The organism is Streptomyces sp. NPDC005566 (assembly GCF_040605575.1).
Taxonomy (GTDB): Bacteria; Actinomycetota; Actinomycetes; order Streptomycetales; family Streptomycetaceae; genus Streptomyces.
On the sequence record NZ_JBEXDB010000012.1, the window covers coordinates 1 to 57,671 of the forward strand.

Genomic DNA, 57,671 nt, shown 5'->3' on the forward strand with positions numbered 1-57,671 from the left:
CCCCACCTCGCTGACCTGGGCCGATGTCGGCCCCGAGCATGCGCACCTTCGCCGTCCGTCTCGGCGCGGCTGCGATCCCGGCGGAGCGGTCCAGCACCGCGACCTTCGACACGGACGGTTCGCTGCTGCTCACGAGCGTCATGGGGGAACTCTCCTACGGCCTTCGCAGGGTGCGCCCGGAACCTCTCGCCTACCAGCGAAACCCCGCCATGGCCGAGTACCCGACCCTCGTGGAGTACAAGTCGGCGGGCCACTTCATCAACGACGCGGCCTCCTCCCCTGCGTTCGTGGCCACCGCCGGACAGTTCGACGGGGCCGCCAAGATCGCCGTGTGGCGTCGGAACGGGACTTGGCTGCGGGACCTCGAGCCGCCCGGCGCCGACCGGGGCACCACCTCCAGCGCCCATCGCATCGCCGTCGGCGTGGGCTTCGTCCCGGGCGAGGACCTTCTCGTGGCCCGGCACGTCGACGGGCCCCTGCACCTGTGGTCCACCCGTACGTGGAAACCGGTGGGCACCGTCCCGCTCGGCCCGAGCGAGGGGCTCGGCTTGACCCTGCACGAGAGCCGGCCGCTTGCCCTCGCCCTGGAGCGGGCCGGTGCCGACGACGCCCGTCTCGTCCTCGTGGACCTCGTGACCCGCACCACCAAGGCGGTCGATACCCCGGGGGTCCACCGGTTCGCCTGGAGCCGGGACGGCTCGCGGGTGGCCCTGCTCGGCCGGGGCAACACCGTACGGCTCCTCGACGCCGACCTCCGCGAGACGCACCCGCCGCTGCGGCTCACCGGCGCCGTGACCGCGCCGTCCTCGATCGCGCTGTCGCCCGACGGCGGCCGGGTCGCGGTCGGGTACGGCGACCGGGTCTCCGTCCGGGACGCGGCCACCGGCGACCTCGCCCTGCCCGAGCTGCGGGTCTCCGGCACGGACGAGATCCTCCACCTGCGCTGGTCGCCGAACGGCGAGGTGCTGGCTGGAATCACCCGGTCACCGCGCGGCCGGGAGGGCGACCGGCCCGCCGGACCGGTCGAACTGTGGCGGGTGGGCGCCATCGACTGGGGCGAGGTGCTGTGCCGCTGGGCCGGCTCGGGGCTCACGCAGGAGGAATGGCTCGACCACGTCGGCCCGACCGAGCCCTACATCGATCTGTGCTCAAACAAGAAGTGAGGCCGCCGCCATGCCACGTGTCCGTTTTTCCCGTCTCCTCCTTCTCTCGCGGCTGCTCGGGATACGGCTGCCCGGCCGGGTGCCACCGGTTCGGCCGGACGGACCGGCGCCGGGACCCGCGTTCCTGACCGTGGCTGCGCCCCCGTCCGCGTCCGCGTGGTCTTCGGCCGGGCCGTTGGGGGTATGGCGACCGCCCGGGGACGGGACGGCGTGCCCACGGCGTGCAGGACCGCTTCCGGGCCGGCGCACGCGTCGGACCGGGCATCCGCCCGGCCGTCGGCTCGCGGCCCTCGTGATCGCCGGGGTGTTCGCCGCCGTGGGCTGCACGGCGACCGACGGCGGCGGCGCCCCGGCTGGAACCCGCCCGCCCGCCGGCTCCACCGGGGCCGGGCCGGACCGCACCCGGCCGGTCCTCGCCTTCGTGCAGCCGGAGAAGCGGGCGGTGATGCTGGCCGACGCGGCCGGCCGTACCTGGCTCGCCGCCCGGACCGGCGCGAACACGCCCGCCGAGGTTGTCTGGTCCCCCGACGCGGACCGCCTGGCCTGGCTCGACGGCGAGGGGTCGGACGGCACCGGCGAACTCCACATCTACGACGTGGCCAAAGGCAGGCTGCACTCGCAGCCCTGCCCCTGCCGCGGTGTCGGCTTCCTCGGCCGGGACCTGGCGACCCTGGCCGTCGACGGCACCTCGCTCGCCCTCTTCCCATCGGGCTACCCGACCGAACGCGCTCGCCGCGTCCCGCTCTCCAAGGGCCAGGGGGCATACGCCCAGCTCGCCGACGGCGGACCCGACGACGTCGTCGTCTTCGGCGTACTGCCCGAGGGCCCGGGCATCACCCGGGGCCAGGGTGTCGTGTCGGCCGTCGACCGGCGCGGCACCGTACGCGGGCTCCTGCCGGCGAAGAAGCCCTCCACGTTCACCGACGCCCTGCGGGCCCCCGACGGCAAGGCTCTCGCGTGGGGCACCTCCGACAGCGGCGGCGCCTGCTGGACGAGGTCGACCCTGCTCACCCACTCCGGCGGCACCGCCGAGGAGCCCGTACGACACCTGCCGGAGGACGCCGCCTTCCGGCGGGCTCTCATCGGCGATCGGCAACGCTCACTCACCTCCTTCGCCTGGGCAGGCGACGGACTCACCGTCACCTACGGCCCGTTGGAGGGCTGCCAGGTCCTCGGCCCGGAAAGGTTCGTCTCTTACTACGTGCGGGACGGGGTCCGGACCTTCCTCGGCACCGGCATGATCGGGATCGCGCTCGGTGCGGACGGACGCGTGGCCAGGCTCGCCGCGGATTCCTCGTCCGCCGGCCTGACGCGGGCTCCGTCCGGCATCGCCGGCTACACCGGGACACTGACCCTGACCTTGAGGGGCCGGGAGCAGCCGCTGGGGAAGGGGGTGTCCGCCTTCGCCTTCACCCCCGCCGAGACCGCTGCGGTCCGGCCGCCCGCCGCCGCCCCTCAGCCGTCGGACGCAGCCGTGACGGTCGTGGATGACCACGGCAAGAAACTGCCCGAGGCCGTGGTCCGACTGGCCCGGCAGATCGAGGCGGCGGCCGTAAGGGGGGACACCGCGCGCCTCGTCGCCCTGTGCGGCACCTGCCGGCCGCAGGTGCATGAGTGGATCCGCGGCGAGGGCGGTGTGGCGGCCGTCCTGCGCGCCGTCCGCGCGCACCCCGGGCGCAACGGTGGCGAGGGGCTGATGTACCCAGGGCTGAGCAGCTGCGTGGACGAACCCGAACAGGACATCACCTGCACACCGCAGCAGCTCAGGGACGTCGCTCTGCTCGGTCTGCGGCCCGATGAGGACGACGTCGACTACGGCGGCATCGTCTACAGCATGTGGAGCGGCGGCCCCACCATGGTCCCGCTCCTCGTACGGACCGACGCGAAGGGGGAGGCGCTGTGGACCGGCGTGGCGGCGGGATGAACGACCGGACGGTGACGGGCTCCGCAGCACCAACGCCCAGGCACGGCGGGGAGGTCATGGGCGGGAAGGAACCGGCCGGGGACCGGGGACGGGAGGTCGGGAGCGACTTTAGGCGGCCGGGTACCGGGCCGATCCTGACCGGCGACCTCGTGGGCGGCCGTCGCGTGCTCGGTTTCGGCCATGTCGACGGCGCCGCGTCCGACGCGAATGACGCGGCAGCGGGTAACGCCGGGGCCGGCGCTGCTCACCTGGGAGACCGGTTGCTCCTCGACGGCGACGAGCACGCGGGCGGGCCGCCCGCGCGGAGCGCCGACTCCGCCCACCATCCCACCCTGGAACGGACGGGCCCTCCCCCGTACCAGCAGATCGACGACCGGCACGTGCACCACGCGGACACCCTCGGCCCCGGGCTCGTCACCGCCTTCGAGGGACTGCTGTACGGGCCGGATGCCCACGGCTACCTCGGCGCCCTCGTCGACCGGATCGCCGCCGACGGCCACGGCTTCTGGCTGGTTGGCGGGGTTCCGCGCGACCTGGTGACGGGAGCCGTCCCGGGCGCGACGCGCCACCCGGCCGCCGACGCTACGACGCAGGACCTGGACGTCACGGGCACCGCGCCCGCCGGCGCCTTCCGCACCCTCGTCGATGAGGTGCTCACCCTCGACGGCGACAGCGCGGAACTCTCCGTGCGGTTCAGCCGGCATTCCCTCGTCTGCTCCGTCCTCGCAGTCCGCCGCGACCGGCGGACCCTGGAATACCGGGGCCTGGGCCTCACCGGCATGCCGTACCCGGCGACCGGGACCGACCTGCTCCAGGACGCCCGGCAGCGCGACCTCACCATCAACACATTGCTGTACGACCCCGTACGGCGGCTCGTCCTCGACCCGCTCGGGCGGGCCCTCGCCGACCTCGGACACGGCGGCGAAGCCACACCGCCCCTCCTCCGGCTCGCCCTGCCGGAAAGCCCGGCGCACCCCGACGTATGCGCCGAACTCCTGCTGCGGGCGGCTAAATTCCTGATCCGCTGGGAGACACGGCCCGGCCTGGACACCACCGCACTACGGGCCTGGGCCGCCCACCTGCCTTCGGACCTCGCCGCGCGGCTCGACGGCGGCACTGCCGGGTTGCCGCGGCTCGCGGCCCTGTGGGGAGAGTGGAAACCGGGCGGACCGACGGCCGCGCAGATGGAGATGCTCCGGGGATACGGACCGGCCATGTCCGGCCTCCTCGACCGGCTGGCCGCGCCGACTCGGAAGGACGTACCCGCCCACCCCACCGAACGCGAGCGGCCGGACGAGCGTGACCGGCTCGACATACGGGAAGAGCCTGATGTACGGGCACGGCCTGACAGGTCTCTCGGGTTCGACCGGGACGACGGGAGGGGCTTGTGATGTCCGGAGCCGACCTCGGTGCCGTCCCCACGCACCGGCCCTTAAGCGGATGGGTCGCCCGGTTCGAGCCGGGTGACACCCTCGGTGCGCCCGGGCTGCTCGGCCCCATCAACGACGGTGACGAGCGCGCCGACGCCCGGACTGCGACGCGCTTCCATACCCATGGCTGGACCCGCGCCGACGCGGTCGTGCGGGGGCCGACCGGTGTTCCCGTGCGGGCGCTCGCCCTGCGCGCGTCGGACGGCTCCCTCCTGGTCGAGCTGGACGACCGGGGCGCCCCGATGGGAGTCTCGGCGGGCGGCGCGGAACTGGTCGCACGGCTCGAGGAACAGTGGGCCGACGCCCCCGCCGACCCCGCGACCGTGAACCGGCTCGCCGACGAGAGCGTGGAGCTGCGGTACTTCCTGCTGCACCGGCTCGATGTGGAGACCACCGCGCCGGCGGCCCTCTTCCACTGCCTGCCGTGGCACCGGGTCGAGGCCGCCGCCCACGCGGCCTCCGCCCTGCTCGACGAGCCCGGTCCCGAGGCCGGAGCCGGAGCTGGGATCAGGTCCGGACGGGAGCCGCGCCCCGCCTCCCACGGGGAGCTGCGCCATTGGTTCACCCCGGCCGCCACCTCGCTCGCCGGACCGCTGTCCGTCCTCGAAGCCGGGCTCCGCACCGTACGCCCCGGCCCTTGGTTCGGAAGGGAGGCGTCCGCCCTGCTCACCGGGCTACTGACGGTGGATCCGGCGCGGCTTCCCCCGTCGACGCGCGCCGCGCTGGCCGGGCTCGCCCTGCGGATCGGCGCGGCGCCCGCCCTCCACCACAGTGCGTGGCTCGCCGCCGCCCGGCTGACCGCCCCGGAGCCTCGGGCCGCGGCCGAAGACCTCGCGCTCACGGCCCGGCTGGACTCCACCTTCGTACTCCGCGCCGCCGACGAGGAGGACGAAGGGCCGGCGGGCACACCGCTGGGGCAGGGGCCGGTCGAGGCGGAGGTGACCGTCACGCGCGGCGGACGGGTGACCGTCGAGATGGAGATCGACGTCCTCGCGGCGGAGGCGGCCGGGACCGGCGGCGGCCGGGCCGTGGATGCCGCCGAAGGACCGCCGTGTCAGCCCGTGCTGCTCGGGCAGGTGGGCGAGGCCACCGGAGCGCCGGAGCGCAGACGGTACTGGATGTTGCTCGACGACGCCGGCCCGGTGTTTCACGGACGGATCGCCGTGCCCGCTCCGGCGGGGCAGTTCGACGTGGACCTGGACGGACCGCCGGTTCCGTTGCTCTTCCTCGACCGGGTGTTCCCCGCAGAGCTGCTCGCCTCGCTGCGGGCCAACGAACGGATCGGTCCTGCCCGCTGGCACGAGCTGATCGACGAATTGCCGCCGCGCCATCCCGCGCACGCCGCGCTGGCTGCGTACGAGCAGGAACTCCCCACGTAGAAGCGGACGTTCCACCCCGTCGGTGTGTCCGGTCGGGCTACCGTGGGCGGGTGGACACCTCAGCAGCCGGTACGGATTCGGCATCGAACCCGGCCACCACCCCGGGGCCCTCTGGGGGCGGGGCGTCGGAGCCTGTCACCGACGGCGGTGCGAGCCGCAGCAGGGCCTTTGACGCCGAATTCCGCCGGCTGGAGGAGAGCGCGATGTGGAGCGCGCAGTGCCAGTTCGAGGAGGGTAAGCGCTGGCGGGCGACGCACTGGGCGCTCGGCCTGCCCGCGACTCTGCTGGCCGCCGTCGCGGGGACGACCGCACTCGTAGAGTCCACCGGCGGAACCACCGCCGGCATCCTGGCGCTGCTGTCGGCGGGCCTCGGCGCGGTCCTCACCACAGTGAACGCATCCCAGCGGGCTAGTCAGGCCGTCGCCGCGGCCAACGTCTATCTGTCGATCCAGACGGCGGCACGGCAGCACCGCGAGATCGACCTGCCCGACTGGACCTCCACCGGAGCTCGCGAGGCCCTGGCCGCGCTGACCGCCCGTCGCGACGAGCAGAACGCCGGCACCGACCCGCCCAGCCGCCGCGCCTACCGCAAGGCACGGGCCAACTTGAACGCCGGTGGCCAGACCTACACCGTCGACGGTCCCGCACCTCTCTGACCGGATCCCACAAGTGCCTGAGCCCGGGCGTCCGGACCGTAGTCGGGAGCGCCCACGTCCTTCTCGGGCACCGCCTCGATCACCTCCGCGCGTCCTGGTGTCGAAGGCCAAGGGGAGGGCGCGGGCAGAGAGTGGTGGCGCCTGGCCGGGCCGGTCACCGTTGTCGGTGATCGATTACCCCGCATCCGACATGGGCTCCTGACCAGGATCTCCACAGCCGCCCTCCTTCTCCGAAGAGCTGCCGTGGACTCCTACGACCCACACGCGCATCAGGTTGGATTAGGCCCCGTGTTCCCCCAGCAGGTTGGCCTCAGCTCAGGCTCGAACAGGTCGAGATGACCACGCTTGCAGGCTGTCCACTTTTCCGATTCCGGTTCTGCGCACCGATCGGGCGTTTCAAGGACTCCTGAGCGAAACAGTATTCGGTGTGACGGCTCCGACCCACTACATCCCTATCGCGGCCCTGATCGCCTCGTCGCCGGATTGATCGCAGTGCTCCTCTCCCGAGCCGGTCACGACTCCGTCATCAGCATGATCCGCACTGCTGCGAACACATTCGCCGTCATCGTGGCACACGCCCTCCGGGTCGCTGTCACCCACGACGGGGACGAGCCTTGGAACGAGGACGCGCCGGTGCCGGGCGCGGGCAGGCTGTTCCCGCCCCGCCACCGCCTTCCTCCGAGTGGGAGACCGTGATCCGAGTAAAAAACTGGGCCAATCCCCTGGATAGCGGCGGGTAGATGGACATGCGCGGGGCGCGGTTGAGTTCGTAGCCCGCCACGGTCCAGCTCACTGTGCGGTCACCATGGCCGGGAATCCTGCCGGCGAGCACCGCCCGGCCATCCCCGGCGAGTTCGGTCACCGACGGCGCCGGTACGCGTCCGTCGTGGCCGAGCCAGTCAACGAGATGGCCACGAAGGCTCTCGTAGACGTGGCCCGCCTGCACGGCGACTCCCCTCACCACTGATGCCCTGTTCGACGGCCGCTTTCCCCTTGAAAACGGTCAGGGCACCGCTCGGAGAGCAACCGTGCTACCGCCACAGCCAAGTCCGTGATGCCGTGGTCGGCTTCGGCGCCAATCGTCCGGTCAGCCGAACGCCGTACCTGCTGGTCCGACGGGCCGGATGCAACGGGGAGCCGTCATGGCGTCTTTTCCAACCTCACGCTGTTGCGTGGTGAAGGACGAGGACGGCCTCAACAGGTCGATGCGGTTGGTGCTGCAGCGGAGCTTCCGCAGGAGCTGCCAGCTCCCTCGCCTGCAGCCTCATCTGCCACCGACGCCACAAAGAAGACGCGCTCATAGTCGGGTTACGAGAGGACGCGGGCGGCAGCGGGTGTCGCAACCTGAGGACTCATGTCCGATCAGCCCGATGTGTGCCGCAGGAGTGGGGGTAGCCTTCGACGCGCCGCTTCCGGATAGGGCCCCGCCTCTTCGATACTGGACGACGTCTTTGGTCTCGTCAGCGACACTCGGGCCTATCCGACGGTAAGTCAGCAAACTCAGCATCAGCCCCGCCGGAAACCGCCTGAGGGAGCTATCGACCGCCACACACCAAGAATCGCTACAAGCCCACTGACCAGGGAATTCCCTGCTCCAGGCCCTAGCTGGCAATCGACCCAGGAGGAATCGTTGAGAATGCTCATCAACGTGCCGGAGACCGTCGTCGCGGACGCCCTTCGCGGCATCGCCGCCGCCCACCCCGAACTCACCGTGGACGTCGAGAACCGTCTGGTCGTGCGGCGCGACGCGCCCGTGGCCGGGAAGGTGGGGATCGTCTCCGGCGGCGGGTCCGGTCATGAACCTTTGCACGCGGGGTTCGTCGGGCCGGGAATGCTGTCCGCCGCGTGTTCCGGCGAGGTCTTCACCTCCCCCGTGCCCGACCAGATGGTGCGGGCCGCCGCCGCGGTCGACAGTGGCGCGGGGGTGCTGTTCGTCGTCAAGAACTACACCGGTGACGTGCTGAACTTCGACATGGCGGCCGAGCTCGCCGAGGAGGAGGGCATTCGGGTCGCCCGGGTCCTGGTCGATGACGACGTGGCGGTGACCGACAGCACGTTCACGGCGGGCCGCCGCGGCACGGGCGCGACGGTGTTCGTCGAGAAGATCGCCGGTGCCCTCGCCGACGAGGGTGCGCCGCTGGAACAGGTGGAGGCGGCGGCGCGGCGGGTGAACGAGTCCTCCCGGAGTTTCGGGGTGGCACTCAGCGCGGTGACCACGCCGGCGAAGGGCAGCCCGATGTTCGATCTCCCCCCTGGGGAACTGGAGTTGGGCATCGGCATCCACGGCGAGCCGGGGCGTGAGCGGCGCCCGATGATGACGTCCGGAGAGATCGCCGATTTCGCCGTTCACGCGGTGCTGGAGGATCTGCGGCCGAACGGTCCCGTACTGGCCCTTGTCAACGGGATGGGCGCGACACCGCTGCTGGAGCTGTACGGGTTCAATGCCGAGGTACACCGGGTGCTGTCCGAGCGGGGCGTGGCCGTGGCTCGTACGCTGGTGGGGAACTACGTGACGTCGCTCGACATGGCGGGCTGCTCGGTGACGCTCTGTCAGGTGGACGAGGAGATGCTACGGCTCTGGGACGCGCCGGTGCAGACGTCCGCGCTCCGCTGGGGCCGGTGACAATGCTGCCCGGCGCGCGTGAGGGAACAGGAGATCTTGTGCTCGACACCGACTTCTTCCTTCGCTGGATGGCCGCCACCGCGGCGGCCGTCCAGCGTGAGGCGAGCCGTTTGACCGACCTCGACGCCGCGATCGGGGATGCCGATCACGGAAGCAACATGCAGCGCGGCTTCACCGCGGTGACCGCTGTCCTGGAGAAGGATCCTCCCGCGACACCCGGGGCCGTGCTGACGCTCGTGGGGCGGCAGTTGATCTCGACGGTCGGCGGGGCGTCCGGACCGCTGTACGGGACGCTCCTGCGGCGCACCGGGAAGGCGCTCGGCGAGAGACCCGAGGTGACACCGGGTCAACTGGCCGAGGCCTTCGGTGCGGGCGTCGCCGCTGTGGCTCAGCTGGGCGGCGCACAGGGCGGGGACAAGACGATGCTCGATGCGCTGCTGCCTGCCGTCGAAGCACTGGAGGTGTCGTTCGCGGCGGCCCGGGACGCGGCGCAGGCTGGTGCGCTGGCGACCGTGCCGTTGCAGGCGCGCAAGGGCAGGGCCAGCTATCTGGGCGCGCGCAGCATCGGACATCAGGATCCGGGTGCGACGTCGTCGGCGCTCCTGGTCGCGGCGCTCGCCGAGGCCGCGGAGACGAGCGGCGGAGGAGACGCGTGAGCGAGGAGAAGCAGGTCGGGATCGTCCTGGTGTCGCACAGCGGCCCGGTGGCCGAAGCCGTCGTGGAGCTGGCCAAGGAGCTGGCGGCCGGTGGGGCGACCGCCCCCGTGGCTGCCGCCGGGGGCACCTCCGCCGGAGGCCTCGGGACCAGCGCGGAGCTGATCGCCGGGGCCGCGAGGTCGGTCGACAGGGGCGCGGGAGTCGCGCTGCTCGTCGATCTCGGGAGCGCGGTATTGACGGTGAAGGCCATGCTGGCCGAGGGTGGCGAACTGCCCGACGGTGCAAGGCTGGTGGACGCGCCGTTCGTCGAGGGCGCGGTCGCCGCACTGGTGACGGCGTCGGCGGGGGGCGATCTGGCCGCGGTGGAGGCGGCGGCCGCTGACGCGTACGACTACCGCAAGGTGTGACCGGAGGCATGCCGTCCCGTGTGCGGCGGGGCGGCCTGCCAGAATTCACCCGGGCGTTCAGGTCACCGTGCAGACCGCGCCGTTGAGCGTGAACTTCTGGGGCTCGGTGAAAGCACCCGAGTACGTCCCCTGGAAGCCGAACGACTGGGTGCCGCCTGCGGCGATCCGGCCGTTGAAGCCCACGCCGGTCGCGGTCACCGCGCCCGAGGACGGCGAGAGGGCCGCGTTCCAAGCTTGGGTGACCTTCTGTCCCGACGGCAGGGTGAAGCCGAGCTTCCAGCCGTCGAGGGGTGCGGTTCCGGTGTTGGTGACCGCGACGTCGGCGGTGAACCCGCCCGACCACGAGTTCGTTCCGTAGGCCACGCGGCAGGTGCCGGGCACCTGCGGCTCACCCGGGTTCTCCGTACCGCCGCCTGTGTTGACGGCCGAGGAGAAGGAGGTCACTCCGAGGCCGGCGCCGTTCTGCCAGGGCTCGAACCCTGCCTGGACGCTGGTGAGGTACCAGGAGGGCTGGGCCATGCCCCGGGCCACGGTCTGGTCGACGAAGTCCATGACGTCGAAGGTCCAGCTGCTGATCGCGGACGGTGCCACGAACGAGATCACGTCATTCCCGCCGTTGCTCCCGGTCCAGACCTCCCAGGTGCGGCCGCCGACGGAGGCGGTGCCGGCCTGCGAGCCGATCGGCTGGATGGGCCCCACCCGGTTGAACCAGATCATGATCTCGGTCCGGTTGACTCCGTCGGTCTTCGGCTCCGGGTCGAGCCAGATGTCGTAGGACGCGTTGTAGACCGCGTTGTCGACGTACGCGTACGTGATGCTGCTCGGCGCGCTGCTGATCGAACTCAGCCGCTCCGGAAGAGCGGTCCCGGGCGAGCAGTTCGTGTAGTGGCAGCCGTTGAAGACGGACGGGTACGACTTGGGTGCCCCGTTCGTCGGCACCGACCCGGCGGCCCGGTCGACGGTGAAGCCGTTCGCGGTGACGTTGATGCACTGTTCGTTCGAGGTGCCCCAGCGGTTGTTCTGTGCCACGTACCGCCCCTGGATGACGGCCGTGCCGTACTGGTCGCAGATCAGGGTGTCGGCGTGAGCGGGCGTCGCGACCGTGCCGAGCGCCGCGAGCGAGGCCAGTGCCACGAGTAACGCCGTCACGGCGCTCCGTGCGGACCTGAGAGAGACGATGAGGCTCTTCATGATGTCCTTTCGGTAGGACCCGATGATGGGAGCGCTCCCAGTTCATGCTCCGGCGTGGAACCTATGGGGCTGCTGGGACTCTCCACAAGGGTCCTTCCGTAACACTTCCCGCGCCGGACGCCGCACGGACGGGTCACCCGGGGCCGCGGGTACGACACGTCCCGGCAACGAACACGCGCTCGACACGTCTGAACCGACCGGCCACGGTGGAGCCCCCGGCGCGCGGCCGGGGGCTCCACCGTGCCCGGTCCCGGTGCGGCGCCCTGGAGGGTGCCGCACCGGGACTGCCTCAGGCTGCCGGGGCGAGCACCGCCGCGGCAGCGACCTCGATCCGCACCTGCCGGGTCGTGCCGTTCACACTCACCGCGAGTGTCACGGTGCCCGGCCGTAGAGCGGTGAGCGTGCCGGTGACCGGGTCCAGCGCCGCGATGTGACGCCCCCGGGCGTCGCCCTGATCGCCGATGTGGAGATTCGGGGAACCGGTCCAGTCGGCGCTGAGCGGGAAGGCGACCGGCACCGTCCTCGCCCCCTGGGTGACGCTCGCGCCGACCTTCGTACGCTCTCCCGTGCCGATCACGGACGGCGCGTCGAGCGTCAGGGCGTCGACGTGGGCACGTGTCTGGGCCGAGACCCAGTCGGGTCCGCCCTGCCACGGCCGGTGGCGCGCCTTCGTCCGTTCCGCGGGCGATACGCGGTCGGCACCGATCAGGCTCCAGCCGGTGAAGCCTCCCTCGTCCGCCGGCCCTGCCGGTGCCTTGCCGGAGTTCCCGTTGATCAGATACGGGACGCCGTCGACGTGCGAGGCATGGAAGACGCCCACATGGCTGCCGATCAGGGCCGCCCCCTTGCCCGTCGTCCGGCGGAAGCCGGCGAGCCACTGTTCGACGAGAGCCGCTTCCTTCCTGTCCCCGAGCTGGCTGCCCTTCTGGACGGTGGGGTCGCGCGGCGGCACGTGCTCGATCAGCATGACGGAGCCCACCGACGAGTCCTTCGCTGCCGCGTCCAGCTGCGCGCGCAGTTCCTTGATCTGGGCGAAGCCGCCGCCGCGCAGGCTGAGGCTCGATGTGTCGAGCGTGATGACCCGGGTGCCCTTGTGGTCGAACGTGCGCTGGGCGGGACCGAATTCGGTGATGAAGTTGTCGATCTTCCCGCCCATCACCTCGTGGTTGCCCGGCACGTAGTACCAGGGCAGCGTGTCACCGAGTTCCTCCTCGAGGACGCGGCGGGCGAAGGCGAGGTCCGCGGGTGATCCCTCGTCGACGAGGTCTCCGTTGACGACCAGGAAGTCCGGCCGCGCGGCCTTGATCTCCTGCAGGGTGCGACGGGCCTGCCGGACGATCGCGCTGTCCGGGTCGCGGGCGACGAACTGGGCGTCGGACATCACCGCGAACTGCCAGTCCCTGCGTGCCGTGACGGCGGCCGGGTCGATCAACGGGTCGGCAGAGGCTGTCTGTTCGGGCAGCTCGACGGTCGGCGGCACCTGGGCGGACAGGTCGTCGATGACGATCTCGCCGGTGTACTGCCGGGCGGCCGCCGTCTCGGCGAGATAGAAGCGGTGTACGGACAGCGGCATCGCCACGCCCTGCGGTACGGCGAAGGTGACCTGGCGCCAGTCCGTCCAGGTGACGTAGGGGCCGCGCAGCAGCTGGTCCGAGCCTGCGGCGTCCTTGAGGTGCAGGGTCGGCCAGGCGCCCTCGCCGTCGCCCTTGATCCACAGGGTGAACGACTGGGGCTGGCCGGGAACGGGAACGGGTTGCGGCGGCGCGGCGTAGGCGGCGCGCGTCGCGGTCGACATGGTGAAGTCGTAGGTGAGCCGCAGTCCGGTGCCGGTGTGCCCGTCAGGTGTCGCGGCGAGGGAGCCGGCGGCCCTGGCCTGGCTGAACTTCCAGGACCCGGCGTCGTCGAAGGCCGACACCGCCTGCTCGGCGAGCCCGACACTCACCGCGAGGGTGGTGTCGGCGCCCTGGACGGTGGCCTTGATCTGTCCCGCGCCGCTGCCCGTGCGGGACCTGACGGTGAAAGAGCCCCGGCCGTCGTCATCGATGTCGAACAGGGTCCGGTCGTAGTCGAGGGTGACGTCATCCGGCTCCACGGGGGCGGAGGCGCCGTGGGCGTCGAGGCCCACGATGCCGAAGGTACCGGTGGCCTGCGTGTCCGCGAGGCCGACGCGTGCCGTCGTCGGCTGGATCCGGGTCAGCCGGTCCAGGACCGTGAGCTGCGTGGCACCGTGGGCACCGGCCCGTTCTGCCCGCACGTCGGTCGTGCCGCCGCGGCGGGCGGTGAAGGTGCCGTGGGAGTCGACGCGGCCGATGGCCGGGGCGGTGGTGCGCCAGCGCGGAGTGCCTCGGGCGGGCCCGTACGTCTCGTCGAACCCGGCGGCCGTGAGCTGTCGCGTCAGACCCGGGAAGACGCGCTCGGGGTGGCCGCCCCGGACGGGGTCGGCGCCGGGTGCGGCGCCGGCCGGTGTACGGGTCTCCACCCAGAATCCTCGGAGGCTGCCGCTGCCGTCGGGCGCGGTGAGGGCAAGGCCGTTGGGTACGGTGCGCTCGCTGCCGTCGGACGGGCTGTTCTCCACCTGGAGCGTATCGCTTCCGGGCTCGCGGGCGACAAGCGTCGACGAGCCGCCTCCGTCCAGATTGAGCGCGCTGTACGAGCCTGCCTGACGCATCATCAGGCCGAGCTCGGTGAGCGTGACACCACCGCTGTCCGTCTGACGGCCGTCGACGGTGACGACCTGCATGGTGCGGCCGTCCTTGGAGAAGCCGACCGCTGTGCGGGGCGCGGCCGTGTTGTTGCCCTCGCCGTCGTGGTTCTGGGCGGCACCGTCGACGACCAGAAGCTCCCTGCCGCCGACGGCGGTCCGCGGCACGGCTCCGCTGTCGGTTCGTGCCCGGTACTCCAGGGCGACGGGGTCACCCGGTTTCAGAGCGGTCAGCAGGGCCGCTCCGGCCTCGCGTCCGACGAGGACGGTGGTGCCGTCGGGCACGGGCCCCGACCCCGGAGTGGCCGACACGGAGAGGACCCTGCCGTCCTGTACGGCTGCCTCGGCGACGGGTGACGCGTCGTCGACGGTCAGGGCGCGGTCCGCGCTCCCCCAGGCGGAGGTGTAGGCGCCCACTCCCCCGGCGGGCACGTTCGCGGCGTTGTACGCGGCGAGGGAGTGCTGTCCGGAGGGAAGCGTCAGGCTTCCCTCGAAGTACAGCTGCAGGACACGCCCCGCGTTCTCCGGCCCGATGCCCACAGCGCGGTTGACGCCAGGGGCGGGTGAGTGGACCGGGCTGCCGTCCTTGATCCCGGGGCCCTGCGGCGCCCCGGTCTGGTTGATGTCGAAGAAGTCCGCGTTGATCGCGGCCACGGTGCGACGGCCCTGACCCGGGTCGTGACCGGCGGCGAGTTCGGAGACCGTACGCCGTTCCGCGACCTTGCCGGCCGAGAGGTAGTCGGCGCGCGCTCCGCCGTCCAGGTCGACCGAGAGGGTGTCGACCCGAAGCCACTTGTCGGATTCGAGGCGGTCGTAGGAGCTGAGCCGGATGCCGGGGGCGAGCGGCCGGGAGCTCCGGGCGGTCTCGATGCCGTCGCCGTCCACGACGGCTCTCGCTCCGCCGGACGGACTGCTCGCGGGCGGCGGGGCCACCGGTCTGAGGACCTCGGCGGAGTTGCGGGGGCGCGGATCGGGACTCGAATCGGCGGCTGCGGGCGCTGCGGCCCCGACCGTCATCGCGGACACCGTCGCGAGCAGCACGAGCGGCCGCACTGCGGTGCCGAGTATGCCAAGGCCCACAAGTCCTCCTGGTGCAGAGCTGGTTGCGCCGGAAGTAAGCGCTGTCGGCGCACAGCATGGCCGGGCGTGCGGTGCCGCACCAGAGGACAACGGGGACATCAGGAGAAACAGCGGGCGGCGAAGGCATGACCGCCGGTGCGGGATGGCTCGGGTCCTCGGCCGAACGGGTGGCAGTCGGTAGCCTTCCGCAACACCGCCCGGCAGACTTGGCGACATGCCGACATCAAGGCGCAGTGCGGGCGTTCTGCTCTACCGGGTCACCGGGGGCGGGCGGGACGTCGACGTGCTGATCGGGCACATGGGCGGCCCGTTCTGGGCGGGCCGCGAGGCGGCTTCCTGGTCGATCCCCAAGGGTGAGTACGAGCCCGGGGAGGAGCCGGCGGCAGCCGCCCGGCGGGAGTTCGAGGAAGAGCTGGGCCTGCCGGTACCGGACGGCACGTGGGTGTCGCTGGGCGAGGCACGTCAGTCGAGCGGCAAGACCGTGACCGTCTGGGCCGTGGAGGCCGAACTGGACCCGGCGCAGGCAGTTCCGGGAACGTTCACCATGGAGTGGCCGAGAGGGTCCGGTGTGCAGCGGGAGTTCCCGGAGATGGACCGGTTCGCCTGGTGCACACCGGACGAGGCCGCGGATCGCCTGGTGGCGGGCCAGCGCGTCTTCGTCGACCGGCTGTGCGGTTACGTCCGGGACGGGCGGGCGCCCACGGAGCCGTAAGCCTCGAAGGCTCGGCTCCCGGCGCCCGTCACCGGGCGGCCGGCCCGGAGTTCGAGGCGGTCGCCCGTGAAGCGGCTGCGGAAGGAGCGGTCGTGCGAGACGACGACGACGGCGCCCAGGTACTGGGCGAGTGCCGCCTCGAGCTCCTCGACCAGGCTCAGCGCGATGTGGTTCGTCGGCTCGTCCAGAACCAGCAGATCGGCGGGCCTGGTCACCAGGCGCGCCAGGGCCAGCCTGCGCTGCTGCCCGATGGAGAGCGCGGCGACGGGGACGGTCAGGTCTTCGGGACGGAAGAGGCCCAGCGCCAGCAGGTCCTCGGCGTACTCATCGGCGAACCCAGGCCGGCCCGCGGCGAACGTGGCGAGCAGCGAGCGGCGCGTCGGCCTGACGGGGAGTTCCTGCGGGAGGTAGCCGATCCGTGCGCTGCGCCGGACCGTGCCGGCGTCAGGCGCGAGGTCTCCGGCCAGAACGCGCAGCAGGGTGGACTTGCCGGCACCGTTGGGTCCGGTGATCAGGAGCCTCTGCCCGGGGCCGATGCGCAGAGCCGGCAGGTCCAAACGGTCGCCGACGACAACGGAATCGAGCTCGGCCAGCGGCTCGGGGCCCTCGTTGCCCCCTGCCTCCCGATCACCTGATGTCGCGAGTTCGGCCGTGAAGCTCAGCGGGCGGGGAGGCGCGGGCACGGGCGTGCGGCGCAGTCCCTCCAGACGGGTCCTGGCCGCCCTGACCTGCCCGGACAGCTTGGTTTCGTGCGATCTGCGGTGCTTGCCGAAGCCCTGACCGGGGTCCTTGCCGGTGGCCGCGAGGCGCTGACCGGCCGCGCTCACCAGCTCCTCGGTACGGGCCAGCTCGGCCAGCCACTCCTGGTGCTCCTGCGCCCATCGCCGACGGGCGGCTGCCTTGGCTGTGCGGTAGCCGTCCCAGCCGTCTCCGTACCGGGAGACGCCGCGCAGGTCCCGGTCGACCTCCAGGATCACGCTGGTGGTCCGCTCCAGGAACGCCCGGTCGTGGGTGACGGCCACCACGGTGCCGCGGTGGGCGCGGAGGTGGTCCTCCAGCCAGGCGATGGCGGCGATGTCGAGATGGTTGGTGGGTTCGTCGAGCAGGAGGAGTTCCGGAGCCGCGGCGAGTACGCAGGCCAGGGCCAGTCTGGACTGCTCCCCGCCGGACAGGGTGCCCAGCCCGCGGTCCCGGCCGAGGTGGCCCAGACCGAGGCCGTGCAGCGCCGCGTCGGCCCGGGCGTCGGCCTGGTACCCGCCGCGTTCCTCGTACGCCGTCAGCAGGTCACCGTACGCACCGAGGTCCGCGTCGGTGGGGTCCCCGTCGGACATCGCCGCTTCGGCCTCGCCGATCAGGCGCTCCAGGGTGCGCAGCTCGGCGAGGGCCGCGTCGATCGCGTCCTGGACGGTGCTGCCGGGGTCGAGCGTGAGGGTCTGGGCGAGGTAGCCGGTGCCGCCGGGGAAGGTGACGGTGATGTCGCCGCTCTCCGGGGCCTCGACCCCGGCCATCAGACGGATAAGGGTCGACTTCCCGGAACCGTTCTCGCCGATGACGCCGACCTTCTCGCCGGGGCGGACGGTGAGGGACACCTGGTCGAGGACGGACCGGTCTCCGTATGCCTTGGAGACGTCTTTCATGGACAGCTGGGCGCGGTGGCGCTGGGGAGTCATGGGTGCTTTCCCTGAGGTGACAGGCCCTCGGCAGCGCATGGTGGCACGCGCTGCGGGTCAGGGTCGTCGGACGGCGGGAGGGACTGCGCACGGCTGCGTGGACCGGTGGGTCACGCGGCGACGCTCAGCGTCGCGCGGCGGCGTCCTGGCCGGGAATCAGAGAAAGAAGTAGTACGAACCCATGCGGCCCAGTGTAACCACGCACCCACGGATACCGCCGACGGTTTTCGGGCGGGGCGGCGGCCCGGAGCTGTGTGCTCCTTCAGAGGCGCAGGGGTTCATGATCAGAACAGACCGACGGGAGTCGGGGCACGTCTCAGGGACCGAGCAGGTACGCATGAGCGTGTACCGTCCTCCGCCCCTCGCTGGTTGCGCGTCAGAACTGGGGTCAGCAAGGGCCCTGCGGCCATGTATGCGTCAAGACTGCCGCGGCTTCTACTTCGCGGGACCGCTCTTCCGGGCCGCCGGCACGGGTCAGTGGTCGCTCAACGCTCCCGTGGCGCGCTGCGCGTCGTCACTGTCCGGCATCTGCCGCAGCCTGCCCCCGTCCTGCGGCCTGCTCAGGACGAGCGCCGCCACGTCGTCGCGGCGTACCCCTCCGGAGAACTTCTCCAGGTCGGCCTGGAGCGCGTCCAGCACCTGGCGGGGGTCACGCCCCGCCCACTCGGCGAGCCGTTCGTCCAGCGGGTAGAAGGACCCTCCGGGGTCGCGGGCCTCGGTCACCCCGTCGGTGAACACCAGGAGCGCCGCGCCACGAGGAAAGGCGACCCATTCGGCGGCGCGCGCCTCCGTGCTGAGTGCCGCCAGCCCGAGGGGTACGGACGTCCGGTGCAGGGCGACCTTGGACACCGAGCCGCCGTGCAGCAATCGCGGCGGAAGGTGTCCGCAGTTCACGGCTCGCACCCGGTCGCCGCCGTCGAATCCGAGCAGCAGGGCGGTGACGAATCGCTCGGTGTCACCGGTCTCGGCGGAGAACTGGTTGTGCCGGGACACCGCGGCTTCCAGGGCGTCCGCCACCCCGGTGAGCTCGGTCTCCCGGATGGCCGCTTCACGGAAGGCGCCGAGCGCGGCGAAGCCCGATCCGATCGCGGGCAGTCCCTTGCCCTGGACGTCCCCGATGATGACCCGCGTCCCATGGGGCGACTGCACGACTTCGTAGATGTCGCCGCCGACGAAACGGTCCTCCTCGATCGGCTCGTAGATCCCGTGCGCCCGGACCTGCTCGGTGACGATGGGCAACGGCCGGAGAATCTGTCTCTGGAGTGCCACGGCCGCCGAACGCAGCCGGGCGATCTCCTTGGCGTGCCGGATGCGGGCGGCGCAGGCGACGACTCCCAGGGCGCTGGCCACGACGGTGAACCCGATGACGAAGGTGACGTCCCAGAACGCCCCGGCGGACCCGATGAGGGACGCGGCCACCACGACCGTGACCCACAGCGCCACACAGATGGTCTGGCGGACCGTACAGAAGACCGAGGCCAGCGCGGGAAGGACCACCAGGAGCGGAATGATGGGCAGCTCCTCGCCGGTGAGGACGTCGAGGAGGACGACCAGGACGGTCAGCAGCACCAGCCCGACGGCGAGCGCCCAGTTCCTGACGCGGGAGGCACCGGCCGCTGCCTCACCCGGATCCGTACCGGGCAGTGGCGTCCGTCGCGCCGCTGCCGGCAGCCGGAGCCCCATGACCATGAAAGGCCTCTCGCTGATATGTCGGTGTCATCCCACTTGTTCCAAGCTACCTTTCCCCCGGGCCGGGGTCCTGGCATCGGTGCGCCGCTCCGGTTCCGCCGGAACCAGCGCCGAGAGGAACGAGGTGCGGCGGCGCAGCCGGAATCCGAGCGATTCGTAGAGCCGGATGGCGTTGATGTTCGACGCGGCCGCATGCAGGAAGGGCGTCTCCCCGCGTTCCTCGATGCCGTGGGCGACGGCCCGGACGAGCCGCGTCGCGAGCCCCTCCCCGCGTACGGATTCGTCGGTGCACACACCACTGATCTCGGTCCAGCCGGGCGGGTGAAGCCGCTCGCCGGCCATCGCGACGAGCACCCCTGAGCGGCGGATGCCCAGATAGGTGCCGAGCTCGACCGTGCGGGGCAGGAACGGGCCGGGCCGGGTGCGCGCGACGAGTTCCAGCATCTCCGGCACGTCGGCGGGGCCCAGGAGCACCGCCTCCGGGTCCGGAGCGCTGTCCACTCCGTCGTCCACCAGCTGCACCCCCTCGGCCTGGAAGACGATCTCCCAGTCGTCCGGCGGCGGCTCACGGTAGGCGGTGAGGGTGACGGACGCACCCGGCCCGGCGAGCGCGGCGACATCGGCCCAGTCCTGGGATCCGGGCCGGTCCGGCAGGGCGAGCCACGGGGTGACGTCGGGCGGGTAACGCAGGATGCGGCCTCGGTGCTCCGCGAAGTGGGCATGCGGTCCGGTCAGGGAGGCGCGGGCCGGATTGTCCAGCGCGTGCGGCGCGTCCAGGGGCGTCGGGTCACCGGGAGAGCTCATGCCGCCTCCCCGCTCTCGGCGGTGCCGATCCTTCCGGGTACCGCTGCCCGGATCCGTCCGGCGGCACCGACGGCGGGCGTCGGACGTCGGCTTCCCGTTCCGGGTCCGTCATGGCGATCGCGTACGCAGGCCTTGGGCATGAGCTCCTCGCTCCGGTTGATCTCAGCAGCTGACGACAGCATCGGAAAGCCCATTCGTCATGCACCTATTCCCGGGACGCCCGACTGTTCACGAGCGTGTAATCAAGGCACCGGGTCGCAAGCCGCCACGGCCGGTGGCGGGCGGGCGCGGCGGCCGGTGGCAGGCGGGCCACGGCCGCCGGTGAAAGAGGGTCGGCCGGATCGCGTACGGCTAAGGGGATCGTGCCCCCAACGTGCCCTTGGCTGTGGCACTCTGGAGACGGCCGCCCCACCGGGCTCCCCCGTACCGGTGGGGCGGTTCTGCGCGTGCTCGCTCCCGGCGGGCCCCGTGAGGCGGCTCCGGGAACGGCGGCTGCGGACGACTCCTGGGGCGATAGCGACGATTACCGGCCAATAGCGGGCGCGTACGCGGCTCAAATCCGCCTTTCGCGCATGCGGGCAGAGCCTCCGGGAAGGCGACCAGACCTCATGGCATTCGACCTGAGGAGCGTGACGGCACATGACGGAGCACACCGCGCCGACCGCCGACGTGACGCGAGCAGGAGCGGCGGACGAGCTGCCGTGGATCGAGGACGCGGGAAAGATCGCGCCCAAGGACGCACGCACCCTGTCGAAGCTCTTCTTCGATCGGTTGCAGGTGCTCGAGGAGGGCACGCCCGAGTACCAGTACGCGCGGAACACGCTCATCGAGATGAACCTGTCCCTCGTCCGCTTCGCCGCGGGCCGCTTCCGCAACCGGGGCAGCGGCGACATGGAGGACATCGTCCAGGTGGGCACCGTGGGCCTGATCAAGGCCATCGACCGCTTCGACCTCTCCCGCGAGGTGGAGTTCACCTCGTTCGCCGTGCCGTACATCGTCGGTGAGATCAAACGGTTCTTCCGCGACACCAGCTGGTCCGTGCATGTGCCACGGCGCCTCCAGGAACTGCGGGTCGAGATCGCCAAGGCGAAGGAGACCCTGTCGGCCGGCCTGGACAGGGACCCCACCGTGCACGAACTCGCCGAGCATCTCGGTCTCGACGACGCGGAGATCACCGAAGGCATCGTCGCCGCCAACGGCTACACGGCGGGATCGCTCGACATGCCGACCGACACGGCGGACTCCGCGGGGCACATGACGAGCGGCCGCACCTACGCGGATGTGCTGGGCAGGATCGACCCCGCCATGGAGACGGTGGAGAATCTTCATACGCTCGCGCCCCTGCTGGGTGAACTCGACGCGCGGGAGCGCCGCATCATCGACATGCGGTTCGGCCAGGAACTGACGCAGGCCCAGATCGGTGACTGTCTGGGGATTTCCCAGATGCATGTCTCCCGGCTGCTGAGCCGCATTCTGGACAAGCTCCGCACCGGTATGTTCACGCAGGACTGACGGCCGGCCCGGGTCCCCGACAGGCATCCGTCGGGGACCCGCGCAGCCACTCCACCGCCTCCGGTGCGGCGCCCGTCTCCCGCGCGGCGCCCGCCGCACTGCGCCGGTCCGCTGCCCTCCGCGCGACCTGCGCGGAGGGCAGCCGACCGGTTCCGGAAACACAACTGCCCTCTGTTGCTGCGGTATTGCAGGTTCGTGGCCATCCCGACGGCACGCTTCCACACCCTCGCGCGGCCCTCTACGGTCCGTAATCAGCCCGTCGCCGCCGCGCCGCCATCCGTGCTCGCGCGCATCCGCCACTGAACCACCGTGCGAGGAATGACATGAGCCAGCCCGTCGACTCCGTCGCCGCAGGACACACCCCCGAGGACCACGACCGGCAGGACGCCGGGGCCGCCTGGTCCTTCGAGACCAAGCAGATCCACTCCGGTGCCGTCCCGGATCCCACGACCGGTGCCCGTGCGGTGCCGATCTACCAGTCGACGTCGTTCGTCTTCCGTGACACGCAGCATGCGGCCGACCTCTTCTCGCTGGCCGAGCCCGGCAACATCTACACCCGGATCCACAACCCCACGCAGGACGTCCTGGAGCAGCGGATCGCCGCACTGGAGGGCGGAGTCGCCGCCGTGGCGCTCGCCTCCGGACAGGCCGCCGAGACGCTCGCGCTCCTGACACTGGCCGGCGCCGGCGACCACATCGTCTCCTCGGCCTCGCTCTACGGCGGTACGTACAACCTGTTCCGGCACACGCTCCCCCGGTTCGGCATCGAGGTGTCGTTCGTCGAGGACCCCGACGACATCGAGGCGTGGCGGTCGGCGATCCGGCCCAACACCAAGGCCCTGTTCGCGGAGACGCTCGGCAATCCGCGCGGCGACGTCCTGGACATCCGGGGCGTGGCGGACGCGGCCCACGGGGCGGGGATCCCGCTCGTCGTCGACAACACCGTGCCCACCCCTTACCTCCTGCGGCCGCTCGAGCACGGCGCGGACGTCGTCATCCACTCCGCGACCAAGTTCCTCGGCGGGCACGGCACCACCATCGGCGGTGTCGTCGTGGACGGTGGCACGTTCGACTTCGGTGCACACGCGGAGCGCTTTCCGGACTTCCACACCCCCGACCCGAGCTACCACGGCCTGCGGTACTGGCCGGACCTGGGGCACAGCGCCTTCGCCGTGAAGCTGCGGGTCCAGCTGCTGCGCGACCTGGGGCCCGCGCTGTCTCCGCACTCCGCGTTCCTGCTGCTCCAGGGGGTGGAGACGCTGAGCCTGCGCCTGGAGCGGCACACCTCCAACGCGCTGACGCTCGCCCGGTGGCTGGAGGGCCGCGACGAGGTGTCGGCCGTGCACTACGCGGGGCTGGAGTCGAGTCCCTGGTACGGGGCGGGGCAACGCTACCTGCCGCGCGGTGCGGGAGCCGTGCTCGCCTTCGAACTGCGGGACGGGGTGGAGGCGGGCAAGCGGTTCGTGGACGCGGTCGAGCTGTTCAGCCACCTTGCCAACATCGGTGACGTACGGAGCCTGATCATCCACCCCGCGTCCACGACGCACAGCCAGCTGACCGAGGAGCAGCTCGCCGCCACGGGCGCCACCGCCGGGCTCGTGCGGCTCTCGGTGGGTCTGGAGAACGTGGACGACCTCAAGGCCGATCTGGAGGCTGGATTCCGCGCCGCGAAGGCGGCGTCCTGAACCGGGTCGCCACGTCCCCCGCACTCCCTCTCCCGCCCGCCGCCGGAGGCTGGCGGGAGGGGGATCCGCCCGGCCGCCGCTCCTGGGTGGCGCTGGACGGTCCGCTCAGGCTCGAATCGGGGTCGGCGCTGCCGGGCGTACGGCTCGCGTACGAGACCTGGGGAAGGCTCGCACCGGACGGCGCCAACGCGGTGCTGGTCCTGCACGCGCTGACCGGTGACAGCCACGCGGCGGGCCCTCGCGAGCCGGGGCATCCGACCGTGGGCTGGTGGGACGCGCTGATCGGACCGGGCCGTCCGTTCGACACCGATCGCTGGTTCGTCATCGCCCCGAACGTGCTGGGCGGCTGTCAGGGCAGCACCGGTCCGTCCTCCCTGCGCCCCGACGGCACCCGTTGGGGAACGGACTTCCCGTATCTGACGGTCCGTGACCAGGTGGCGGCCGAGGCCGCGCTGGCCGACGCCCTGGGCATCAGTCGTTGGGCCGCGGTCGTCGGCGGTTCGGTGGGGGGCATGCGTGCCCTCGAATGGGCGGTGAGCCGGCCGGACCGTACGGGATCGCTTCTGGTACTCGCCACCCCGGCCGCGGCGTCGGCGGAACAGATCGCCTGGGGCAGCGTGCAGATCTCCGCGATCCGCGCCGACCCGGGCTGGCGGGGCGGCCGGTACCACGACGCCCCGCCCGGCTCGGGTCCGCACCATGGGCTCGGCCAGGCGCGGCGGATCGCCCATGTCACCTATCGCAGCGAGGCGGAGCTGGCGGCGCGGTTCGGCCGGGAGGCGCAGTCCGGTGAGCTCCCCTCGCAGGGCGGGCGCTACCAGGTGGAGTCCTACCTCGACCACCATGCCGCCAAGCTGGTACGCCGCTTCGACGCCGGCAGCTACGTGACGCTCACCGAGGCGATGAACGGCCACGATGTGGGCCGGGGCCGCGGCGGTGTCGCGCAGGCGCTGCGCCGTGCGGGCATGCCCGCACTGGTCGCGGGGGTCGACTCGGACCGGCTCTATCCGCCCTCGCAGCAGGCGGAACTGGCGGCGCTGCTGCCCGGTGCGGACCGACTCCGTGTCATCGAATCACCGTACGGGCACGACGGTTTCCTCATCGAGAGCGGCCAGGTGGGCGTCCTCGTGAAGGAGTTGCTGCCCGCTTCGTGACCGCGTCCTGCCTCAGCCCATTGCCCATTCCCTGTCCCTTCCCTGGAGCGCCCATGAGTTCCGTAGAGCCGTCCGAAGCCGCGTACGACCGGATGAGACTGCGCCAGTGGTCCCGCGGCGGCGCCCGATCGGCGGGGATCGACCGCCGCGATCTTCTGAAGTTGGTCGTGGCTGCGTCGGCTGCCGTCCCGCTGGTTCCGGCCGTCGCCTCGCCGGCCCACGCGGCGGGAACGCCGGCGCTTGCGGGGGTGGTGAAGCCGCTGCCGCCGGAGTTGTTCACGGTGCGCGGCACCAACGCGGAGACGAACTTTGCCGCGCTGCGCGGCACCGGGCTGCTCACCCCCGTCGACCGCTTCTTCGTCCGCAACCACACCGCGACGCCCCGCATCGAGGCGGCGGACTGGAAGCTGACGGTCTGGGGCAGCGGACTGAAGGGCGGGCCGGTGGACTTCTCGTACGCCGCGTTGCGGGCCCTGCCGTCCGTCACCCGTACCGCGTTCGTCGAGTGCGCGGGCAACGGTCGTAGCTTCTTTACTTCACAACAGAACCAGCCGGTCAGCGGCACTGCCTGGACCCTCGGCGCGATCGGCACCGCGCGCTGGCGCGGGGTGCGGCTCGCCGATGTGCTGCGGCTGGCCGGAATCGGCAGGGACGCGGTCGACGTCCTGCCGCGCGGACTGGACGCGGAGGTCGTCAGCGACGGAACGAACCTGGGCCGGGTGCGCAGGCCCCTGCCCGTGTCGAAGGCTCTGGACGACGTCCTCCTCGCCTACGAGATGAACGGCGAGCCGCTGCCGCCCGACCACGGCCATCCGGTCCGGCTGATCGTCCCGTCCTGGGTCGGCATCGCGAACATCAAATGGGTCGGGGACATCGAGGTGAGCGCGGAGCCGCTGCTGACTCCGTGGAACACCGGCCTGTACCGGCTGTTCGGCCCGGGACACCCACCCGAGGGCAGCGATCCGCTGACCCGGCAGACACTCAAGAGCGCCTTCGAGCTGGCGCCCGGTGCCACCTTCGACGCCCACCGCAGGCACCTGCTCACGGGCCGGTCCTGGTCGGGCGGCGCACCGGTGCGTCTCGTCGAGGTCAGCACCGACGGCGGCACCCGCTGGCGGCCGGCCCGGCTGCGCGACGAGCCCAGGAGCGGCAGCTGGGTCCGCTGGACGGCCGACTGGGTTCCGAAGGAGACCGGCCCCGCCGTGCTGCTCGCCCGGGCGACGGACCGGTCGGGCCGCACCCAGCCGGCGACGGCTGCCCACAACACGCAGGGCTACCTCTTCGACGCGGTGGTGCGGCACCCGGTGACGGTCGTCTGACGCCGTCCCGCTGCTATTCGGCGCGGCCCGCGTAGTACGTGGCGATCATGTCCTTCGCGCCGTGTCCGGCCGCCTCCGCTCGGGTGAACCGCTCGGCGGAGGCGGCGACCAGATCCAGCGTCACCCCGGACGCCTCGGCCGCGTCGAGGATCAGCCGGGTGTCCTTGAGCGCGGTGGAGAGCGCGAAGCTCGGGGTGAGGTCGCCGGACAGCACCGCAGCGGACTTGCCCTGCAGGTACGGGGTGTCGAGCGGGCCGCCCTTCACCGCGTCCAGGAACAGCCGCGGGTCGACCCCGATCCCCTCGGCGAGGTTGAGGCATTCCGCCACGCTGTTGACCAAGTTGATCACCCAGGTGTTGGCGACCAGCTTGAGCCGGGTGGCCGCTCCCGGGTCCTCCCCGACCCATACAGTGCGCTGCCCGATCGCTTCCAGGACCGGCATCGCCGTGGCGCGGGCGGCGGTGGGGCCGGAGACGAACACCGTGAGGGTGCCCTGTTCGGCGGGCTGCCGGGTGCCGGAGACCGGGGCGTCCAGGTAGACGAGTCCGAGGTCGGCTGCCCGGTGGACGAGGTCGGTGGTGGCGTCGAGGCCGACGGTGGAACTCTGCAGCCAGACCTGGCCGGGGCGGAGTCCGGGGGCCGCGGCTGTGAGGGTCCGGGCCACGGACGGGCCGTCGTTCAGCGCGGTGAGGACGACATCGGCGCCGCGCACCGCTTCCTCCGCGGTGTCCGTCACGGTGGCGCCGTTCGCGGCCAGGGGCGCCGCCCTGGCCTGCGTACGGTTCCAGACCCGGACGGGGAGTCCGGCCCTGAGCATGCTGCGCGCCATCCCGGATCCCATGATCCCGGTGCCGAGGACCGCGACGGTCGGCCTGTCGGTCGCTGAGCCCGTGGGGGCGGCGGCGGTCATGGGGAGATTCCCTTCGTCGGTGCGCCCCGCACGGCTGCGACGGCGCGATGGGACTCAAGCCTGCCGCAGCGCGCCGTCGAGTACGGCGCGGTGTACGGCCCGGGCGAGTCGCGATCCCCAGCGTGAGCGCGGGCCGGCGAAGGGTTCCCCGGCCTGTGCCCCAGGGTCGGGAGCGGCGATGCACACGGCGTCCGTGGGGGTGCCCGAGCAGTCGAGTCCGGCGTCCACGAGCGCTTGGACCTTGGCCTCGGTGGCCGTTGCCACGGCGTTGACCAGGGCGGCGTCGGAGAGGGCCACGGGGACGGTGACGACGATGTTGACCGTGCCCGGCGGCAGCGGGCCGTCGGCGCCTGCGGCCGGGTCTGCGGCCCATCCCCGGACCCCGAGACCGCTGGTGACGGTCGCCGTGACGCCCCCGTCGGCCGCGACGGTGTACGCGGTGACGTCCGCGGCCGTCATCAGACCGGCCCCGGTGCCGCCGAGCTCCTCGGCGCAGGCGATCTCGGCGAGGTGCCGGTCCGGGTCCAGCCGCGGGTATCCGCCCGGTACCTGGGCATTGAGAATCCAGGCCCGCGGCCCGATGCCGCCGCCCAGGACCGCACTGCTGCACACCCGCCAGCCGGGGCCCAGCCGCCAGACCAGGTGGTGGAGACGGAGGCCTTCCTCCTGCCTGGCCAGCAGTTCCCCGCGCTGTCCGGGGATGCGTGTACGTACGGAGTCGATGGCGCACCCCCGGGGAAAGGCCGCCCGACGGTCGGCGACGGCGCGTCGATCATACGTGCGGGGCAGCGCGCATCCCCGGTGCACCCATGAGGGTGCTCACCCGAATGGAGTAACGGGTGAAAGGGGCCGGTACAGGCATTGCGCGGGGCCACCGCCCACCCCGGGTCCTCCGGGCCGCCCGCTGCCCGGGCCGGGAGGTTGCAGCGTCCAACCGGGTGAGGCGCGATGGAAGCCGGACGCGTCTTCTCTGCTGGACCCACCCACAGGGCGTGCCCGGGCGAGGAGGAATCGGCCATGGGAGCCGCTGACGGTTTCACGGATTCCGGAGAACTCGACGGTCTGACCGTCTACGACAGTGACGGCGAGAAGGTCGGCAGTGTAGGGCGGGTGTACGTCGACGACGACACCGGCAAGCCCGACTGGATCACGGTCAAGACCGGCATGTTCGGCATGAAGGAGAGCTTCGTACCGCTCGCCGGAGCCCGCCGCGTGGGCTCCGACCTGCACGTCTCGCACACGAAGGACCGCGTCAAGGAAGCCCCCAGGGTGGACGCCGACGCGCATCTCTCCGTGGCCGAGGAAGAAGAGCTCTACCGGCACTACAGCATGACCAGGAAGACCACCGCCGGTGCGGGCGGCGACGCGCGCACCACGTCCGGCACCGGAACGGCAGCCATGGGCGCCGCCGGAGCTGCCGGAGCCGCGGGAGCGGCCCGCCCCGGGACGACCGGCAAGGCGACAACGGTCGGCACCACGGGCGCAGCCACCTCGGGCGCCGGCATGGGCAGGCACCGGGACACGGAGACGTCCTCCACCTCTCGGCCGCTCGCCGGAGCCGGAGCCGAACGGTCCGCCGCGGGCGCCGGGGGCAGGGAGGAAATGGTCCGTTCCGAGGAACAGCTCCTCGTCGGTACGGAGGAGTACGAGAGCGGAAAGGCGCATCTGCACAAGTACGTCGTGACCGAGAACGTCTCCCGGACCGTACCCGTGTCCCACGAGGAAGTACGCGTGGTGCGCGAACCCATGCGGCCGGGCGAGAAGTCGACCGGTACGACGAGCATCGGCGAAGAGGACGTCGAAGTCACCCTGCACGCCGAACGCGCCACCGTCCGCAAGGAGGCCGTCCCGGTGGAGCGCGTCCGCCTCGAAACCAACAAGGTCACCGAACAGAAGGAAGTCTCCGCCGAACTCCGCAAGGAGAAGATCGACTACGCGGACGGCAAGGACATGGGCAGCGGCAAGGACACGGGCGGCGAGTTCGGCCAGGGACGCCGCCGCTGACCCCCTCACTCAGCGGCGACAGGCCGCGCGACAAGCACCGAGGGGCGGACCCGGACGACGCGGGCCCGCCCCTTCGCCGTCGGTCACCCGGAAACCCGGCCGCCCGCGGCGGCCCCCGGCAGGAAGCGCACCGAAGGCCTGCCGTCCGGCCCTTCCGGCGTCACCACCGCCCGTACCCGGTAGACGTCTGCGATGAGTTCCCCGGTGATCACCTCCGCGGGCGTTCCGCAGGCCACCACCCGTCCTTCCTTCAGCACGGTGACGCGGTCGCAGAACATCGCGGCCAGGTTGAGGTCGTGCAGCGCCACGACAGCGGTGACGGGCAGCGCGGAGACGAGGGCCAGCAACTCCAGCTGGTGCTGGATGTCCAGATGGTTCGTCGGCTCGTCCAGGAGGAGCTCACGAGGCCGCTGGGCGAGTGCACGGGCGATCTGGACGCGCTGGCGCTCACCGCCGGACAGGGTGTGCCAGGACTGCCCGGTGCGGTCGGCCAGGCCTGTGCGCTCCAGCGCCTCGCGCACGGCGTCCGCGTCCTCGCGGTCGGGCGCAGCCCAGGCACGGCGGTGCGGGATACGGCCGAGGCGCACGACGTCCAGGACGCTCAACTCGACCTGGGTGGTGGCGTGCTGGCCGACCACGGCGACGCGTCGGGCGACGGTGCGGCGGCCGGTCTCCGCGAGGGTGCGGCCGTCGAGGGTCACCGCGCCCGCGCCCGGGCCGAGGATGCCGGCCATGATGCGGAGCAGCGTGGACTTGCCGGATCCGTTCGGTCCCAGGAGTCCGAGAGTGGCGCCGGGCGGCGGCGCGATGTCCACACCGTCGAGGACGATCCGCCCGCCCGCCTCCCGCGTCACGCGCTCGGCCCGCAGGCCCGCGCTCGCGGCGGCGGTCATGTGGCCCTCCGTGTGCGGTACAGGACCAGTACGAAGGCGGGCACACCGATGAGGGCGGTGACCACTCCGACCGGCACCTCCTGCGGGTCGAGGACGGTGCGGGCCAGCGTGTCGACCCAGACCAGGAACACCGCCCCGGCGAGTGCGGTGACCGGCAGAAGTCGCCGGTGCCCCGAACCGGTCAGGGCGCGGGCCGCGTGCGGCAGGACGAGGCCGACGAAGCCGATGGCGCCCGCCGAGCTGACGAGCGCCGCGGTCAGCAGCGCCGTGGTGCACAGCAGCACGATCCGGGTGCGGGCGACATGGACGCCGAGGGTGGCCGCCGCGTCCTGGCCGAACGCGAAGGCGTCGAGCGTACGGGCGTGCCCGAGGCAGATCAGCAGTGTCACGGCGAGTACCGCCGCGCACATCCACACATCGGTCCAGCCGACCCCGCTCAAGGAGCCGAGCAGCCAGAACAGCACACCGCGGGTCTGCTCGGCGTCGGCGGCGGTCATCACGACGAAGGAGGTGAGCGCGGAGAAGAGCTGCATCGCCGCCACACCGGAGAGGACGACCCGGTCGGTCGTCCCGCCGAGGGTGTGGCTGAGCAGCAGGACGAGGGCGAACGAGCAGAGGGCCCCGATGAAGGCACCGGTCGAGATCGACACCGCTCCCCCGCCCGCCCCGAGGATGACGACCACGACCGCTCCGGTGGACGCCCCGGAGGAGACACCGAGCACGAACGGGTCGGCGAGCGGGTTGCGCAGGAGTGACTGCATCACGGTGCCGCACACCGCGAGTCCGGCCCCGCACACCGCGGCGAGCAGGGTGCGGGGCATGCGCAGGTTCCAGATGATGCCGTCCCGGATCGGGGTGAGCCGCGAGTCCCCGAGGCCGAGGTGGGCCGCCACCGCGGACCAGACGTCCGGGACCGAGATCCGGGCGGGTCCGATGGTGACGGCGACCGCGACGGACAGGAGCAGCAACGCCGTCCCGCAGCTCCACAGGAGGCCGTCGCGCAGGACGCCGGCAGGGCGGGACACCGGTGCCTTCTGTGCGCGTGCGCCGGCGGCCTGACAGGTGTCCTGACGGGTGTCGGTCACCCCGCGAGCCCGAAGCCGCGCAGCCCCTCTGCGACGAGCTCCACGCCTTCGACGGTGCGGATGGAGGGGTTCATGGCCTGGCCGCTGAGGAGGACGTAGCGTTTGTGCCGGACGGCGTCCATGTTCCTCGTGGCGGGATTGGACTCCAGGAACTGGATCTTCTTCTCGGCGCTCTCGGCGGTCTGCGACATGCGGGTCAGGTCACCGATGACCAGGACATCGGGGTTGCGGTCGGCGACGGTCTCCCAGTTGATCTGGGGCCACTCCTCCTGCGTGTCGTCGAAGACGTTCTTCGCGCCGAGCTCCTCGGTGATGATGCCGGGCGCCCCGCAGCACCCCGCGAGGTAGGGCGACTCGGCGTTGGCGAACCAGTAGAGCAGGGTGGCGTCCGATGCCTCGATGCCTGCGGTCGCCTCGGTGATACGTGCCCGGAGGCGGGCGACGAGTTCGTCACCGCGTTCCTGGACGCCGAACACCTTGGCCAGATCGTGTACTTCGGTGTAGACGCTCTCCATGGTCAGCGGCTTCGTACGGGAACCGTCCCCGCCCTTGCTGTTGTCCTTGGCCGTGCAGTCGGCCGGCGAGACGTAGGTGGGGACGCCGAGGTCCTCGAACTGTTCGCGGGGCGCGACACCGCCCTTGCCGAGCGTCGATTCGAACGAGGCGCTGATGAAGTCGGGTTCCTTGTCGAGGACCTTCTCCGAGGAGGGCCGGTTCTCGGCGATGCGGGGGACGCTCGCACTGGCCTTCTCCAGCCCCTTCATCACCGGGTCGGTCCAGGTGGAGGTGCCCGCCAGCCGGTCGGCGAGGCCGAGCGAGAGCAGGATCTCGGTCGACCCCTGGTCCAGGGAGACCGCGTGGTGCGGGGCGGACCCGACGGTGACGGTGCGTCCGCAGTTCTTCAGCGTCACCGGGTAGCCGGCGCTGCCTTCCTGCGTCGCTTCGGTGGATGCTCCGCCACCGCAGGCGGTCAGCAGGACAAGTCCCGCTGTGAGCAGAGCGGTTCGGCGTACGGTACTGGCTATGGGCGGCACAGGGTCCCTCTGCGTCCTGGGGCTCAAGCGCGGAGCCCGGTACGAAGCACCGCTCCCGGTTCGGGAACGGGTGCCAGCAGGTTTTCGGACTCGGGTTCATCCGGACGGGACGCCTTCCCGGACCCCCGAGGGTGTCCAGTGGCCGTGGCCCCGCCCGTCCCCCTCACCGCTGCGCGTCAGCTCCGGATTCACACCGGATTCCCTGACTCCACGTGGAGTGTGACTGGCTTCTGCAAGCTATCACGCAGCTGAACGGCGGCCCCAGGCGCCGTGGCCGGCACGGCGGGTGGGGCGGTGTCCCCCCGCACCGGCCCCTCCCTCGCCAGGACCTGCGTTCTCGGGTCAGGACCTGCGGCGAACCGATTCTCCGGCTCTCACCTGCGGCGTCCGCGCCGACGGGCGAGCAGGGATGCCGTGCCCCAGTACGCGAGCAGCACGGCCCGCAGCCCGAGGATCTCTGCGGCCTCGCGCACACGCCGGGCGCCCACCGCCCCGGGTCGTGTCCGGACGGCAGCCCGTCGGCCGCTCACGGCGCGGCGGGCGGCGACGGCTCGGCGGACCCCCGGTGCCAGGGGCCCTTCGGGTCGTCGTACGCGTGGGTGTAGTCCGGTCCTGCGATCGGCCAGTCGGCGAGCAGTTCTTCCGGCAGCGCGAAGGACTCGACCAGTTCGGGTGCATGTGCGGCAACGGCTGTGATCAGTTCCTCGGTGGCCTCGGGCAGTTCGTCGACCTGCTGGGCGGTCAGGTGACCTGCCGCCAGCAGGTCCCCGCTGTTGCGTGCCACCCACTGGAGGGCGAACAGCCGCTCCAGGTCGGCCAGCCGCTCCCGGGCGGCGCCCTCGGGAAGCGTGGCCAGCGCCTCGGCGTACCCCTCGGCCGCCTGCCGGTACGCGTGGGCCTCGACCCCCCGCAGCGCGGCTCCGGAGGCCGCGTTCCACCGCGCGAGCGCGTCACCGTGCGGTGCCCGGAGCGCGCGTTTCCTGGCCCGGGTGAACCAGATGTCCTCCACCGCGTCGAGGAGCCTGCCGAGGAAGCGGGGGTCGGCCAGCTCACCGGGGGTCCGGTCGGGCTGGGTCTTGCCGGCTCCGCCCGCCGCGTCCTGCGAGGGGCCCCCTGGGGCGGGTTCGGCGGCGAAGAGCATGTCGGCCGCCGCCTTGGCGTGGACGGCGAGGTTGTCGCCCTCCGCCGTGATGGCGCCCTCGATCCCGGTGACCAGCTCCGTCATGCCGTTGTTCTCCAACAACGCCTGTGCGCCGCAGCGTTCACGGCACTCGACGATGACCGAGCGGGCCTGCCAGGTGATCCACCCCTTGGCGACGGCCACCAGACGCTCCGCCTCCGCTCCGTTCTCGTCGGTGCGGCGCTCCCACCGGTCGAGCGCCCTGCGGTGCAGAAGACTCATGGCGAAGACCGTGGCGATGGCCGAGGCGAGCGGCCCGTGGTGGGTCCGGTGGGCGTTCACCGGAATCTGCCCGGCGCCCCGGGCGCCGGAGACCATGCGACGGCCGCCGTAGCGGACGGCTACCGCAAGCGTGGCGCGTGCGGAGCCGGCAGCGCAGGCGCTCATGGAGATCCGCCCCGGGGTCACACGGCCGATGGATGTCTGGAAGCGCCGCCGTCGGTCGGCGGGGGTGATGCCGGCTTCGCCGTCCCCGCCGAGTCCCCTTCCTCCCCCCAACACGGCGTCCCGCCCGACGAACAGCCCGTCGAACGAGGTCAGGCAGTGGTCGACAGGGCTGCCCATCCGGGCCGGCAACCGCCGGACCCGTACTCCTGGAAGAGCTTGTACGTCGTCGGTGAGCGGCACCAGGAAGAGGTGGACGCCGTGGTCCGTGCCGTCGGCGAGAAGGCGCGCGGCGACGAGACCGGTCTTCGGCCCGCCCGCCGGGCTGGTGTTGGGCATGAACTTCTGCGCCCCCGCGTTCGGGGTGTGCAGGACGAACCCGTCCCGCTCGCGGTCGTACGTCGCGGTGGTCTCCAGGGAGGCGGCATCGTTGCCGTGCGCCACCTCGGTACAGAGGAAGGTGCCGATGCGCCGCATCCCCAGGAAGTCGGACAGATCGCGGTCCGTGCCGGCGTCGTGGTCGAGGAGACTGCCGAGGAAGAGGCTGTAGTGGATGCCCGCCACGGTGGTGAGCGCGGGGTCCACCGGCCCGAGCCATTCGTGCAGGGCGGCCAGGGCGCGCGGGTCGGCGGCGAGGCGGGCTCCGCTGTCGAGGGAGCGGTTGAGGATGCGCAGCCGGTCGTAGGCGAGGGAGAGACGCTCTTCGGGGGTACCGCCCGCGGGGCGGCGGAACGGTTGTGTACTGATCAGCCGCCGCCAGAAGCCGTGCTCCCGGCGGAAGTCCGCGCCGAGGAGGACGCCGGTCAGCAGCTCGGCCGTGGACGGTCGGACGGTGTCGGTAAGGGTCACGGTCATGAAGGTCTAAACGACCGGGGCGGGCGGGAGGACACCGGCGGCGCCGTCCTCAGGCCCTTGGGACAGGTGCCCCGGTCAGTCCCGCCGCGAGCTCGCCCTCGTCGGGCGGAAGGGCACCGGCCCGTGCGACGGTCACGGCGGCCGACGCCGCCCCGTGGCGCAGCACGTCGCCCAGCGTCTCGGTGTCCAGCGACCGCAGTCGTGCGCGCCCGCCCTCCCCGAGCAGTCCGTGCGCTGCCAGGCTGTGCAGCGTGCCGGACATGAACGCGTCGCCCGCTCCCACGGTGTCGACGACCCGGACGGGGACCGCGTCGACGTTCAGCGTCGCACCCCGGAGGACCGCCAGCGCCCCTTCGGCTCCTCGCGTGACGAGGACGACCGCCGGACCGGAGCGCAGCCACCGCTCGGCGGCCCTGTCCGGCGTCTCACCCGGGTAGAGCCACGCCAGGTCCTCGTCGCTCGCCTTGACCACGTCGCTGAGGGCGACACAGCGTTCGACCCTGCGTACGGCCTCGGCGTGATCTCCCATCAGCTCCGGCCGCACATTCGGGTCGTAGCTGACGGTCGCGGTTGCCCGGAGTGCTTCGACGGCGGCCCGGACGGTACCGGCCCCGGGTTCGACGACGGCGGCGATCGACCCGGTGTGCACATGCTGCGGCGGCCGCTCCGGGCTCACCTGGGCCAGTGACCAGGTGATCTCGAAGGAGTACGAGGCCCGCCCGTCGTCGTCCAGGGTGACGGCGGCGGACGGTGTGGGCGCGCCGCTGCCGTCGGTGAGCACACGGACCCCTGCCGATGCCAGATGGTCCCTGATGAGCCGTCCGTTCGTGTCCGGGCCGAGCTGGGTGAGGAGGGTGGTGCTCCGGCCCAGCCGGGCCAGACCGTACGCGACGTTCGCGGGGCTGCCGCCCGCGTGGACGCGGTCCGCCGCGCCCGGCGCCCGGACGATGTCGGCGACGCATTCGCCGATGACCAGCAGAGCGAGTCTGTCGAGCATGAGGAGCATCTCCAGGAGTGGCGCCGGGCTGAGGTGCCCGGCACGCGGTGGTCGGCGGACACGTTCCTGCCGATTCTGCCTCGTGCGCCGGGTGTGCCGGGAGACCTCGTGCCCTGCACGGGCACCGAAGGCGTCCTCACGCGCGGCGGTAGGGAGCGGACGTCAGCCGGTGCCGTCCGCCGTGGCGGGCGCCGGCCGGCTGCTGAGCTCTGCGGCCGGGCCGGCGGCGCGACGGGCCCACAGCAGGGTGCCTGCCAGCAGCACCGTGGCACCGAGCAGCCAGGGCAGGGGGCCTGCGGGCAGCACACCCGCGATCAGCCCTCCGGCCGCCCCGACGAGCTGCAGCGAGAGCGACTGCACGGAAAGAGCGGTCGCACGGCCCGAGGTGTCGACGCGGCGGTGCAGGAGGTCGTTCTCACTGGGTCCGGCGGACCCGAGCCCCAGGTACACCAGCGCGTATCCGGCGACGGCCAGGGTCAGGGCGGTCGCTCCGTTGGAGGACACGGTCGCGGCGAGCACCAGGAGGCCGGTGGCACTCGCTGCGAGGCTCGCCAGGACCGCACGCTCGCTCCCGCCCGCGAGCCGGGCGACGAGCGGGGCGATCTGGCTGCCGAGCGCCGAGCAGACGAACCCGGCTGCTGCCAGTCCCGCGAACAGCACCGCACCTGACTCGGAGGCTCCGGTGACGGCTGCGGCGCGGCCGGGCGTGAGCAGTTCGAGGGCGGCCAGCGCGGTGCCGGCGGCGCCTGCGGTCATCAGGATGCGGCGGATCAGCGCGTCCCGGGCGCCGAGCCGCAGGCCCGCGCCGATGGCCTCCGGAACACCGCGCAGCACACCGCGCAGGGTGGCCCGGGGGCGGGGAGGTTCGGGCAGTGCGGTGAGGACGTAGAGGACGAAGAGGGTCTCGACGGCCACGCCCACGAGCACGGGGACGGAGAGCGGCAGAACGAGGTCGGAGGTGTACGTCCGCAGCCGGGCGCCGAGGTCCGGGCCGAGGCCGAGCAGCCAGGGCAGCGCGCCGCCGAGCAGCATGCCGAGGGCCAGGGCGGCCGAGGACGCGGCGCTGCCGCGCGCCAGTCCCGTGCGCAGGTCGGCGTCGGGGCCGGAGCGGGCGTGCACGGTGTCGACGTACCAGGCTTCGGCCGGTCCGCTGGACAGGGCCCTGCCCGCGCCCATCAGCGCCATGCCGAGGGCGAGGACCCAGCCGGCCGTTCCGAGCCCTATGAGGGCGAGGGCGCACACGTTGAGGATTCCGGCCCCGGCGAGGACGGTGCGGCGGCCGATGACGTCGGAGAGGCCGCCGGTGGGGAGTTCGAGAGCGGCGGCGGTGAGGGAGTGTGCGGCGAAGGCCGCGGCGACGGCGGCGAGGGCCAGGCCTCGTTCGGTGAAGAGCAGGACCATGGGAGCGGCGGTCAGACCGGCCGGCAGCCAGAACAGGAACGACACCGCCACGAAGCGGCGCCGCGCGGTGCGTTCGTCCGGCCCGGTGTACTCGGTGTGCGCGGTGACGGGCGCGGGCCGGGTCACGAGGTGCCCTTGGATCGAGGGCCGGCCTCGGACGTGGCGTCGGGGCGTGTGCCGCGGTCGGAGCGCGGGTCCGCGGTGAGGGGCTCGGTGGACTCCGGTGCCGTGGGCTCCCTCGCCGCGAGCGCGAGTCCGGCCGTGACCAGCACGACCCGCTCGGCACTGGGATCGTGCTCGTCACGGGCGGTCAGTTCCGTCACCTTGGCTTCGAAGGCGTCCCAGAGCTCTCTCAGGGATTCCGGTGTCAGTCGAGGCATCAGATCGCTGACACCGGAGGGCTCGTGCCACTCCTCCCCCAGCCGGCCGTCCTGGATGTCCGCCTCGTGCTGGACCACCGAGTGCTGCAGGTGCTCGATCGAGCGACGCCAGAACGTGCCCAGCAGTGCTCGGCCCCCTGACGTGGCCAGCATCCCCTCGTTGCTCCACGAGGTGACGGCGTGCACCGCCTGCCAGCGTCGCTCGCGGCCGTCCCGGTGCTCCGCCTCCGCGACGAACGCGTACCTGGCCAGCACGCGCAGGTGGTAGCTGGTCGAGGCCGAGGACTCTCCCGTCCTGACCGCCAGTTCGCTCGCGGTGGCCGGTCCGTGCTGCCGCAACAGGCCGAGCAGCCGCAGACGCAGCGGGTGGGTGAGCGCCTTCAGCGCCGCCGAGTCCTGGCCCGGGTCGAGTTTTCGGGGCGAGCTGTCGCTGTCCATGACGGCAGGCTAGATGGAATCAGCTCTTTCCCAAAGTATTTTTGCAGAACTTTTTTGGGAAACTTCTTTCAGCCGTTCCGCACCCCCTCCAGGGCGTCCGCCACCAGCGCGAGGAAGCGGGCATGGGCCTGGGGACTGCACAGGGGCTCCGGATTCCACGGGACTGTCCGCGCCGCCTCCGTGGCCGCCCGCCAGTCGGGGGCACCGATCTCGCCGAGCGGGGTCGCGTTCGACCGGACGTCGGCAAGGACGACGTCCGGTCCGAGCTCCGCCGCCCGGCCCCAGTCCGCGGTGGACCAGTTGACTCCCCCACCCTCGGCCGGTGACACGAGGTTGACCCCCAGCTCGGCGAGCACCCGCAGTTCGGGCCACATCGGCGGGCGGGCGATGTGCGCCTGCTCCTGGCCGGCCGGAGACAGAGCCACCACCCTCGGGCCGTCGGGAACGGCTTCGGCCACGGCGCGCAGCCGCTCCCTGGCGGCTTCCAGGTCCCGGGCGGCACCCCGGACCGGTTCCCCGCCGAGCGAGCCGGCCAGCTCGGCGAACCGCTCGGCTGTGCGGCCCAGCGTGCGGGCCTGACCCACGTCGATCACCGCGACCGGTACCCGCTCCTCCAACTGCTTGGCGGTGTCCGGGTCCAGCCCGTAGACCTGGCCGTGGCCGTAGCTGACGGCGACGACCAGGTCCGGCCGTCCGCGTAACAGGGTCTCCACGTCCAGGCCCGTGCCCGCGCCCCGGTAGTCGACGGTGTCCAACGAGAGCGTTCCGGTCTTCGCCGGGTCGGGGGCCGTACCGTCATGACCGGAACCGAAGATCCCTTCCGGGCGCACGCCGTAGTCCCACAGCGTCGCTCCGGCCTGGATGTAGGCGAGCACACGCGAAGGGCGCCGCTCCGCCGCCAGCAGCTGCCCCCGGTCGTCCGCGAACCCCCACGCACTCTGCTCCGTCACGTCTCTCACTCCTCCGTACCGGCTGGCTCGGCCCTCACCCGGGCTCGCACCTGACTACCTGCCCAGCCGGTCGCCGCCACACCCCTCGGTGGAACGTCCCAGATAGGCGAGCGGCCCCGGATCGGGGACCTCGATCTCGTGGAATCCGAGCCGGTCGTAGAAGGCCCTGGCCGGGGTGTTCGCCACCAGCATCGACAGGTGGACGGCCGGGACCCCCTTGGCGTGGAGCGCGTCCAGGAAGGTGCCCATCAGCTCCCTTCCGTACCCCTTGCGCTGCCACGGCGGCAGCAGGTCGATGTGCAGGTGGGCCGGATGTCCGTCCAGCTCGGGAAGGATCATGCGTTCGGGGCGGTGGAGGAGCGCGGTCATGTCCTCGACGAAGGTGCTCGGCGTCCCGTCGGGCTCAGGAAAGCGTTCGGTCACCTGCGGGAGCCAGATCTTGCGGAACGCGTCCACGAACTGCCGGGTGTCCGCGGTCCCCAGGATGTAGCCGACCGCCTGCCCGGACCCGTCGTCCAGGACGAACGTCAGCTCGGGTTCGAGGTGCGCGTAGGGCGCCGCGAACAACGTCGGCATCAGCTCCGGATCGGGGTACAGATGCCGGGAGTCACCGCCGTTGTCCGCTGTGCGGATGCAGATCTCCGCGAGGGCCTCACGGTCGCCGGGTCGATAGGGACGTACGTGCGCTGCCTGGGTCATCGCCCCATCCTGCCCACTTGGGAGCGCTCCCACAAGGGCTGTCGCCCTCAGCCGGCGCCGCCCTTCACACGTCCGAGTTCGACGTTGAACTGGGCGCCGGCCAGAAGTGCCAGGTTGGTGAACCAGATCCAGATGAGGAAGACGACCAGACCGGCCAGCGAACCGTACAGCCGGCTGTAACTGCCGATATGGGTGGCGTACAGCGCGAATCCGGCCGAGGCGACCAGCCACAGGAACGCCGCGAGCACGCCGCCCGGCAACCCGCGCCGCAGGCCCCGGGCGGTACGCGGACCGGTACTGAAGAGGACCAGGATCAGACAGGCGACCAGGCAGAGCAGTACGGGCCACTTGAGGACCGCCCAGACCGTCTCACCGGCATGGGTCAGGCCCGTCCGTTCCCCGAACCAGCGGGCCAGCGGACCGGTGAGGACCAGGGCGAACGCACTGGCCATCAGCAGGACGAGCAGTCCGATCGCGGACGCCACGATGATGTGCGCCTGGCGCAGCGGGGGCCTGGTGTCCTTCACGTCGTGCATGGCGTGCAGCGCTCTGCGGAAGACAGCCAGGTAGCTGGAGGCCGACCACACGGCGCTGACACTCCCGGTGGCCGCGAGCAGCCAGACGGCGGTGCGCTCGTGGGTGGCCGCTTCGAGGGGCTGGCGCAGCGCCGCTCCGGACTCGGCGGGGGCGAAAGCCGTGATGTCGATGATCAGGGCGTTGGTGGCGCCGGGGCTCGCCAGACCGATGACGGACACGGTGACCAGGAGCGCCGGGAGCAGGGCGAGGATGGCGTAGTACGTGAGGGCCGCCGCCCAGTCGGAGAGGTCGTCGTTCCAGAGCGAGACGGGAGTACGGCGCAGGGCGGTGCGCCAGCTCGGTGCGGCCCGCCCGGACGGGGGCGCGGTGCGGTCCGCGGCGGGGGCGTCGGTCCTGCTGGGCACGCTGGTACTCCGGGGGGACTAGGGAAGAATCGGCGGGACCGGACGCGTCGAAGGACGGCCCGGCTGCCACCTTTCTCTCATGCCTCCGTACCGCAGGTGTATTCCTGCGCGCTCAGTCGTTGACAGCTGTCAGCAGCACCACGGCGTCCTCGAGCGCCAGCAGCCCGTGCCGTTCCTGGGGAATCGGGTGCAGCCCGCCCGTTGTCAGCTCCACGTCCCCGGAGGCGGCGGTGAGCCGGACCCGGCCGCGCAGTACCTGGAGCGAGGCGGCCGGGGGTGCGTTGTGCTCGTCGAGGGCGGATCCCGAGGTGAGTGCGATCACCGTCTGCCGCAGCGGTTCCTGCCGCAGCAGCAGGTGCGCGCTGCGCCCGTGCGCATTGGCGCGGGCTGCGGTCAGGTGCTCGTCGGCGAGAGCGTTGAGATCATCCATACGACCACTGTGCCGCAGCCTCCGCTCCCCCGCTATCCACCTCGGGCCGGACCGCCAGGGGTGCGTACGGTGTCGGCCCGGCCCGGTGGCGGCATCAGCTCCGCAGCCAGGCCGCCGCATCAGCGGGGAGCATGCCGGAGCCGTCCAGCGGAGTACTGGTCAGCAGCACCTCCGCGTGGCCGGGGAGCGGCACCGGGGCCCCGGACAGGTTGACGGCACAGATCAGGCCGTGGGGCCGGGTGAAGGCGAGCACGCCGGGCTGCGACGGCAGCCAGTTCAGCTGCCCGTCCGCCGTTTCCGCGGCGGCTGCGGCGAATCCGGGTTCACTGCGGCGCAGGCTCAGGGCTTCGCGGTACAGGCTGAGCATCGAACCGGGATCGCGGCTCTGGCGATCGGCGGCGTAGGACGGCCAGGAGGCCGGCTGCGGCAGCCAGGGTTCGTCCGCGGACCCGAATCCGGCGTGCGGTTCCTGTTCGGCCCACGGCAGCGGTACCCGGCAGCCGTCGCGGCCGGGGTCGATCCCGCCGGAGCGCAGGTGCATGGGGTCCTGGATCCGCGCCCGCGGGATGTCGGCTTCCGGCAGGCCGAGCTCCTCGCCCTGGTACAGGTAGACGGCGCCGGGCAGTGCCAGCGAGAGCAGGGCGGCGGCCCGGGCCCTGCGGATACCGAGTTCCAGGTCCGTGGGGGTGCCGAAGACCTTCGCGGCGAAGTCGAAGCCGGTGTCCTCGCGTCCGTACCGGGTCACGGTGCGTGTCACGTCGTGGTTGCACAGCACCCAGGTCGCGGGGGCGCCGACCGGCGCGTGCTCGGCGAGGGTGTCGTCGATAGCGGCACGCAGCAGCCGGGCGTCCCAGGGGCAGGCCAGGAAGTTGAAGTTGAAGGCGGTGTGCAGTTCGTCGGGGCGCAGGTACCGGGCGAAGCGCTCGGAGTCGGGAAGCCACACCTCACCGACGAAGACGCCCTCGTACTCGTCGGCGATCGCACGCCAGGCGCGGTAGATGCCGTGGAGTTCGTCGCGGTCGATGTACGGGTGGGGGTCGACGCCCTTGGTGAAGTCCGGCAGGGCCGGGTCCTTGGCGAGCAGGGCCGCAGAGTCGATGCGTACGCCCGCGACCCCCCGTTCGAACCAGAAACGCAGTACGTCCTCGTGCTCCTGGCGAACGGCCGGGTGTGCCCAGTTGAGGTCGGGCTGCTCGGGAGCGAACAGGTGGAGGTACCACTGGCCGTCGTCGAGCCTGGTCCAGGGGGTGCCGCCGAATTCGGACACCCAGTCGTTGGGCGGGATCTCACCGTTCTCACCGCGTCCTGGCATGAAGTGGAAGAGATCGCGCTCGGGGCTGCCGGGGCCCGCCGCGAGCGCTGCCCGGAACCAGCTGTGCCGGTCGGAGACGTGGTTCGGAACGATGTCGATGATGGTGCGTATGCCCAGTGCGCGGGCCTCGGCGATCAGCTTCTCGGCTTCGGCGAGATGACCGAAAGCAGGGTCGATGACGCGGTAGTCGGCGACGTCGTAGCCGCCGTCGGCCAGGGGTGAGAGATACCAGGGGGTGAACCAGAGGGCGTCCACACCCAGCTCCACGAGATAGGGCAACTTGGCCCGTACTCCCGCGAGATCGCCGGTGCCGTCTCCGTCGCCGTCGGCGAAGCTGCGTACGTAGATCTGGTAGATGGCGGCGTCGCGCCACCAGGTTGCGGTGGCCTCGGTCGGACGGATGGCTGCCACGTGGCGTTCCTTTCGGGCAGGTGGTACTCCGCCGCCGGGCCCGGACGCGGGGCATGGTGGGAGGGCCGGCGGCGGAGTGCTGGTGGGGGACGGCAGGGGTACTGCTAGCCCTTGAGGCCGCCCGCGGTGAGACCGCTCATGATGTTGCGCTGGAAGAGAAGGAAGATCAGCAGTGTCGGGACCGACGCGATGGTGAGCGCGGCGATGAGGACGTTCTCCGGGACTCCGCTGGCCAGGGAGTAGATGCCCACGTTGAGCGTCTGCTTGCTCGGGTCGGGCAGGGTGAGCATCGGCCAGAGGAAGTCCTTCCAGACTCCGACGACGGCGAAGATGGAGACGACGCCGAGGATCGGCCGGGAGATCGGGAGCACCACGGAGCGCAGGGTGCGCAGGGGTGAGGCGCCGTCGATGGCGGCGGCGTCCAGCAGTTCGCGTGGGATCGAGTCGAAGAAGCGCTTCAGCAGGAAGATGTTGAAGGCGTTCGTGACGGACGGCAGCCAGATCGCCCAGGGCGAGTTGAGCAGGTTGCGTTCAAAGATCGGCACGTCGAGCACGGTGAGGTACTGCGGTACGACGAGGACGGTCGCCGGGATCATCAGGGTGGCGAGCATCATGCCGAGGATGACCTTGCCGAAGACCGGCCGCAGCTTGGAGAGCGAGTAGGCGGCGGCCACGTCGAAGATCAGTTGGAAGGCCAGCGCGCCGAAGGCGTAGTACAGGGTGTTGAAGAGCAGGCGGGACAGGTCCATCACGTTCCACGCCTGGGAGTAGTTCTCCGTGTGGACCGAGGTGGGGAAGGCCGTGGGCGGGCTCTGTACGACTTCCTGCGTGGTCTTGAGTCCCCCGGTGACCATCCAGTACAGGGGGCCGAGGAACGCGATGGTGAAGGCGGCGATCACCACGGCGAAGATGATCCAGTAGAGGACCTTGCCGCGGGGGCGGCCCAGTTGGGCGGGCGAGATCAGGGTCCGCTGGCGGCCGAGGTCCGACTCGCGGGGGCCTCCCCTGCGTCCGCCGGTACGTCGCCGGGAGACAAGCGTGTTCGATGCCATCCTCGTACTCCCGTCCTAGTCTTCGCTGGTGCGGCTGAGCCGTACGTACACCGCGGAGAAGCCCGCGAGTACGACGAGCAGGACAAGTCCGAGAGCCGCCGCGCTGCCGTAGTTGTTGAAGTTGAAGGCGTACTGGTAAATGAGGTAGACGACCGTCGTGGTGGAGCCTTCGGGTCCCGCTCCGTTGGTGAGCAGGAAGGGCTCGGTGAACACCTGCATCGTCGCGATGATCTGCATGAGCAGCAGCAGTGACAGGATGAGCCGGGTCTGCGGAATGGTGACGTGCCAGATCTTGCGCAGCAGGCCGGCTCCGTCGAGCTCCGCCGCCTCGTACAGCTCGCCGGGGATCCCCTGGAGTGCGGCGAGGTAGATGAGCGTGGCTCCGCCCATGTTCATCCAGGTCGCCGCGATGACGACGGAGAGCATGGAGGTGTCGGGGTCCTGGAGCCATTGCTGGGCGGGGAGATGGAGGAATTCCAGGATGCGGTTGAAGAGTCCGTAGCCGGGGTCGTAGAAGTACTTGAAGAGCAGTACGGAGGCGACAGGCGGCAGCATGACCGGCAGGTAGACCAGCAGTCGCAGGTATCCCTGCGCGTGGCGGAACTCGTTGAGTACCACGGCGATGACGAACGGGACCGCGAAGCCCAGCACGAGGGCCAGGACGGTGAAGAGAAGGGTGTTGCGCCAGGCCTGCCAGAAGGCCGGGTCGTTGAAGACGTAGCTCAGGTTGGACCAGCCGGCCCAGGTCGTACGTCCGTCCTCGGTCTTCTGGAAGGCCAGGAAGAACTCCCGGACCATCGGGTACCACGAGAAGAACGAGAAGCAGAGAACCGCGCCGATCAGGAAGCCGTGCGCGGAAATGTTGCGGCGCAGGGCGCGTACGAACTCCTCCCGGGGGGAGTCCGGCCGGGCGGGGCGGTTGCGTCCAGGCGGTGGCGGGCTCGCCTTGCTCGTGGACAGGGTGGGGGCCGACATGGTGTCTCCTCGGTGCCGGTGCAATCGCTCGCATCGGACGGTCGGGATTGCGGGGCCGGGTCCGCGTGACCCGGCCCCACGCGTCCGTTACTGGTTCGCCAGAACCTGATTGACCTGCTGCTCCGCGGTGGAGAGCAGCTTGTCGATGTCGGCGTCCTTGTTGGTCAGGACCCCGGACATCGCGACGTCGAGGATCTTGTAGATCTCCTGGGCCTTCGGCGGCTCGGCCTTGCCCTGGACGGGGTTGTCCATGAAGGCCTTGAAGTTCTCGATGGGCATCGTGGCGTTCGTGGCGCGGCTGGCGTCGTCCTTGGTCTTGCTCTCACCGGTGAAGAAGTTCGGTTGCGGCAGCCCGACGGGCAGCTGGTCGGCCTTGGTGCGGGCCCAGTCGAACTGGCCCTTGCCGGGTGAGAGGTTCTTGAAGTTCAGCCAGGCGACGGCCGCCTTGATCTTGTCGGGCGAACTGCCCTTCTTGATCATGTAGTTGTTGCCGCCGAAGAGGGTTCCCTGGGCTCCGGGGATCGGACCGATTCCGAAGTTCTCGTACTTGGCGCCGAGTTGCTGGACCATGTACGCGATGTCGTCGGGCGCGGCCAGGAACATGCCGAGCTTGTCGGTGGATATCTGCTTCTGCAGATCGCCCCACTTCAGCAGCTGGGTCTGCCCCATACTGTTGTCCTTCCAGCGCATGTCGTGCAGCTGCTGGAGGACCTGCTTGCCCTTCTCGTCGTTGAAGGCCGCCTTCTTGCCACTGGCGTCCACCACGTCACCGCCGAGGCCGTACTGCGTGGCGGCGAAGTGCCACCCGCCGTTGTTGCCCGCGCTGTACTCGCCGAAGCCGGCGATGCCCTTGCCGAGCGCCGCGATCTTCTTGCTCGCCGCGCGGACCTCTTCCCAGGTCGCGGGCGGGGTGTTCGGGTCCAGGCCGGCCTGCGTGAACAGCTTCCGGTTGACGATCAGGCCCATGGTGTAGTTGCTGGTCGGCAGGGCGTAGAGCTTGCCGTCCTTGCGGGCCACGTCGAGCACCTGGGGCTGGATGTCCTTGAGCGCGGGGACGGACTTGTCGGTGACGTACGCGGTGATGTCCTCCGCCCCGTCGTTGTCCAGGACCTGCTGCAGGTCGGTGAAGTAGGCGTAGAACACGTCCGGCTGCGACTTGCCCTTGAGCATCGCCGTGAAGCGCGGCGGCTCCAGGCACTGTCCGGGCGTGGACTTTCCGTTGATCTTGACGTTCGGGTAGATCTTGCCGAACGCCTTGATGTCCTCTTTCCACTCGCGCAGCTCCGCGGCCTTCGCGGCCGGCGGCATGCAGTCGATCGACAGCGTCACCTTGGCCTTCGGGTCCAGCGGTGCTGACGGATCGGACGAGCCGCTGCCGGAACCGCTCTTGTCCTCGTCGCTGTTGCTGCTGCTCGTGCCACAGGAGGCAAGGGCAGTCAGCGCGAGCGCGGTGACGAGCGCGGCGGCGGAGGTTCGACGTGTGCGAGAACGGCGGAACCCAGCACTTCTCATCGGTGGTCCCCTTCGGGCATGAGCATGGAAGGCCCTCGGCGAACTCTCTGCCGGGGCGCGGCTTACTCAACCACCGCCGACATGTGAACGCAATATCTCGCGCAGTTTTCGTAAATGTTTGACAGCCTTCCGCATCCCGAGCGTGACGCACCCGGTGACGTACCCGCCGGCACGGACGTCGATCCGTCCCGCAGGGCCGTCAGGCGCGCGCCTGCGCGGTCGAGCCGCGGACCACCAGCTCGGGCTCGAAGAGGAGCTCACCCGGCGGCACGGCGCCGTTCTGGATCAGCGCGGAAAGCAGCTCGACGGCCGCCCGCCCCATCGCTTCGATGGGCTGACGGACCGTGGTCAGCGGCGGTTCGGTGCAGTTCATGAAGGCGGAGTCGTCGAAGCCGACGACGGAGACGTCCAACGGCACCGCAAGGCCCCGTCGGCGGGCGGCACGCACGGCACCGAGCGCCAGCGGGTCGCTTGCGCAGACGATCCCCGTGACGCCCCGCTCCAGCAGGCGCGAGGCCGCGGCCTGACCGCCCTCGAGCGAGAACATGGAACGCTCTATGCGCTCCCGCGGGAGCGCTCCCGCGACGGCGTGCGCGGCAGCGAGTTTGCGCCGCGAGGGGACGTGGTCGACGGGGCCGAGGACCAGGCCGATGCGCTCGTGCCCGAGGGACACCAGGTGCCGCCACGCCTGTTCGATCGCGACGGCGTCGTCGCAGGACACACAGGGGAAGTCCAGCCCTTCGATGGGGGCGTTGATCAGCACCACCGGGATGCGGCGCTCGGCGAGCCGCCGGTAGTGGTCGTGCGGCTCGTCGGCCTGCGCGAAGAGCCCTCCCGCGAAGACGACACCGGACACCTGCTGCTGGAGCAGCAGTTCGACGTAGTCGGCCTCCGAGACGCCCCCTTTGGTCTGGGTGCACAGCACGGGCGTGAGTCCCTGCTGCGCGAGGGAGCCGCCGATCACCTCGGCGAACGCCGGAAAGATCGGGTTCTGCAGCTCGGGCAGGACGAGGCCGACGAGCCTGGCCCGCTCGCCGCGCAGCTGGGTCGGGCGCTCGTACCCGAGCACATCCAGTGCCGTCAGCACCGATTGACGGGTCGTCCGCGAGACTCCGGGCTTGCCGTTGAGCACCCGGCTGACCGTGGCCTCGCTGACTCCTACCTTCTTCGCCACTTGGGCAAGTCGTCGCGTCATGACCGCAACGCTAGCGCAACTCTTGCAAGCCACCGACTTATCGCTGCAAAGAGTGTACGCGGGCAGGGTGCCCCGCGGAAGCCGCGAGGCACCCCCTCATTCCTGCTCCTTTCCCGCGGGACCCTGCGGGCCCTGCGGACCTCCCGTGTCCTCTACGGGTTGATGTTGATCTTGAAGGTGGAGGTGGTGTTCCTGACGTCCACGGCGTTGCCGCTCAGCTTCAGCCCGTTGAACGTCACCTCACCGACCGCCGGGCCCTGGCCCGTCTCCGGCATCTCGTTGGCCCAGAGGCCGAAGCCGGACTTCGCGTCGAACGCGTCACCGCTCTTGCGTGCTCCGGTGATCGAGATGTCCGTGAGCACCGTGTCCTTGATCGGGAACTGCGGCTGTCCACCGACGTAGTTCGTCTGGAACATGATTCCGCTGTACGTCGGATCGACGATGTCCACATGGGAGATCCGGATGCCCTGGAACACCTTGGAGGCCGAGAACAGCCAGATGCCCGGGAAGGTCTGCGACCCCCAGAAGTGCCCGCCCGACCGCACGACCGACACGTTCTCGATCGCCGTGGGGCCGGTCCCGAATCCGTTCATCGGATAGCCGAAGTCCAGCGAACTGACCGTGATTCCGGAGTACACCAGGGTGTCTGCGATGTGGATGTTGCGGAAGGTGTTGTCGTACCCGCCGTACACGGCCACACCCGCGGCACGCCAGGTGAGGATGGACGTCAGGTTCTCGTACACGTTGTTCTTCATGTCCGCGCCGCCGCCGTCGATCGCCGAGAACAGCGCGAAGCTGTCGTCCCCGGTGGCACGCGCCTCGTTGTTGGTGACGTGGTTGTCGGTCGATCCGTTGGTCATGTTGATGCCGTCGGCGAACATGTTGCGGATCCGGGAGTTCTTGATGGTGACGCTGTCGGTGTTGGCGCCCCAGTAGAGGCACACCATGTGCTCGTTCCAGATGTTGTCGATCACGATGTCCGAGACGTTGGAGAAGTCGAACACCTTGCCCGGCCCGTCGATGCGGGACGTGTAGTTGCCGAAGTACGCGAAGTTCGAGAACCACGAACCCTTCGCACTGGCCTCCGCACGGAACCCGATATCGGTGTTGTCCTGCGTGGACGGGGCGTGGAAGCGGGTGTACCAGGGTCCCGCGCCGACGACCTTCACGGCCTTGCCGTAGACCTGGAACTTGCTGGCGGTGGAGTAGTCGCCGGCCGGCAGGTAGACGCCCACGAGGGTGCCCGTGGTGTCCATCCGGACCTTGTCCAGGGCGTTCTGTACGTCCTGGTGGGTGAAGCCGGCGGGCACGGTGTACGTGGCCGGATTCGGGTTGGCCACCTGGGCGACCTGCTCCAGGCTGACGAAGTCGATCGCATAGGTGCTCGTGTTGGCCGCGTCCTTCTGCAGCCGGATCCTGCTGCCTGCCGGGACGGTCCTGCCCAGCATGAGGTTCGCCTCGTCGTAGATGTGCCGGGGCGCTCCCGTGCCCGGCGAGTTGCCCGGTCCGGTCTCGTTCCCGTACAGCCACGCGTACTTCGACGTGAGGTCGATGGCCTTCAGGAAGGTGCCGTCCACGTAGACGTTCAGTTTCGAGTCGATGCCGCCGCCACCCGCGGAGTCCGGGATGGAGAACCGGGTGACCAGGGTGTTCGTGGACGCCCGGGTGGTGAACTCGACGTAGTTGCCCGTGCCGTCGAGTGTGACCGCCTTGCGCCCCGACGCCTCACCTGCGACGTCGCCGACAGTCCTGTTGGGACCGACCACCTTGGCGCCGCCGCCCGGGACGCCGTCCTCGGCCTCGTACATGTCATACGGCATGTTGGCGCCGCGTCCCACGAACAGCGACTCGGTGCGGGTGTTGTTCTCGCGCTTCACCGGAAGCTCGTTGGCGTCGTCGGCGACCACCACCTTCACCGTGTACGAGCCGTTGGCGGCCGTCCAGGTGCCGAGGGCCACCGGCGCTGTCGTGGAGCCCGCGGCGATGACGCCGCTGTGCGCGCCGGTGAGGGTCTTGACCGTGGCGCCCTTGGAGTCGACCAGATTCAGGGTGATGCCGTGGCTGCCGCTCGCGGAGGCCACGGTGCCCTGGTTCCTCAGGGCGACGGAGAAGGTCACGGTGTCGCCCGCGGACGGGGCGGACGGGGCGGTGGTGACCGCGTTCGCGACGAGGTCGGAGCTGGCGACCGGCTTCACGACCAGCGGGGAACTGCTGGTGAAGCGGTTGTTGGTCTCGTTCTCCTCGATGATCTCGCCCGCCGGGTCGACGACGGCGCCCAGTGTGTAACTGCCCGCACCGCGTGCGCCGATACCGGCAGTGACCTGTGCGGACGCACCGGCGGCGAGAGCACCCACGGAGGCGGTGGCGACCTTGGAGCCGCCCAGTTCGAAGTCGAGCTTGCCTGCGGGAGCGGCGAGGGCGCCCGTGTTGCGTACGGTCGCCGACAGAGTGATCTGGTCGGACTCCACGGGGGCGGCCGGGGAGGCGCCGACTGCCGAGACCTGCAGGTCCGCGTTGGGGGCGGGAGCCCCCATCACCTGGAACTCGGCGACCTGGCCGGCCGGGGAGCCGGTGTTGGAGGTGAACTTCAGCTGGACGTCGGCGACCCTGGCCGTGACGGGGATCGTCACCGTGTTGCCGGTCGCCGGGTCGAACGCGTAGTTCCTGGCCGCGGCCAGGCTCGTGAGGGACGTGGCGTTCTGCTCCCGTCCGAGCACCTCGATGTTCTGGGTGCGCGCGCCCCAGCTGCTGTCGGGGTTGAGCTTGACGACGACGCTCTCGGTGTCGGCGTTGGAGCCCAGCTTCACGGTGAGGGTGTTGGGATAGCTGCCGCCCGCGCCCTCCCAGTAGGTGGTGACGGAGTTGTCGTTGGCGTTCGCCGCGACGAACGTGTGGACCACCGAGGACGCGGTGATCGGCTTGGAGACGGCGAGGTTGGACGCGGCGTTCGTGGAGCCGTTGCGGGTCACGGAGTTGCTCGCGGCGGATATGTTGCCGGCCGCGTCCTTGGCGCGCACCACGTAGGTGACCGTGGTGCCGGCCGACTGGGTGTCGGTGTACGTCGTGATGTCACCGGCCACGGTCCTGCGGAGCACGTTGTTGGCGTAGACGTCGTAGCCGGTCACGCCCTTGTTGTCCGAGGACGCCTGCCAGGCCAGCCTGATCTGTCCCGCGGACGGCTCCGTGAAGGCCAGTTGCGAGGGCGCGGTGGGTGCCTGCGTGTCGCCGGAGTCGCCCTGCCGGGTGACGGTGTTGCTGTTGCCCGACACGTTGCCCGCCGCATCCCGGGCCCGGACGTGGTAGGAGACGGTCTCGCCGGCCGGCCGGGTGTCGGTGAACGTGGTGACGCCGCCCGCCACGCTTGTCAGCAGTGTGTTGCCGGCGTAGATGTCGTAACCGGTGACACCCGTGTCGTCCGAGGACGCCTTCCAGGTCAGCCTGATCTGCCCGGTGGACGGCTCGGTGAAGGCCAGGTCGGCGGGGGCCGTGGGTGCCTGGGTGTCCCCGGTTTCGGGGCCGTAGACCTCCAGTTCGGAGACCTGTCCGGCCGGCTGGACGGAGTTGGCGGTGACCAGCACCCGTACGTAGCGGGTGGTGGTGGCGTCGAAGGAGATCGCCGCCGTCTGACCGCCCGCGGCGTTGAAGGTGTACGCCTTGGAGGCGGTCAGGTCGCTGAAGTCCGAACCGTTCACACTGCCCTGGATCTTCAGTGTCTGGGTCCGCTGCTCCCAGCCGTCGGGCAGCCGCAGCACGACCCGGTCGACGCGGACCGAGGAGCCGAGGTCCGCCTGGATCCACTGCGGGAGGGCGTTGTTCCTGCTCTCCCAGTAGGTGGCACGGTTGCCGTCGTTGCCGTTGGCCGCCACGTACACCTCGGTGTGGCTGCTCGCCGTGAGGGTCCTGCCTGCCGCGAGGTCGGCCGACGACTCCTCGGCCTCGCGTACCTCCAGTTCCGCCAGCTGGGCGTTGCGTCCCGCCGTGTTGGCCGTGACGTTCACCCGTACGAAGCGGGTCTTCGTGGCCGGGAAGGGGATCGTCACCTTGTTGGACGTACCGGGGCTGAAGGTGTACGTCCCCGAGGTCTTGAGCGTGGAGAAGCTCGTGCCGTCCGCGCTTCCCTGGATGGAGAGGGTCTGCTCCCTGCTCTCCCATCCTGCCGGGAGCTTCAGCGTCACCTCGTCGATCCGGGCGTCCGGGCCGAGGTCGGTCTGCACCCACTGCGGAAGTGAGCTGCCGGATCCCTCCCAGTACGTCGACTGGTTGCCGTCCGTCACGCTCCGGGCGGCGTGCCCGTCGCCGGTACTGCTCGCCGCCGCGGCCCTGCCTGCGGCGATGCTGGGGCCGTCGGCCGCCGAAGCGGCGAGCGACGGCCATCCGATCATCAGAAGACTGGTGGCGACCGCGGCTGATACGGCCCGCCATCTCCAGCGTGTGGCTCTCATTGGTCCCCGATCTTCGGCCTCGGCGCCAAGCGCGTCGAGGGCGCGGCTCTGTCTGCTCGGCTCGGTGACACCTGTTTCTGCGCTCACTGAGCATGAGTTTTGCGTTTTGCGGTCAGAGAATTGCAGAGAACTGCGAGACCGTCCACCGTTGAGACAGAACCCAGCGATCCAGATCAAGGAGTGATGTGGAGGAAAGCACCGTGCTGGCAAAGAGTTTTGGGCCAATGTACGAGAAGGCCGAGAGCCTGCAAGTCGACGCAATCAACGCAAGCTGCTTGCGCACAAGTGGAAGGCGCTGCAAAGTGCCTGCTCCACGGCACAGCACGGAGCGGGGCCCGCATGACGCGGACCCCGCTCCGACGGAGGCGGATCAGTGTTCGGCCGGACCGGGGCTCAGAGACCGCCGGTGTAGAGAAGCCGGTCGGGCGAGCCGCTCCCCAGATCCGTCAGCACATCCGTCGTGGCCTGGCCGGCGATCCAGTCGGAGATCTCCCCGGGCGTAGCGGCCGGGTTCTGCTCCAGGTAGAGGGCGGAGACGCCGACGACATGCGGACTGGACATGGACGTTCCGCTCAGCTTCGTGGAGCCGCCGCCGAGCCGGGCGGAGGCGATGTCGACCCCGGGGGCGTACACCTCCACGCAGGTGCCCCAGTTGCTGAATTCCGCCTGCCGGTCCTGGTTGTCACTGGCACCCACGGCAAGCACCTGGTCGGCGCCCGCCGGGGACACGTCGCAGGCGTCCTGGCTCTCGTTGCCCGCCGCGACGACGGGAAGGATCCCCTGCTCGGCGAGTCCGTCGAACGCGTCGTCGACCGCCGCGGACGAGGCTCCGCCGAGCGACGCGTTGACCACACTGGGCGGCTCGGCGTTCTCGGCGATCCAGTCGAGCCCTGCGATGATCCCGGCCCACGTTCCCGACCCTTCGCAGTTGAGCACCCTGACAGGGACGAGCGAGGCGGAGCGCGCGACACCGTACGTCGCGCCGGCGACCGTACCGGCGACATGCGTGCCGTGGCCGTTGCAGTCCTCGGCGCCCCGGCCGTCGCCGATGCCGTCGTAGCCTTCGCCCACCCGGCCGCCGAACTCGCTGTGGCCGGACTCGATGCCGGTGTCGACGATGTAGGCGGTCACGCCGGCACCCGTACCGGCCGCGTTGTACATGGAGTCCAGCGGCAGGTTGCGCTGGTCGATCCGGTCCAGCCCCCAGCTCGCGGCCGCCGCACGGGCACCGCCCGTCTTCTTGGCGGCCGGCGGTGCGAGCGAGGCCTCGCTGTTCTCCTCCACGGCCTGGACACCTGCCGTGCCGCGCACCTTCTCCAACTGGGCGGGCGTGAGCGAAGCCGCGAAGCCGTGCAGGACCTTGCTGTACGTGAACAGCGTGGTGACCCCGAGATCCTCGGCCATGGCGTCAGCCGTCTGCGCGGACGACAGGGTGACGATGTACTGACCGGGCACGGCCCGGGACGACTTCTGCACCGGTACGAGACTGTCGCCGGTGTCGGCCGTGGCCGGGGTGGTGCCGATCAGCGGGGCGATCAGCAGCAGAGCGGCCGGGGCCCAGTGGGCGCGCAGGCGCATGCGTTCTCCCTTGACGTGGAGGATCGGTCGCGGACCAGGACAGGCCCGCGAGGTGCGAACACCTGACCTTTCGTCCACATCCAGGTCGCGCCTTGAGTCACGTCAGCCGGACAGCGCAAAGATCGGTACCGGGGCACACCCATTCGGCCGAGGGCATGAAAGGTTTCAACCGGCCCCTGCGGGCGAACATAAGCCCGCTTCGACGCGGACGTCAATGCCGCACACAGCAGGCTTTCATCCACCAAGCCAGAAGGACGTCGATCACGAAGGAACCCTTGACAGGGACCGGACACAACTCTAGCTTCACATGACTGAAACGATTCATCCTCGCGTCGTTACGGAGCCGAGTTGTGATCAGCAGAAGACGACTGCTCAGCACCACCGCAGCCACCGCAGCGCTCGCTGCGGTGTCCGCACCCGCCGCGCACGCGGCCGGACCGGCGCGGGCAGCCGCCGGCCGGGCCCGTGTCACCGAACCGACCGTCGAATACGTGCGCCATCCGCTCGGCCTCGACACCCCGCGTCCGAGGCTGAGTTGGCCCATCGCGTCGGAGGTGCCGGGCCGGACCCAGACGGCCTATCAGGTGCGGGTCGCCACCGCCCCGGAACGCCTCGGGAAGCCCGACGTCTGGGACAGCGGCAAGGTCGAGTCCGACCGGTCGGTGCTGGTCCCGTACGCAGGCCCCGAGCCGGTCTCCCGTACGCGCCACCACTGGTCGGTGCGTGTGTGGGACTCCGGCGGACAGGTCTCCGGGTGGAGCGAGCCGTCCTGGTGGGAGACCGGACTCCTGGCCGAGTCGGACTGGTCGGCCTCGTGGATCGGCGCGCCGGCCGCGCTGACCGCCACGCCCCCGCTGGACGACGCCACGTGGATCTGGTTCCCCGAGGGCGATCCGGCCGCCGGCGCGCCCGCGGCCACCCGCTGGTTCCGGGGCCGGGTGGAGATTCCGGCCGGTGTCACCCGCGCCCGCCTGGTCATGACGGCCGATGACGGATTCACCGCCCGTGTCGACGGCGAGGAGGTGGCGCACACCGAGGCGGACGGCCCCGCCGACAACTGGCAGCGGCCCGTTCTCAGGGATGTGACGGACCGGCTGCCCCCGGGCGTCCACGTGATCGCCGTGTCCGCCACCAACGCGACGGAAGGACCCGCCGGACTGCTCGGCCTGCTGGAGCTGACCACCGCTGACGGTGTGGTCACCCTGGCCACCGGCGCCGACTGGCGGACCACCGACAAGGAGCCTTCGGGGGACTGGGGGTCCGTGGCCTACGACGACAGCGCGTGGTCCGCCGCCAAGATCCTCGCCCCCTGGGGTTCCGGGCCCTGGGGCCGCGTCCAGGTGGCGCACTCCCCCGCCACCCAGCTGCGCAGGGAGTTCCGGCTCGGCCGCAAACGTGTGGCACGCGCCCGGCTGTACTCCACGGCACTCGGGCTGTACGAGGTGTTCCTCAACGGCAAGCGGGTCGGCGAGGACCGGCTCGCACCGGGCTGGACCGACTACGACAAGCGGGTCCAGTACCAGACGTACGACGTGACCGGGCTGGTCTCGGCGGGCGGGAACGCCATCGGCGTCACCCTCGCGACAGGTTGGTACGCCGGCAACATCGCCTGGTTCGGGCCGCACCAGTACGGCGAACAACCTGCCGTTCTGGCTCAGTTGGAGGTCACCTTCACGGACGGTTCGACCGAGCGGGTGGTATCGGGGACCGACTGGCTCGCCGCGACCGGGCCCGTCACCGGCGCCGACCTCATGGCGGGCGAGGAGTACGACGCCCGGCTGGAGACGGTCGGCTGGACGCGATCCGGCTTCGACGCGTCGAGGTGGCTCGCCGCCGATCAGGTGGACGACGTCACGGCGGAGCTCGTCGCCGAGGTGGACGGGGCATGCCGGGTCGAGCGCGAGCTGACGGCACGTGAGGTGACCGAACCGCAGCCCGGCGTGTTCGTGTTCGACCTCGGCCAGAACATGGTGGGCACCCCGCGGCTCACCGTGTCGGGGCCGGCCGGCACGGCGGTGCGGCTGCGGCACGCCGAGGTCCTGAACCCGGACGGCACGATCTACACGACCAACCTGCGCACCGCCCGCGCCACGGACACGTACACGCTCAAGGGCGGCGGCCTGGAGACCTACGAACCCCGTTTCACGTTCCACGGCTTCCGCTACGTCGAGGTGACGGGCTATCCCGGCCGGCCGGGCCCCGACGCGATCGTGGGCCGCGTCATCCACACCTCGGCACCGTTCACCATGGACTTCACGACCGATGTGCCCATGCTCAACCAGCTCCACAGCAACATCACCTGGGGTCAGCGCGGCAACTTCCTCTCCATTCCGACGGACACCCCCGCGCGGGACGAGCGCCTCGGCTGGACCGGTGACATCAACGTGTTCGCACCCACGGCCGCGTACACGATGGAGTCTGCGCGCTTCCTCACCAAGTGGCTCCACGACCTGCGCGACGACCAGGTCGCCGACGGCGCGTTCCCGAACGTCGCCCCGGACCTCCCGGGCGTCGGCAGCGGCGCGGCGGGCTGGGGGGACGCCGGAGTGACCGTGCCCTGGGCCCTGTACCAGGCGTACGGCGACGTGCGGGTCCTGGAGCAGTCCTGGTCCTCGATGCTGAAGTGGCTCACGTACCTGGAGGCACACAGCACCGGGCTCCTGCGGCCCGCCGAAGGCTACGGTGACTGGCTCAACATCGAGGACGAGACGCCCAAGGACGTCATCGGCACGGCGTACTTCGCCCACAGCGCCGACCTCGTCGCCCGCACCGCCGAGGCGCTGGGCAAGGACCCGGCGCCGTACCGGAGCCTCTTCGGCCGGGTGCGTGACGCGTTCCGGGCGGCGTACGTGACGGCCGGCGGACGGGTCGAGGGCGATACCCAGACGGCCTACGTACTGGCTCTGTCCATGGACCTGCTGACGGCAGGCGACCGCGGGCCGGCTGCCGACAGGCTGGTCGCACTCATCGAGGCGAAGGCCTGGCACCTGTCGACGGGGTTCCTCGGGACGCCGCGGCTGCTGCCGGTGCTGACCGACACGGGGCACACCGATGTCGCCTACCGGCTGCTGACGCAGCGCACCTTCCCGAGCTGGGGCTATCAGATCGACCGGGGCGCCACGACGATGTGGGAGCGGTGGGACTCGATCCGGCCGGACGGGAGCTTCCAGGACGCCGGGATGAACTCCTTCAACCACTACGCGTACGGCTCCGTGGGTGAGTGGATGTACGCGAACATCGCGGGCATCGCACCGGGGAGCCCCGGCTTCCGGAAGGTCATCGTACGGCCGCGTCCGGGCGGCGGCGTGACGCAGGCCGAGGGCCGGTTCGACTCCCTGTACGGGCCGGTCACGACGCGCTGGAAGACGGACGCGGACGGCTTCGCTCTCAGGGTCGTCCTGCCTGCCAACACGACCGCCGAGGTGTGGATACCGGGTGGGGACGAGCGGAGCGCCGGCCAGGGCTCCGCGACGTTCCTGCGCCTGGACGACGGGTGCGCGGTCTTCTCCGCCGGGTCGGGCACCCACCGGTTCTCCGCCTCCGCCTGACGGGGATCCCCCGGGCGCCCTCTAGGACGGAAACTGTCCTACAGGGCGCCTAACGTGTTCCTCAGGAGTTCGGGGAGTCGCCCAAGGACTCCCCTGGAGGAGGCGGACGTGGCCATGGCCGACGGCACGGAACCGGGTGCGGAGCCGCAGTTCTTCGAGCGGGTCGCGGAACTGAGGGGCTGGCTGGAGCGGCATCAGGGGGTGCGGTCGGACCTGTGGGTGAAGGTCGCGAAGAAGAGCACGGGCATCGAGTCCGTCACGGCCGCCGAGATCATCGACTCCGTGCTCTGCTACGGCTGGATCGACGGGCAGCGCAAGTCCCTCGACGAGGAGTACTACCTCCAGCGGATCTCGCGCCGCCGCAAGGGCGGCCATTGGTCCCAGGTGAACGTGCGGAAGGTCGAGGCGCTGACGGCGGACGGCCTGATGCGGGAGCCGGGGCTGGCCGAGGTGCGGGCCGCGCAGGAGGACGGTCGGTGGGCGGCGGCGTACCCCTCGCAGAGGGAGGCCACCGTGCCGGAGGATCTTGCGGCCGCGCTGGCCCCCGGCTCCCTGGCGGCGCAGAGGTTCGAGGAGCTCGGCAGGACGGACAGGTACCTGGTGATTCTCGAACTCCTGAAGGCGCGAACGCCCGAGCTGAGGGCCGTCCGGCTCGCGCGGGCGATCACGAAACTGGAGTCCGGCGGCACGCCCGGCTGAGCCGCCGGACCCGGTCAGACCGTGTTGCCGAGGAGCTCCGGCTTCTCGGCCAGCGCGGCGAGACGCCCGGCCGGGTCCGCGACCAGCCGGCGGGCCGCCAGGTCGAGGATGCCGCCGACGGCCCTGATGTCCGCGGCCGGGGTGCCGTCCTCCTTGACGATCTGCTGCACGATCTCGAAGGTCTTGCCCGCACCGTAGACGAACTCGCAGCTCACCCGCACCCTGTCGCCGCCACGCAGTTCCCGGAGGTACTTCACCGTCACTTCCAGCTGCACGGGGCCGATTCCGTCGGCCAGCAGCCTTTCCTGGGGCAGACCGGCGGCCCGCAGCAACTCCCAGCGCGCGTGTTCGGCGTACTGGAGGTAGACGGCCTGGTTGAGGTGGCCCTGGGTGTCGAGTTCGTAGCCGCGCACTGTGACGTCGACGAAGTAGGTCATGAACATCCGAACGCCGGCGGGCAGTCCGCCATTCCGCCGGGGCTCGTGGCCAGGTGCCTCTACGCAACCTCTTTACGTGCCTGTCATGCACGGGTAACTTCCTCACTGCAAAAGATTGCAGCAAAATTCTGACAGCGCTTGCTGTCCGAACGCACTGCTCGCCCGAACCCCGAG

The 57,671-nt window shown here is 71.1% G+C and carries 43 protein-coding genes and 1 riboswitch; of the genes, 17 read left to right on the top strand and 26 right to left on the bottom strand.

Annotated elements, in window-relative coordinates; translation table 11 throughout:
• Nucleotides 1–23 precede the first annotated feature (23 nt).
• The 9 genes from ABZS61_RS19860 (at nucleotide 24) to ABZS61_RS19900 (ending at nucleotide 10,238) form a co-directional block, all read left to right on the top strand.
• Nucleotides 24–1,163: a WD40 repeat domain-containing protein gene (locus ABZS61_RS19860; RefSeq protein WP_356422527.1), complete on the top strand. Its 1,140-nt coding sequence runs from the start codon at nucleotides 24–26 to the stop codon at nucleotides 1,161–1,163.
• A gap of 292 nt (nucleotides 1,164–1,455) precedes the next feature.
• Nucleotides 1,456–3,087 carry a hypothetical protein gene (locus ABZS61_RS19865; protein ID WP_356422530.1) on the top strand — a complete coding sequence of 544 codons (1,632 nt, stop codon included), beginning with the start codon at nucleotides 1,456–1,458 and terminating at the stop codon, nucleotides 3,085–3,087.
• Between the two features lie 56 nt (nucleotides 3,088–3,143).
• Nucleotides 3,144–4,478: a hypothetical protein gene (locus ABZS61_RS19870; RefSeq protein WP_356422533.1), complete on the top strand. Its 1,335-nt coding sequence runs from the start codon at nucleotides 3,144–3,146 to the stop codon at nucleotides 4,476–4,478.
• Nucleotides 4,478–5,896, top strand: coding sequence for a hypothetical protein (locus tag ABZS61_RS19875; RefSeq protein WP_356422536.1), 1,419 nt, complete (start codon nucleotides 4,478–4,480; stop codon nucleotides 5,894–5,896). The genes ABZS61_RS19870 and ABZS61_RS19875 overlap by 1 nt, the downstream gene beginning before the upstream one ends.
• A gap of 50 nt (nucleotides 5,897–5,946) precedes the next feature.
• Nucleotides 5,947–6,552: an SLATT domain-containing protein gene (locus tag ABZS61_RS19880; RefSeq protein WP_356422539.1), complete on the top strand. Its 606-nt coding sequence runs from the start codon at nucleotides 5,947–5,949 to the stop codon at nucleotides 6,550–6,552.
• Between the two features lie 805 nt (nucleotides 6,553–7,357).
• Nucleotides 7,358–7,519, top strand: a complete 162-nt coding sequence (locus ABZS61_RS19885; RefSeq protein ID WP_356422542.1) for a hypothetical protein — start codon at nucleotides 7,358–7,360, stop codon at nucleotides 7,517–7,519.
• Between the two features lie 669 nt (nucleotides 7,520–8,188).
• Entirely contained in the window at nucleotides 8,189–9,175 is a 987-nt protein-coding gene (gene dhaK, locus ABZS61_RS19890; RefSeq protein WP_356422545.1) for a dihydroxyacetone kinase subunit DhaK, read from the top strand.
• Between the two features lie 38 nt (nucleotides 9,176–9,213).
• Nucleotides 9,214–9,831: a dihydroxyacetone kinase subunit DhaL gene (gene dhaL / locus ABZS61_RS19895; protein ID WP_356422548.1), complete on the top strand. Its 618-nt coding sequence runs from the start codon at nucleotides 9,214–9,216 to the stop codon at nucleotides 9,829–9,831.
• Complete coding sequence (locus ABZS61_RS19900; protein ID WP_356422551.1) at nucleotides 9,828–10,238, top strand: PTS fructose transporter subunit IIA; 411 nt, start codon at nucleotides 9,828–9,830, stop codon at nucleotides 10,236–10,238. Before dhaL ends, ABZS61_RS19900 begins: the two co-directional genes overlap by 4 nt.
• A 57-nt stretch (nucleotides 10,239–10,295) precedes the next feature.
• Here ABZS61_RS19900 and ABZS61_RS19905 read toward each other — a convergent pair whose 3' ends face one another.
• A complete protein-coding gene (locus ABZS61_RS19905) occupies nucleotides 10,296–11,429 on the bottom strand; it encodes a cellulose binding domain-containing protein (protein WP_356422554.1) in 1,134 nt (377 codons plus the stop codon).
• Between the two features lie 289 nt (nucleotides 11,430–11,718).
• Nucleotides 11,719–15,147, bottom strand: a complete 3,429-nt coding sequence (locus ABZS61_RS19910; protein WP_356423096.1) for a phosphodiester glycosidase family protein — start codon at nucleotides 15,145–15,147, stop codon at nucleotides 11,719–11,721.
• Nucleotides 15,148–15,424: 277 nt separating this feature from the next.
• On the opposite strand from ABZS61_RS19910, the gene ABZS61_RS19915 reads away from it, so the two are divergent.
• A complete protein-coding gene (locus ABZS61_RS19915; protein WP_356422557.1) occupies nucleotides 15,425–15,922 on the top strand; it encodes an NUDIX domain-containing protein in 498 nt (165 codons plus the stop codon).
• Here ABZS61_RS19915 and abc-f read toward each other — a convergent pair.
• From abc-f to ABZS61_RS19930, 3 genes are all read right to left on the bottom strand, one after another.
• Nucleotides 15,886–17,592, bottom strand: coding sequence for a ribosomal protection-like ABC-F family protein (gene abc-f, locus ABZS61_RS19920; RefSeq protein WP_356422560.1), 1,707 nt, complete (start codon nucleotides 17,590–17,592; stop codon nucleotides 15,886–15,888). The genes ABZS61_RS19915 and abc-f overlap by 37 nt on opposite strands.
• 474 nt (nucleotides 17,593–18,066) lie before the next feature.
• Nucleotides 18,067–19,281, bottom strand: a complete 1,215-nt coding sequence (locus ABZS61_RS19925; protein WP_356422563.1) for a PP2C family protein-serine/threonine phosphatase — start codon at nucleotides 19,279–19,281, stop codon at nucleotides 18,067–18,069.
• A gap of 27 nt (nucleotides 19,282–19,308) precedes the next feature.
• Complete coding sequence (locus ABZS61_RS19930; RefSeq protein ID WP_356422566.1) at nucleotides 19,309–20,085, bottom strand: GNAT family N-acetyltransferase; 777 nt, start codon at nucleotides 20,083–20,085, stop codon at nucleotides 19,309–19,311.
• 639 nt (nucleotides 20,086–20,724) lie between these two features.
• Here ABZS61_RS19930 and ABZS61_RS19935 point away from each other — a divergent pair.
• The 4 genes from ABZS61_RS19935 to ABZS61_RS19950 all read left to right on the top strand — a co-directional run bounded on the left by ABZS61_RS19935 (nucleotide 20,725) and on the right by ABZS61_RS19950 (nucleotide 25,755).
• A complete protein-coding gene (locus ABZS61_RS19935) occupies nucleotides 20,725–21,597 on the top strand; it encodes an RNA polymerase sigma factor SigF (RefSeq protein WP_356422569.1) in 873 nt (290 codons plus the stop codon).
• 323 nt (nucleotides 21,598–21,920) lie between these two features.
• Nucleotides 21,921–23,282, top strand: a complete 1,362-nt coding sequence (locus ABZS61_RS19940) for a bifunctional o-acetylhomoserine/o-acetylserine sulfhydrylase (protein WP_356422572.1) — start codon at nucleotides 21,921–21,923, stop codon at nucleotides 23,280–23,282.
• A complete protein-coding gene (locus tag ABZS61_RS19945) occupies nucleotides 23,279–24,436 on the top strand; it encodes a homoserine O-acetyltransferase (RefSeq protein ID WP_356423098.1) in 1,158 nt (385 codons plus the stop codon). Before ABZS61_RS19940 ends, ABZS61_RS19945 begins: the two co-directional genes overlap by 4 nt.
• A gap of 53 nt (nucleotides 24,437–24,489) precedes the next feature.
• On the top strand, nucleotides 24,490–25,755 hold the full coding sequence (locus ABZS61_RS19950) for a sulfite oxidase (RefSeq protein WP_356422575.1): 1,266 nt from the start codon (nucleotides 24,490–24,492) through the stop codon (nucleotides 25,753–25,755).
• Nucleotides 25,756–25,768: 13 nt separating this feature from the next.
• Here ABZS61_RS19950 and ABZS61_RS19955 read toward each other — a convergent pair whose 3' ends face one another.
• Together ABZS61_RS19955 and ABZS61_RS19960 are read right to left on the bottom strand one after the other, a co-directional pair.
• Nucleotides 25,769–26,665, bottom strand: a complete 897-nt coding sequence (locus ABZS61_RS19955; protein ID WP_356422578.1) for an NAD(P)-dependent oxidoreductase — start codon at nucleotides 26,663–26,665, stop codon at nucleotides 25,769–25,771.
• 54 nt (nucleotides 26,666–26,719) lie between these two features.
• Nucleotides 26,720–27,346 carry an adenosylcobinamide amidohydrolase gene (locus ABZS61_RS19960; protein WP_356423101.1) on the bottom strand — a complete coding sequence of 209 codons (627 nt, stop codon included), beginning with the start codon at nucleotides 27,344–27,346 and terminating at the stop codon, nucleotides 26,720–26,722.
• Nucleotides 27,347–27,682: 336 nt separating this feature from the next.
• On the opposite strand from ABZS61_RS19960, the gene ABZS61_RS19965 reads away from it, so the two are divergent.
• Complete coding sequence (locus tag ABZS61_RS19965) at nucleotides 27,683–28,669, top strand: PRC and DUF2382 domain-containing protein (RefSeq protein WP_356422581.1); 987 nt, start codon at nucleotides 27,683–27,685, stop codon at nucleotides 28,667–28,669.
• 83 nt (nucleotides 28,670–28,752) lie between these two features.
• On the opposite strand, the gene ABZS61_RS19970 is transcribed toward ABZS61_RS19965, so the two are convergent.
• The 18 genes from ABZS61_RS19970 to ABZS61_RS20055 all read right to left on the bottom strand — a co-directional run bounded on the left by ABZS61_RS19970 (nucleotide 28,753) and on the right by ABZS61_RS20055 (nucleotide 52,813).
• Nucleotides 28,753–29,562, bottom strand: coding sequence for an ABC transporter ATP-binding protein (locus ABZS61_RS19970; protein ID WP_356422584.1), 810 nt, complete (start codon nucleotides 29,560–29,562; stop codon nucleotides 28,753–28,755).
• Complete coding sequence (locus ABZS61_RS19975; RefSeq protein ID WP_356422587.1) at nucleotides 29,559–30,587, bottom strand: iron chelate uptake ABC transporter family permease subunit; 1,029 nt, start codon at nucleotides 30,585–30,587, stop codon at nucleotides 29,559–29,561. Before ABZS61_RS19975 ends, ABZS61_RS19970 begins: the two co-directional genes overlap by 4 nt.
• Before the next feature lie 56 nt (nucleotides 30,588–30,643).
• Nucleotides 30,644–31,681: an ABC transporter substrate-binding protein gene (locus ABZS61_RS19980; RefSeq protein WP_356422590.1), complete on the bottom strand. Its 1,038-nt coding sequence runs from the start codon at nucleotides 31,679–31,681 to the stop codon at nucleotides 30,644–30,646.
• Nucleotides 31,682–31,738: 57 nt separating this feature from the next.
• A riboswitch (cobalamin riboswitch) is annotated at nucleotides 31,739–31,924 on the bottom strand.
• A 283-nt stretch (nucleotides 31,925–32,207) separates the two neighbouring features.
• Nucleotides 32,208–34,100, bottom strand: a complete 1,893-nt coding sequence (locus ABZS61_RS19985; RefSeq protein ID WP_356422593.1) for an acyl-CoA dehydrogenase — start codon at nucleotides 34,098–34,100, stop codon at nucleotides 32,208–32,210.
• Between the two features lie 49 nt (nucleotides 34,101–34,149).
• Nucleotides 34,150–35,097, bottom strand: a complete 948-nt coding sequence (locus tag ABZS61_RS19990) for a carbohydrate kinase (protein WP_356422596.1) — start codon at nucleotides 35,095–35,097, stop codon at nucleotides 34,150–34,152.
• Between the two features lie 162 nt (nucleotides 35,098–35,259).
• Complete coding sequence (locus tag ABZS61_RS19995) at nucleotides 35,260–36,624, bottom strand: MFS transporter (protein WP_356422599.1); 1,365 nt, start codon at nucleotides 36,622–36,624, stop codon at nucleotides 35,260–35,262.
• Entirely contained in the window at nucleotides 36,621–37,316 is a 696-nt protein-coding gene (locus ABZS61_RS20000) for a helix-turn-helix domain-containing protein (protein WP_356422602.1), read from the bottom strand. Before ABZS61_RS20000 ends, ABZS61_RS19995 begins: the two co-directional genes overlap by 4 nt.
• 68 nt (nucleotides 37,317–37,384) lie before the next feature.
• Nucleotides 37,385–38,266 carry an ABC transporter substrate-binding protein gene (locus tag ABZS61_RS20005; RefSeq protein WP_356422605.1) on the bottom strand — a complete coding sequence of 294 codons (882 nt, stop codon included), beginning with the start codon at nucleotides 38,264–38,266 and terminating at the stop codon, nucleotides 37,385–37,387.
• Nucleotides 38,267–38,320: 54 nt separating this feature from the next.
• On the bottom strand, nucleotides 38,321–38,965 hold the full coding sequence (locus ABZS61_RS20010) for a GNAT family N-acetyltransferase (protein ID WP_356422608.1): 645 nt from the start codon (nucleotides 38,963–38,965) through the stop codon (nucleotides 38,321–38,323).
• Between the two features lie 47 nt (nucleotides 38,966–39,012).
• The gene (locus ABZS61_RS20015; RefSeq protein ID WP_356422611.1) at nucleotides 39,013–39,906 is read right to left on the bottom strand and encodes a YihY/virulence factor BrkB family protein; all 894 of its coding nucleotides are present in this window, start codon (nucleotides 39,904–39,906) and stop codon (nucleotides 39,013–39,015) included.
• A 112-nt stretch (nucleotides 39,907–40,018) separates the two neighbouring features.
• Nucleotides 40,019–40,336 (bottom strand): cupin, encoded by a 318-nt coding sequence (locus ABZS61_RS20020; protein WP_356422614.1) that lies wholly within the window; start codon nucleotides 40,334–40,336, stop codon nucleotides 40,019–40,021.
• Between the two features lie 94 nt (nucleotides 40,337–40,430).
• Entirely contained in the window at nucleotides 40,431–42,059 is a 1,629-nt protein-coding gene (locus tag ABZS61_RS20025) for a glycoside hydrolase family 13 protein (protein WP_356422617.1), read from the bottom strand.
• Between the two features lie 104 nt (nucleotides 42,060–42,163).
• Nucleotides 42,164–43,111 (bottom strand): carbohydrate ABC transporter permease, encoded by a 948-nt coding sequence (locus tag ABZS61_RS20030; RefSeq protein WP_356422620.1) that lies wholly within the window; start codon nucleotides 43,109–43,111, stop codon nucleotides 42,164–42,166.
• A gap of 15 nt (nucleotides 43,112–43,126) precedes the next feature.
• The gene (locus ABZS61_RS20035; protein ID WP_356422623.1) at nucleotides 43,127–44,086 is read right to left on the bottom strand and encodes a sugar ABC transporter permease; all 960 of its coding nucleotides are present in this window, start codon (nucleotides 44,084–44,086) and stop codon (nucleotides 43,127–43,129) included.
• An 87-nt stretch (nucleotides 44,087–44,173) separates the two neighbouring features.
• On the bottom strand, nucleotides 44,174–45,598 hold the full coding sequence (locus tag ABZS61_RS20040; protein ID WP_356422626.1) for an extracellular solute-binding protein: 1,425 nt from the start codon (nucleotides 45,596–45,598) through the stop codon (nucleotides 44,174–44,176).
• Nucleotides 45,599–45,797: 199 nt separating this feature from the next.
• A complete protein-coding gene (locus tag ABZS61_RS20045; protein ID WP_356422630.1) occupies nucleotides 45,798–46,793 on the bottom strand; it encodes a LacI family DNA-binding transcriptional regulator in 996 nt (331 codons plus the stop codon).
• Between the two features lie 152 nt (nucleotides 46,794–46,945).
• Nucleotides 46,946–51,235: a discoidin domain-containing protein gene (locus ABZS61_RS20050; RefSeq protein WP_356422633.1), complete on the bottom strand. Its 4,290-nt coding sequence runs from the start codon at nucleotides 51,233–51,235 to the stop codon at nucleotides 46,946–46,948.
• A 393-nt stretch (nucleotides 51,236–51,628) separates the two neighbouring features.
• Nucleotides 51,629–52,813: a S8 family peptidase gene (locus ABZS61_RS20055; protein ID WP_356422636.1), complete on the bottom strand. Its 1,185-nt coding sequence runs from the start codon at nucleotides 52,811–52,813 to the stop codon at nucleotides 51,629–51,631.
• Between the two features lie 350 nt (nucleotides 52,814–53,163).
• Here ABZS61_RS20055 and ABZS61_RS20060 point away from each other — a divergent pair, with 350 nt between their 5' ends.
• Together ABZS61_RS20060 and ABZS61_RS20065 are read left to right on the top strand one after the other, a co-directional pair.
• Nucleotides 53,164–56,361: an alpha-L-rhamnosidase gene (locus tag ABZS61_RS20060; protein WP_356422639.1), complete on the top strand. Its 3,198-nt coding sequence runs from the start codon at nucleotides 53,164–53,166 to the stop codon at nucleotides 56,359–56,361.
• Between the two features lie 114 nt (nucleotides 56,362–56,475).
• Nucleotides 56,476–57,060, top strand: coding sequence for a YdeI/OmpD-associated family protein (locus tag ABZS61_RS20065; protein WP_356423104.1), 585 nt, complete (start codon nucleotides 56,476–56,478; stop codon nucleotides 57,058–57,060).
• A gap of 14 nt (nucleotides 57,061–57,074) precedes the next feature.
• On the opposite strand, the gene ABZS61_RS20070 is transcribed toward ABZS61_RS20065, so the two are convergent.
• Nucleotides 57,075–57,497 carry an acyl-CoA thioesterase gene (locus ABZS61_RS20070; protein WP_356422642.1) on the bottom strand — a complete coding sequence of 141 codons (423 nt, stop codon included), beginning with the start codon at nucleotides 57,495–57,497 and terminating at the stop codon, nucleotides 57,075–57,077.
• Nucleotides 57,498–57,671 lie beyond the last annotated feature (174 nt).

Bases quoted from the DNA above. Each gene is read 5' to 3' on its own strand.
- ABZS61_RS19860 (WP_356422527.1), top strand. From the start codon at position 24: ATGTCGGCCCCGAGCATGCGCACCTTCGCCGTCCGTCTCGGCGCGGCT.
- ABZS61_RS19870 (WP_356422533.1), top strand. From the start codon at position 3,144: ATGGGCGGGAAGGAACCGGCCGGGGACCGGGGACGGGAGGTCGGGAGC.
- ABZS61_RS19875 (WP_356422536.1), top strand. From the start codon at position 4,478: ATGTCCGGAGCCGACCTCGGTGCCGTCCCCACGCACCGGCCCTTAAGC.
- ABZS61_RS19885 (WP_356422542.1), top strand. From the start codon at position 7,358: ATGGCCGGGAATCCTGCCGGCGAGCACCGCCCGGCCATCCCCGGCGAG.
- dhaK (WP_356422545.1), top strand. From the start codon at position 8,189: ATGCTCATCAACGTGCCGGAGACCGTCGTCGCGGACGCCCTTCGCGGC.
- ABZS61_RS19905 (WP_356422554.1), bottom strand. From the start codon at position 11,429: ATGAAGAGCCTCATCGTCTCTCTCAGGTCCGCACGGAGCGCCGTGACG.
- ABZS61_RS19910 (WP_356423096.1), bottom strand. From the start codon at position 15,147: ATGACGGTCGGGGCCGCAGCGCCCGCAGCCGCCGATTCGAGTCCCGAT.
- ABZS61_RS19915 (WP_356422557.1), top strand. From the start codon at position 15,425: ATGCCGACATCAAGGCGCAGTGCGGGCGTTCTGCTCTACCGGGTCACC.
- abc-f (WP_356422560.1), bottom strand. From the start codon at position 17,592: ATGACTCCCCAGCGCCACCGCGCCCAGCTGTCCATGAAAGACGTCTCC.
- ABZS61_RS19925 (WP_356422563.1), bottom strand. From the start codon at position 19,281: ATGGTCATGGGGCTCCGGCTGCCGGCAGCGGCGCGACGGACGCCACTG.
- ABZS61_RS19930 (WP_356422566.1), bottom strand. From the start codon at position 20,085: ATGAGCTCTCCCGGTGACCCGACGCCCCTGGACGCGCCGCACGCGCTG.
- ABZS61_RS19935 (WP_356422569.1), top strand. From the start codon at position 20,725: ATGACGGAGCACACCGCGCCGACCGCCGACGTGACGCGAGCAGGAGCG.
- ABZS61_RS19940 (WP_356422572.1), top strand. From the start codon at position 21,921: ATGAGCCAGCCCGTCGACTCCGTCGCCGCAGGACACACCCCCGAGGAC.
- ABZS61_RS19950 (WP_356422575.1), top strand. From the start codon at position 24,490: ATGAGTTCCGTAGAGCCGTCCGAAGCCGCGTACGACCGGATGAGACTG.
- ABZS61_RS19955 (WP_356422578.1), bottom strand. From the start codon at position 26,665: ATGACCGCCGCCGCCCCCACGGGCTCAGCGACCGACAGGCCGACCGTC.
- ABZS61_RS19965 (WP_356422581.1), top strand. From the start codon at position 27,683: ATGGGAGCCGCTGACGGTTTCACGGATTCCGGAGAACTCGACGGTCTG.
- ABZS61_RS19970 (WP_356422584.1), bottom strand. From the start codon at position 29,562: ATGACCGCCGCCGCGAGCGCGGGCCTGCGGGCCGAGCGCGTGACGCGG.
- ABZS61_RS19985 (WP_356422593.1), bottom strand. From the start codon at position 34,100: ATGACCGTGACCCTTACCGACACCGTCCGACCGTCCACGGCCGAGCTG.
- ABZS61_RS19990 (WP_356422596.1), bottom strand. From the start codon at position 35,097: ATGCTCGACAGACTCGCTCTGCTGGTCATCGGCGAATGCGTCGCCGAC.
- ABZS61_RS20000 (WP_356422602.1), bottom strand. From the start codon at position 37,316: ATGGACAGCGACAGCTCGCCCCGAAAACTCGACCCGGGCCAGGACTCG.
- ABZS61_RS20010 (WP_356422608.1), bottom strand. From the start codon at position 38,965: ATGACCCAGGCAGCGCACGTACGTCCCTATCGACCCGGCGACCGTGAG.
- ABZS61_RS20020 (WP_356422614.1), bottom strand. From the start codon at position 40,336: ATGGATGATCTCAACGCTCTCGCCGACGAGCACCTGACCGCAGCCCGC.
- ABZS61_RS20030 (WP_356422620.1), bottom strand. From the start codon at position 43,111: ATGGCATCGAACACGCTTGTCTCCCGGCGACGTACCGGCGGACGCAGG.
- ABZS61_RS20035 (WP_356422623.1), bottom strand. From the start codon at position 44,086: ATGTCGGCCCCCACCCTGTCCACGAGCAAGGCGAGCCCGCCACCGCCT.
- ABZS61_RS20040 (WP_356422626.1), bottom strand. From the start codon at position 45,598: ATGAGAAGTGCTGGGTTCCGCCGTTCTCGCACACGTCGAACCTCCGCC.
- ABZS61_RS20045 (WP_356422630.1), bottom strand. From the start codon at position 46,793: ATGACGCGACGACTTGCCCAAGTGGCGAAGAAGGTAGGAGTCAGCGAG.
- ABZS61_RS20050 (WP_356422633.1), bottom strand. From the start codon at position 51,235: ATGAGAGCCACACGCTGGAGATGGCGGGCCGTATCAGCCGCGGTCGCC.
- ABZS61_RS20055 (WP_356422636.1), bottom strand. From the start codon at position 52,813: ATGCGCCTGCGCGCCCACTGGGCCCCGGCCGCTCTGCTGCTGATCGCC.
- ABZS61_RS20065 (WP_356423104.1), top strand. From the start codon at position 56,476: ATGGCCGACGGCACGGAACCGGGTGCGGAGCCGCAGTTCTTCGAGCGG.
- ABZS61_RS20070 (WP_356422642.1), bottom strand. From the start codon at position 57,497: ATGACCTACTTCGTCGACGTCACAGTGCGCGGCTACGAACTCGACACC.